General features: G+C 42.2%; 59 protein-coding genes (2 of these 59 cut by a window edge). 32 read left to right on the forward strand and 27 right to left on the reverse strand.

The window, feature by feature from the left end; translation table 11 throughout:
* Window positions 1-1,090, reverse strand: partial view of a pyruvate carboxylase gene (locus FPL27_RS18400; protein WP_143962688.1) — the start only. 2,357 nt of this gene lie to the left of the window's left edge; the window shows 1,090 of its 3,447 coding nt (coding positions 1-1,090); its start codon is at window positions 1,088-1,090; its stop codon lies off the left edge, out of view.
* Window positions 1,091-1,509: 419 nt separating this feature from the next.
* Window positions 1,510-1,929 (reverse strand): nucleoside-diphosphate kinase, encoded by a 420-nt coding sequence (locus FPL27_RS18405; RefSeq protein ID WP_143962689.1) that lies wholly within the window; start codon window positions 1,927-1,929, stop codon window positions 1,510-1,512.
* A 187-nt stretch (window positions 1,930-2,116) separates the two neighbouring features.
* Here FPL27_RS18405 and FPL27_RS18410 point away from each other — a divergent pair, with 187 nt between their 5' ends.
* The 4 genes from FPL27_RS18410 (at window position 2,117) to FPL27_RS18425 (ending at window position 5,227) form a co-directional block, all read left to right on the forward strand.
* The gene (locus FPL27_RS18410) at window positions 2,117-3,157 is read left to right on the forward strand and encodes a DHH family phosphoesterase (protein WP_143962690.1); all 1,041 of its coding nucleotides are present in this window, start codon (window positions 2,117-2,119) and stop codon (window positions 3,155-3,157) included.
* Window positions 3,144-4,076, forward strand: coding sequence for an FKBP-type peptidyl-prolyl cis-trans isomerase (locus FPL27_RS18415; RefSeq protein ID WP_143962691.1), 933 nt, complete (start codon window positions 3,144-3,146; stop codon window positions 4,074-4,076). The genes FPL27_RS18410 and FPL27_RS18415 overlap by 14 nt, the downstream gene beginning before the upstream one ends.
* 63 nt (window positions 4,077-4,139) lie before the next feature.
* Window positions 4,140-4,691 (forward strand): FKBP-type peptidyl-prolyl cis-trans isomerase, encoded by a 552-nt coding sequence (locus FPL27_RS18420; RefSeq protein WP_143962692.1) that lies wholly within the window; start codon window positions 4,140-4,142, stop codon window positions 4,689-4,691.
* Entirely contained in the window at window positions 4,688-5,227 is a 540-nt protein-coding gene (locus FPL27_RS18425) for an FKBP-type peptidyl-prolyl cis-trans isomerase (RefSeq protein WP_317129457.1), read from the forward strand. Before FPL27_RS18420 ends, FPL27_RS18425 begins: the two co-directional genes overlap by 4 nt.
* Before the next feature lie 284 nt (window positions 5,228-5,511).
* Here the strand turns inward: FPL27_RS18425 and FPL27_RS18430 are convergent, their stop codons facing one another.
* The 8 genes from FPL27_RS18430 to FPL27_RS18465 all read right to left on the reverse strand — a co-directional run bounded on the left by FPL27_RS18430 (window position 5,512) and on the right by FPL27_RS18465 (window position 12,478).
* Window positions 5,512-6,153, reverse strand: coding sequence for a carboxypeptidase-like regulatory domain-containing protein (locus FPL27_RS18430; protein ID WP_143962693.1), 642 nt, complete (start codon window positions 6,151-6,153; stop codon window positions 5,512-5,514).
* A gap of 7 nt (window positions 6,154-6,160) precedes the next feature.
* The gene (locus FPL27_RS18435; RefSeq protein WP_235893496.1) at window positions 6,161-7,411 is read right to left on the reverse strand and encodes a CsgG/HfaB family protein; all 1,251 of its coding nucleotides are present in this window, start codon (window positions 7,409-7,411) and stop codon (window positions 6,161-6,163) included.
* Window positions 7,412-7,569: 158 nt separating this feature from the next.
* Window positions 7,570-7,974: a curli production assembly/transport component CsgF gene (locus tag FPL27_RS18440; protein WP_143962695.1), complete on the reverse strand. Its 405-nt coding sequence runs from the start codon at window positions 7,972-7,974 to the stop codon at window positions 7,570-7,572.
* A 16-nt stretch (window positions 7,975-7,990) separates the two neighbouring features.
* Window positions 7,991-8,545 carry a CsgE family curli-type amyloid fiber assembly protein gene (locus tag FPL27_RS18445; protein WP_143962696.1) on the reverse strand — a complete coding sequence of 185 codons (555 nt, stop codon included), beginning with the start codon at window positions 8,543-8,545 and terminating at the stop codon, window positions 7,991-7,993.
* A gap of 116 nt (window positions 8,546-8,661) precedes the next feature.
* Window positions 8,662-9,291, reverse strand: coding sequence for a hypothetical protein (locus FPL27_RS18450; RefSeq protein ID WP_143962697.1), 630 nt, complete (start codon window positions 9,289-9,291; stop codon window positions 8,662-8,664).
* 107 nt (window positions 9,292-9,398) lie between these two features.
* Window positions 9,399-10,691 carry a hypothetical protein gene (locus FPL27_RS18455; RefSeq protein WP_143962698.1) on the reverse strand — a complete coding sequence of 431 codons (1,293 nt, stop codon included), beginning with the start codon at window positions 10,689-10,691 and terminating at the stop codon, window positions 9,399-9,401.
* Window positions 10,692-10,761: 70 nt separating this feature from the next.
* Complete coding sequence (locus FPL27_RS18460; RefSeq protein WP_143962699.1) at window positions 10,762-11,130, reverse strand: hypothetical protein; 369 nt, start codon at window positions 11,128-11,130, stop codon at window positions 10,762-10,764.
* A gap of 334 nt (window positions 11,131-11,464) precedes the next feature.
* Window positions 11,465-12,478, reverse strand: a complete 1,014-nt coding sequence (locus FPL27_RS18465) for a response regulator transcription factor (RefSeq protein ID WP_143962700.1) — start codon at window positions 12,476-12,478, stop codon at window positions 11,465-11,467.
* Between the two features lie 202 nt (window positions 12,479-12,680).
* On the opposite strand from FPL27_RS18465, the gene FPL27_RS18470 reads away from it, so the two are divergent.
* Both FPL27_RS18470 and udk read left to right on the forward strand, forming a co-directional pair.
* Entirely contained in the window at window positions 12,681-13,259 is a 579-nt protein-coding gene (locus FPL27_RS18470; RefSeq protein ID WP_143962701.1) for a non-canonical purine NTP diphosphatase, read from the forward strand.
* A gap of 40 nt (window positions 13,260-13,299) precedes the next feature.
* Window positions 13,300-13,923, forward strand: coding sequence for a uridine kinase (gene udk / locus FPL27_RS18475; RefSeq protein ID WP_143962702.1), 624 nt, complete (start codon window positions 13,300-13,302; stop codon window positions 13,921-13,923).
* Between the two features lie 261 nt (window positions 13,924-14,184).
* On the opposite strand, the gene FPL27_RS18480 is transcribed toward udk, so the two are convergent.
* The 6 genes from FPL27_RS18480 to FPL27_RS18505 all read right to left on the reverse strand — a co-directional run bounded on the left by FPL27_RS18480 (window position 14,185) and on the right by FPL27_RS18505 (window position 22,566).
* Window positions 14,185-14,760 (reverse strand): DUF4199 domain-containing protein, encoded by a 576-nt coding sequence (locus tag FPL27_RS18480; RefSeq protein WP_143962703.1) that lies wholly within the window; start codon window positions 14,758-14,760, stop codon window positions 14,185-14,187.
* Between the two features lie 174 nt (window positions 14,761-14,934).
* A complete protein-coding gene (locus FPL27_RS18485) occupies window positions 14,935-15,081 on the reverse strand; it encodes a hypothetical protein (RefSeq protein ID WP_317129458.1) in 147 nt (48 codons plus the stop codon).
* Between the two features lie 301 nt (window positions 15,082-15,382).
* Window positions 15,383-16,162 (reverse strand): hypothetical protein, encoded by a 780-nt coding sequence (locus FPL27_RS18490; RefSeq protein WP_143962704.1) that lies wholly within the window; start codon window positions 16,160-16,162, stop codon window positions 15,383-15,385.
* A gap of 889 nt (window positions 16,163-17,051) precedes the next feature.
* Window positions 17,052-17,807: an IS21-like element helper ATPase IstB gene (gene istB / locus FPL27_RS18495; protein ID WP_143959469.1), complete on the reverse strand. Its 756-nt coding sequence runs from the start codon at window positions 17,805-17,807 to the stop codon at window positions 17,052-17,054.
* Between the two features lie 62 nt (window positions 17,808-17,869).
* Window positions 17,870-19,441 carry an IS21 family transposase gene (istA, locus tag FPL27_RS18500; RefSeq protein WP_143959468.1) on the reverse strand — a complete coding sequence of 524 codons (1,572 nt, stop codon included), beginning with the start codon at window positions 19,439-19,441 and terminating at the stop codon, window positions 17,870-17,872.
* Between the two features lie 395 nt (window positions 19,442-19,836).
* A complete protein-coding gene (locus FPL27_RS18505; protein ID WP_143962705.1) occupies window positions 19,837-22,566 on the reverse strand; it encodes a cation-translocating P-type ATPase in 2,730 nt (909 codons plus the stop codon).
* A gap of 515 nt (window positions 22,567-23,081) precedes the next feature.
* Between FPL27_RS18505 and FPL27_RS18510 the strand changes: the two genes are divergently transcribed.
* Together FPL27_RS18510 and FPL27_RS18515 are read left to right on the forward strand one after the other, a co-directional pair.
* A complete protein-coding gene (locus tag FPL27_RS18510; RefSeq protein WP_143962706.1) occupies window positions 23,082-23,441 on the forward strand; it encodes a hypothetical protein in 360 nt (119 codons plus the stop codon).
* Window positions 23,442-23,556: 115 nt separating this feature from the next.
* Window positions 23,557-24,069, forward strand: a complete 513-nt coding sequence (locus FPL27_RS18515) for a hypothetical protein (RefSeq protein ID WP_143962707.1) — start codon at window positions 23,557-23,559, stop codon at window positions 24,067-24,069.
* An 83-nt stretch (window positions 24,070-24,152) separates the two neighbouring features.
* Here the strand turns inward: FPL27_RS18515 and FPL27_RS18520 are convergent, their stop codons facing one another.
* Complete coding sequence (locus FPL27_RS18520) at window positions 24,153-25,766, reverse strand: mechanosensitive ion channel family protein (RefSeq protein WP_235893497.1); 1,614 nt, start codon at window positions 25,764-25,766, stop codon at window positions 24,153-24,155.
* Window positions 25,767-25,901: 135 nt separating this feature from the next.
* On the opposite strand from FPL27_RS18520, the gene FPL27_RS18525 reads away from it, so the two are divergent.
* From FPL27_RS18525 to FPL27_RS18575, 11 genes are all read left to right on the forward strand, one after another.
* Window positions 25,902-26,258: a hypothetical protein gene (locus FPL27_RS18525; RefSeq protein WP_143962709.1), complete on the forward strand. Its 357-nt coding sequence runs from the start codon at window positions 25,902-25,904 to the stop codon at window positions 26,256-26,258.
* Window positions 26,259-26,441: 183 nt separating this feature from the next.
* Window positions 26,442-27,938 (forward strand): potassium/proton antiporter, encoded by a 1,497-nt coding sequence (locus FPL27_RS18530; RefSeq protein WP_143962710.1) that lies wholly within the window; start codon window positions 26,442-26,444, stop codon window positions 27,936-27,938.
* Window positions 27,928-28,743: a hypothetical protein gene (locus FPL27_RS18535; RefSeq protein WP_143962711.1), complete on the forward strand. Its 816-nt coding sequence runs from the start codon at window positions 27,928-27,930 to the stop codon at window positions 28,741-28,743. Before FPL27_RS18530 ends, FPL27_RS18535 begins: the two co-directional genes overlap by 11 nt.
* Before the next feature lie 491 nt (window positions 28,744-29,234).
* Entirely contained in the window at window positions 29,235-29,729 is a 495-nt protein-coding gene (locus FPL27_RS18540; RefSeq protein WP_143962712.1) for a hypothetical protein, read from the forward strand.
* A 75-nt stretch (window positions 29,730-29,804) separates the two neighbouring features.
* Window positions 29,805-30,239: a hypothetical protein gene (locus FPL27_RS18545; protein ID WP_143962713.1), complete on the forward strand. Its 435-nt coding sequence runs from the start codon at window positions 29,805-29,807 to the stop codon at window positions 30,237-30,239.
* 469 nt (window positions 30,240-30,708) lie between these two features.
* Window positions 30,709-31,068 carry a hypothetical protein gene (locus FPL27_RS18550; RefSeq protein WP_143962714.1) on the forward strand — a complete coding sequence of 120 codons (360 nt, stop codon included), beginning with the start codon at window positions 30,709-30,711 and terminating at the stop codon, window positions 31,066-31,068.
* 109 nt (window positions 31,069-31,177) lie between these two features.
* Window positions 31,178-34,153: a protein translocase subunit SecDF gene (secDF, locus tag FPL27_RS18555; RefSeq protein ID WP_143962715.1), complete on the forward strand. Its 2,976-nt coding sequence runs from the start codon at window positions 31,178-31,180 to the stop codon at window positions 34,151-34,153.
* Between the two features lie 323 nt (window positions 34,154-34,476).
* Window positions 34,477-34,965 carry a hypothetical protein gene (locus tag FPL27_RS18560; protein ID WP_143962716.1) on the forward strand — a complete coding sequence of 163 codons (489 nt, stop codon included), beginning with the start codon at window positions 34,477-34,479 and terminating at the stop codon, window positions 34,963-34,965.
* 56 nt (window positions 34,966-35,021) lie between these two features.
* Window positions 35,022-35,372 carry a hypothetical protein gene (locus tag FPL27_RS18565; RefSeq protein ID WP_143962717.1) on the forward strand — a complete coding sequence of 117 codons (351 nt, stop codon included), beginning with the start codon at window positions 35,022-35,024 and terminating at the stop codon, window positions 35,370-35,372.
* A 680-nt stretch (window positions 35,373-36,052) separates the two neighbouring features.
* Window positions 36,053-36,811 (forward strand): sensor histidine kinase, encoded by a 759-nt coding sequence (locus tag FPL27_RS18570; RefSeq protein ID WP_143962718.1) that lies wholly within the window; start codon window positions 36,053-36,055, stop codon window positions 36,809-36,811.
* A 41-nt stretch (window positions 36,812-36,852) separates the two neighbouring features.
* Entirely contained in the window at window positions 36,853-37,488 is a 636-nt protein-coding gene (locus FPL27_RS18575; protein WP_143962719.1) for a response regulator transcription factor, read from the forward strand.
* Between the two features lie 57 nt (window positions 37,489-37,545).
* Here FPL27_RS18575 and guaB read toward each other — a convergent pair whose 3' ends face one another.
* The 5 genes from guaB to FPL27_RS18600 form a co-directional block, all read right to left on the reverse strand.
* Window positions 37,546-39,024: an IMP dehydrogenase gene (gene guaB, locus FPL27_RS18580; protein ID WP_143962720.1), complete on the reverse strand. Its 1,479-nt coding sequence runs from the start codon at window positions 39,022-39,024 to the stop codon at window positions 37,546-37,548.
* 655 nt (window positions 39,025-39,679) lie between these two features.
* On the reverse strand, window positions 39,680-40,471 hold the full coding sequence (locus FPL27_RS18585; protein WP_143962721.1) for a hypothetical protein: 792 nt from the start codon (window positions 40,469-40,471) through the stop codon (window positions 39,680-39,682).
* 687 nt (window positions 40,472-41,158) lie between these two features.
* The gene (locus tag FPL27_RS18590) at window positions 41,159-42,244 is read right to left on the reverse strand and encodes an IS110 family RNA-guided transposase (protein WP_143959643.1); all 1,086 of its coding nucleotides are present in this window, start codon (window positions 42,242-42,244) and stop codon (window positions 41,159-41,161) included.
* A gap of 103 nt (window positions 42,245-42,347) precedes the next feature.
* The gene (locus FPL27_RS18595) at window positions 42,348-42,806 is read right to left on the reverse strand and encodes an ABA4-like family protein (RefSeq protein WP_143962722.1); all 459 of its coding nucleotides are present in this window, start codon (window positions 42,804-42,806) and stop codon (window positions 42,348-42,350) included.
* Between the two features lie 187 nt (window positions 42,807-42,993).
* Window positions 42,994-44,181: an RsmB/NOP family class I SAM-dependent RNA methyltransferase gene (locus FPL27_RS18600; RefSeq protein ID WP_143962723.1), complete on the reverse strand. Its 1,188-nt coding sequence runs from the start codon at window positions 44,179-44,181 to the stop codon at window positions 42,994-42,996.
* A 135-nt stretch (window positions 44,182-44,316) separates the two neighbouring features.
* On the opposite strand from FPL27_RS18600, the gene FPL27_RS18605 reads away from it, so the two are divergent.
* The 4 genes from FPL27_RS18605 (at window position 44,317) to prmC (ending at window position 46,311) form a co-directional block, all read left to right on the forward strand.
* A complete protein-coding gene (locus tag FPL27_RS18605; RefSeq protein WP_143962724.1) occupies window positions 44,317-44,601 on the forward strand; it encodes a hypothetical protein in 285 nt (94 codons plus the stop codon).
* The gene (locus FPL27_RS18610; RefSeq protein ID WP_143962725.1) at window positions 44,601-44,963 is read left to right on the forward strand and encodes a magnesium citrate secondary transporter; all 363 of its coding nucleotides are present in this window, start codon (window positions 44,601-44,603) and stop codon (window positions 44,961-44,963) included. The genes FPL27_RS18605 and FPL27_RS18610 overlap by 1 nt, the downstream gene beginning before the upstream one ends.
* 151 nt (window positions 44,964-45,114) lie before the next feature.
* Complete coding sequence (locus FPL27_RS18615; protein ID WP_317129459.1) at window positions 45,115-45,366, forward strand: helix-turn-helix domain-containing protein; 252 nt, start codon at window positions 45,115-45,117, stop codon at window positions 45,364-45,366.
* A 105-nt stretch (window positions 45,367-45,471) separates the two neighbouring features.
* Window positions 45,472-46,311, forward strand: a complete 840-nt coding sequence (gene prmC, locus FPL27_RS18620) for a peptide chain release factor N(5)-glutamine methyltransferase (protein WP_143962726.1) — start codon at window positions 45,472-45,474, stop codon at window positions 46,309-46,311.
* On the opposite strand, the gene FPL27_RS18625 is transcribed toward prmC, so the two are convergent.
* Both FPL27_RS18625 and FPL27_RS18630 read right to left on the reverse strand, forming a co-directional pair.
* Window positions 46,293-46,913 (reverse strand): thiamine pyrophosphokinase, encoded by a 621-nt coding sequence (locus tag FPL27_RS18625; protein ID WP_143962727.1) that lies wholly within the window; start codon window positions 46,911-46,913, stop codon window positions 46,293-46,295. The genes prmC and FPL27_RS18625 overlap by 19 nt on opposite strands.
* Window positions 46,914-46,988: 75 nt before the next feature.
* On the reverse strand, window positions 46,989-47,972 hold the full coding sequence (locus FPL27_RS18630) for a dipeptidase (RefSeq protein ID WP_143962728.1): 984 nt from the start codon (window positions 47,970-47,972) through the stop codon (window positions 46,989-46,991).
* Between the two features lie 95 nt (window positions 47,973-48,067).
* Here FPL27_RS18630 and FPL27_RS18635 point away from each other — a divergent pair, with 95 nt between their 5' ends.
* The 5 genes from FPL27_RS18635 to FPL27_RS18655 are packed head-to-tail and all read left to right on the forward strand — an operon-like array spanning window position 48,068 to window position 51,854.
* On the forward strand, window positions 48,068-48,580 hold the full coding sequence (locus tag FPL27_RS18635; protein WP_143962729.1) for a 3-hydroxyanthranilate 3,4-dioxygenase: 513 nt from the start codon (window positions 48,068-48,070) through the stop codon (window positions 48,578-48,580).
* The gene (gene kynU / locus FPL27_RS18640; protein ID WP_143962730.1) at window positions 48,577-49,878 is read left to right on the forward strand and encodes a kynureninase; all 1,302 of its coding nucleotides are present in this window, start codon (window positions 48,577-48,579) and stop codon (window positions 49,876-49,878) included. The genes FPL27_RS18635 and kynU overlap by 4 nt, the downstream gene beginning before the upstream one ends.
* 22 nt (window positions 49,879-49,900) lie before the next feature.
* The gene (locus FPL27_RS18645; protein WP_143962731.1) at window positions 49,901-51,256 is read left to right on the forward strand and encodes an FAD-dependent oxidoreductase; all 1,356 of its coding nucleotides are present in this window, start codon (window positions 49,901-49,903) and stop codon (window positions 51,254-51,256) included.
* Window positions 51,257-51,316: 60 nt separating this feature from the next.
* On the forward strand, window positions 51,317-51,529 hold the full coding sequence (locus tag FPL27_RS18650) for a hypothetical protein (protein ID WP_143962732.1): 213 nt from the start codon (window positions 51,317-51,319) through the stop codon (window positions 51,527-51,529).
* Complete coding sequence (locus tag FPL27_RS18655) at window positions 51,516-51,854, forward strand: type II toxin-antitoxin system PemK/MazF family toxin (protein ID WP_143962733.1); 339 nt, start codon at window positions 51,516-51,518, stop codon at window positions 51,852-51,854. Before FPL27_RS18650 ends, FPL27_RS18655 begins: the two co-directional genes overlap by 14 nt.
* A 37-nt stretch (window positions 51,855-51,891) precedes the next feature.
* On the opposite strand, the gene mtgA is transcribed toward FPL27_RS18655, so the two are convergent.
* Genes mtgA through FPL27_RS18670 form a run of 3 tightly spaced genes read right to left on the reverse strand, consistent with a single transcriptional unit; the run spans window position 51,892 to window position 53,708 of the window.
* Window positions 51,892-52,584, reverse strand: coding sequence for a monofunctional biosynthetic peptidoglycan transglycosylase (gene mtgA / locus FPL27_RS18660; protein WP_143962734.1), 693 nt, complete (start codon window positions 52,582-52,584; stop codon window positions 51,892-51,894).
* Window positions 52,584-53,390: a class I SAM-dependent methyltransferase gene (locus FPL27_RS18665; protein ID WP_143962735.1), complete on the reverse strand. Its 807-nt coding sequence runs from the start codon at window positions 53,388-53,390 to the stop codon at window positions 52,584-52,586. Before FPL27_RS18665 ends, mtgA begins: the two co-directional genes overlap by 1 nt.
* A gap of 45 nt (window positions 53,391-53,435) precedes the next feature.
* Window positions 53,436-53,708, reverse strand: a complete 273-nt coding sequence (locus FPL27_RS18670; RefSeq protein WP_143962736.1) for an acylphosphatase — start codon at window positions 53,706-53,708, stop codon at window positions 53,436-53,438.
* Window positions 53,709-53,801: 93 nt separating this feature from the next.
* Between FPL27_RS18670 and FPL27_RS18675 the strand changes: the two genes are divergently transcribed.
* The 4 genes from FPL27_RS18675 to FPL27_RS18690 all read left to right on the forward strand — a co-directional run.
* Window positions 53,802-54,902: a vWA domain-containing protein gene (locus tag FPL27_RS18675; protein ID WP_143962737.1), complete on the forward strand. Its 1,101-nt coding sequence runs from the start codon at window positions 53,802-53,804 to the stop codon at window positions 54,900-54,902.
* A gap of 2 nt (window positions 54,903-54,904) precedes the next feature.
* Window positions 54,905-56,425 carry a P-loop NTPase family protein gene (locus tag FPL27_RS18680; RefSeq protein ID WP_143962738.1) on the forward strand — a complete coding sequence of 507 codons (1,521 nt, stop codon included), beginning with the start codon at window positions 54,905-54,907 and terminating at the stop codon, window positions 56,423-56,425.
* Between the two features lie 92 nt (window positions 56,426-56,517).
* Window positions 56,518-56,982: a MaoC family dehydratase gene (locus tag FPL27_RS18685; RefSeq protein WP_143962739.1), complete on the forward strand. Its 465-nt coding sequence runs from the start codon at window positions 56,518-56,520 to the stop codon at window positions 56,980-56,982.
* 48 nt (window positions 56,983-57,030) lie between these two features.
* Window positions 57,031-57,671, forward strand: partial view of an MFS transporter gene (locus FPL27_RS18690; protein WP_143962740.1) — the 5' portion only. The gene runs 517 nt beyond the window's last position; 641 of the gene's 1,158 nt are visible here — the first part of the coding sequence; its start codon is at window positions 57,031-57,033; the stop codon falls past the right edge of the window.

Raw genomic sequence — 57,671 nt, forward strand, 5'->3', positions numbered from 1 at the left:
CGTAATCAGGTTTGAACCCATTTTGGGGGTCCTCTGTAGTGATACGGCATTGTATGGCAAAACCATTAGCCACGATTTCCTCTTGGCTGTTTATATAGATTTGTGGATGGGAAAGCTCCATTCCGCTGGCCACCAGTATCTGGGTGCGGACGATATCTATGACTGTAATTTCCTCAGTAATGGTGTGTTCAACTTGGATTCTTGGGTTTACTTCAATGAAGTAGATGCGTTCATCTTTGTCCACCAGGAATTCAACGGTACCTACGTTGTTATAATTTACCTCTTTGGCAATAGAGAGAGCGTACCCGTAAATTTTATCCTTAGCTTCTTGGGAAAGGGTGGCACTTGGCGCTACTTCCACCACCTTTTGAAATCTCCTTTGAACGGAGCAATCCCTTTCAAAAAGGTGGACCAGATTGCCATAATTGTCCCCGACGATTTGTACTTCTATGTGCTTGGGGTCATCTATATATTTTTCAAGGAATACGGTATCATCGCCAAAGGCTTTCAGTGCTTCATTTTTGGCGTCCAAGAAAGACTGTTTGAAGGCTTTTTCCTCTTTCACTACACGCATCCCGCGGCCTCCCCCGCCAGCAGCTGCCTTGATCATCACTGGAAAACCTATCCGGTTGGCTTCGGAAAGTCCGATCTCCACGGTAGTCAACTCCTCATGGCTGTCCTCGATGATGGGTACCTCTGATTTAATGGCAATCTTTTTAGCAGCCACCTTGTCTCCAAGATTTTCCATTACCTCCGGCTCCGGACCAACGAAAATGATTCCCTCCTCTTTACATCTTCTGGCAAAACGCACATTTTCCGACAGGAAGCCATAGCCTGGATGGATGGCATCAACTTCATTGCGCTTGGCAACGGTTATGATTTCCTCTATGTCAAGGTATGGTTTCAAAGGTTCCTCATCCTGCCCGACCTGATAGGCTTCGTCAGCCTTATAGCGGTGCAAGGAATAGCGGTCCTCATAAGTGTAAATGGCAACGGTGCGGATTTTTAATTCGGAAGCGGCTCTGAGCACGCGGATGGCAATCTCCCCCCGGTTGGCCACCAGGAGTTTGCTAATCTTGTGAATAGGCATAAAAGTAAAACTGTTTAAAAGTTATGCGTTTTGGGTTTATTATTTTCAATAAAAAGACTTGAGAATTACCAATATAAGAAATCTCAATCGTTTTCACTTGCATTCTGCGTTATAAAACAAAGGCAGATCAAAAATTAAACCATATTTTGGACCAGGGATCACGGGTAATTAATCAAACCGCAGAACCTGTCCCGAGAGCAAAGCGAACCGGGAGGACGCAGAGGGACGCAAAGAAAAAATGATATGTAGGAAATGGGTTTTAGCATGAAAGTACTCTTTGCGCACCTTTGCGCTCTTTGCGGTTAAGTTATTTTGAGGTAAATTAAAAAACCACAGAGGCCCAGAGGTACCAGAGTAATTTTCTCTGAGGTCTCAGCGCCACTGTGGTTTATTTACTAAGCAATTAACTTTCAGTTCAATTATACTCTCTCAGCTTGGGAGAAGAAGAAGTTTCCTTCGATCTCAGCGTTTTCGTCGGAGTCAGATCCGTGAACGGCGTTGGCGTCGATAGACTTGGCAAACATATTTCTGATAGTACCTTCAGCAGCTTCAGCTGGGTTGGTAGCTCCGATAAGTTTTCTGAAGTCTTCCACAGCGTTGTCTTTTTCCAAGATAGCCGCTACGATAGGACCAGAAGACATGAAGGATACCAAATCATTGTAAAAAGGTCTTTCTTTGTGTACTTCGTAGAATTTGCCCGCAAGGTCAGCCGACAATTTCGTTGCTTTCATGGCTACGATTTTGAATCCTGCCTCTTGGATCATTTTAAGGATAGCTCCTGTATTGCCTGCGCCAAACGCGTCAGGCTTGATCATAGTAAATGTTCTATTAGTTGCCATTTTACGTATTTTTTTCTAGGTTTAAAATAGGGCACAAATTTACGGCTTTTAACCGAAAGTCCGAACCAATCGGCAGAAATAAACCTTATAGTTTTCATTTCTAGGCGATTACACCTATTGGGAAAATTCGAAAATAATACAGACCTTTGCACCCTATGTGCTGGATACTGCAGCCAAAACATTACACATGCAAGACTTAGAGTTATTTAAACAACAAATATCTTCACCAAAAAAAGTTGTGATTACCACCCACCATAAGCCTGATGCTGATGCACTTGGCTCTTCGCTGGGGATGGCCAACTTCCTGAAAAAGAAGAAGCACGAAGTGACCGTTATTACGCCTTCGGACTACCCTTCTTTTCTTGCTTGGATGAAAGGCAATGATGAGGTGCTCAACTTTGAGGACGAAGCCCATCAACCAACTGCAATTGAAAAAATCAAAGAGGCTGACATTATCTTCGGGCTAGACTTCAGCTGCCTGAGCAGAACATATGATATGGAGCCCTACATCCGGGAATCCAATGCATTTAAAGTCAACATAGACCATCACCAGGATCCTGAGGATTTTGCGGATTTCACTTATCTTAGCACCAAAGCAGCAGCTACTTGCGAACTGATATATGAACTGATCGTAAAAATCGGCGACAGAAACCTGATAGACTGTGATATTGCCGAATGCCTTTATTCGGGCATTATGACGGACACGGGAGGCTTCAAGCACCCCAACACCACCAAAAACGTCCACTTGGTCACTGCCGAGCTAATTGACCTTGGCGCGGACAACTCCAAAATCAGTCGCCTGATCTATGACACCAATTCAGTGGACAGGCTTAAGTTTTTGGGTTTTGCCCTTTCCAGAAGATTGGTAATTTTGCCTGACCTTCAGACCGCCTATTTTACGGTAAGCAAGAAAGATCTCAGAAAATACAATTCCCAGACCGGCGACACGGAAGGCTTAGTCAATTATGCCCTTTCCTTAGACGGAATCAAGATCGCGGCCCTTTTCACAGAAAGAAAAGACGGCGTCAAAATAAGCTTCAGATCGACAGAAGACGTAGCTGTCAATAAATTTGCCGCTAAATACTTCAACGGAGGCGGGCACAAAAATGCTTCTGGAGGCAAATCCGAAGATCCGCTGCCCGAGACGGTAGAGCGATTTGAAAAACTAATCAAAGAAAACAAACAATCCCTATTCAATCAATTAGAATTAATCGATGAGAAACATTAAGAATTTAATCCTTGCCGGAGGTATCCTGGCAACCGCAGTAGCAGTAAGCAGTTGTGACAGCGGAAGAAAAGCGACTACAGCTGATGGCACTGAGTACAAGTACATCAAAGAGGGCTCCAAGGCTCCCAACAATGGTGAGTATGTACTTTATCACTTCACTGCTGAAAATGAGAATGATTCCACTTTCATTTCCAGTTATGAGCAACACGCCCCAGCATATCTTCAATACAACGATACTGCACAAGCACAGTCCGGTATCGACGAGATCTTCATGAACCTTAAGAAAGGGGATAGTATCCTTGTGGAAACTACAGCAGAAAAAATGTTTGGTGGATTCGGTGTTCCTCCGTTCTTGACTGCCGAAGAGACCATCAGGTTAAGAATCGGAGTAGTCGATGTATTGGACGAGGCAGCATTCCAAGATTTCTTCACCGCTATGGCTGAAGAGCAGCAGGAAAGACAAGCCAGAGAGTCTGTGGAGCAAACAGAAGCAGATATCCAAATCATTGAGAATTACATTGCCGAAAATAATCTTCAAGCAAACAGGACAGAATCAGGGCTTTTCTACGTCATTGAGGAAGAAGGTTCTGGAAAAGAAGTAAATGCCGGCGATATGGCTAAAGTTCATTACACAGGTTATGTGTTGGATGGAAGGGTGTTTGACACCAGTCGTGAGGACATCGCCAGAGAGCAAGGTATCTTTAATGAAGCTAGAGGAGGATATGAGCCGATCGAGGTTCAGGTAGGTGCAGGCCGCGTGATTCAGGGCTGGGACGAAGGTCTTCAGCTTTTGAGACAAGGATCTAAAGCAAAACTGCTTATCCCTTCTCCACTTGCTTACGGAAACAGACAGGCGAGTGAGGTGATCACACCAAATTCAGTATTGGTTTTCGACGTTGAAGTAACAGACGTAAAATAAAAACTTAAAGCCTTCGTCATTATATTGCGAAGGCTTTATTTTACCCTTAGTAAGCATACAGTTATGAAAAAATCATTCTTGGCGGTTTTAGGCTCCGCTGTATTATTTGCGGCTTGTATCAATGATGATGAGTCTCAGCAGAACATCCATGATAGGGATCTTTCACGTATTCAACAATATCTCCAGGAGACCCCAATCCCCGGTGTTAAAACAGAAGAAGATGGAGCTAATGGTATTGTAATGATCTGGCATAACGAAGTAGAAAGTGGCAGAAGCCCCGAACAGGGTGACAGTGTGTTTGTGAATTATACCGGAATGTTTTTGGACGGAAGGGTTTTTGACACCTCAGTGGACTCTGTGGCTCAGGAACATGGCATAACAAAACAGGCTCCATTCGAACCTTGGGGATATGTATTTGGTTTTGGACAAGTAATTGAAGGCTTTGATTTTACGGTTTACAATATGAAAGTTGGAGAAACCGTAACCACACTGATTCCTTCTATTTACGCCTATGGAACAGGGGGATCACGCGACGGTTCTATTCCTTCCAATACTCCTCTAAGATTTGATATAGAATTGATAAGCATACCAGATGCACCAGAAGAAGAAATATGATGTTGAAAAGAAGTATTATTTGGGCAGTATTGGCTATCACCGCCTTTTCATGCGACCAGTTCGATTTTGGTGAGCAGTACGATTATGATGGCAATTTGGCAAGAGACAAGGAAAAGATCGAAAACTTCCTTGCCACAAACCCCTATGAGTATATAGAAAAAATTGAGGACGAAAGCGGTGTAGTAATCTTGGTACAAGAAGAAGGCACAGCAAACCGACCTACTGCGGGAAGTATTGTCTACACCAATTACGTGGGAAAACTTACTGACGGGACTGTATTTGACACCACATATGAAGATGTCGCTATTGAGAACGATATCCATAATGAGAGTAGAATATATGAACCTATGTCTTTTTCCCTATTCAGCCAGGGGACCATTGAAGGCTTCTCACATGGCTTCAGAAACCTCCGCAGCGGTTCTACAGGTGTATTAATCATTCCTTCGCCATTAGCGTATCGTAACGATGAGGAGCGCGACAACATACCCGCTAACTCTGTCTTGGTATTCGAAGTTGAGTTTTTGGGAATGGATTAAGAGATAAAAATAATCTTTATTATAAAAGGCGCTTAACTTTAGTTGGGCGCCTTTTTACGTGCCTAGAAGTCAGGCTAGTTGACTAGTAAAAGGTAAAAAGGAAAAGTAAGGCAAGGAGTAAAGTACTTTTGACTTCTTACTTTTCGCCTCCTACTATTCCAAAGCTTTGCGCTCTTGGCGCTAAACTTTGCGCTCTTGGCGTGAAACTTAAACGTAACAAAACACAAAAACCGGATCAAAGACCCGGTTCTGTGGAACAAGCAGTGGTTAAACGTGAAAGGTTATTATGGGTTGCCTGTTCTAAATGACCATGTTGGGCTGTTGGCAACTCTTCTGCCGTCATACTTAGCCACTACATACCAGTAATATGTTGTTGCCGGTTGAAGGTCTGCGACCACAACTTCCCTTGCAGCTAAGTTCTCCCCAACGATTGTTTGTGTAGTAGAATTAGACTGGAAGATATAAACAGTGTATTCAAGCTCCCTATCTCTATTGTCCTGATCCACGCTCCATTTGAAGGAAAATGAAAGAGGCTGATTTACCGCACCATTTCCTGGAACCGGATCATAGATGACCACATTGCCCGCATCCATATCATCCTCAAGCAGGAAGAAGGTCAAAGAGGTATTCTCTTCCTCATACACAGCAATATTTATAGTACCGGATAGATAGTCTTTTTTACGGGCATTAATGACCACATCCCCAAACCGAACTTTATGCAGTTCAAATACTCCTTCCTCGTTTGTAAGCACACTGGTACTTGCCGGGGTGGTGGTAACTTGCACTCCTGAAAGTGGCTCATAGGATTCCCCATCTACTACTACACCGGAAATGGTTCCAAATCTATCAATGTCGATATTCTCTAGTTCGCAACCCAAAAAAGAAACGCTGATTGCCAATAAGCACAAATAATTTATATACTTCATTTTACTGTTAATTTCCGATGTACATTTTAATTCCAAACTTGAATCCGAGGATCAGGTCATTAAAGCTTCCTGCCGAGACGCCATCATAGGTATCACTGAGGTGCTGGTTAACATAGGCTTCACCCATCATGGCAGTCTTATTTCCAAACACGTATTCTAAACCTGCAGTATAATTTACTAAAGGAAACCAGGTCTGATTGGATAAGGCTATGTTATTGCCAAAATTATAGTAGGTCCCTGCACCTACCCTTGCATAAGGAGAAAGCTTCCCTGAAGGGTTTGCCAAGTATTTAATTCCCGTAGTTCCAAAAAACTCTCTTGAATTAACCACATCGCTGATATTGACTTGCTGATAACCAAGCTCATTGTCGATATACAAACTATTAGAAAGTCCAAAGCCAAAACTAGCGGCAAAACCTGTTTGAGGTGTACTACTGGAATAATCTCCGATATAAGATTGAGTTGTAAATTTAGGAGAAACATAGAACGAGGACCTATGGTTGAACCTATGTAATCGGCCTATGTAATCAGTTTCCACATTATCGCTTTTTTCCGTCAAATAATGGTCAATAAGCTGCTTGGTAGTATCGGAATCTTCCTTCAATTCCCACAGATTTCCCATGACTCCTTCCAAAACTAAACTGTGAACTGCTTTTTCAACAGCCTCAGTAATGGCCATTTCTGTAGGCTCATTATATGTATAGCCCGTTTCTGCCTCCAGAAGCCTTCGAAATTTGACATATCTGAAAAAGCCTGCAGAAACTTCCTGTGAAAGTATGGATTTGGTTGTATAAACAGTTTTAAGGACTTTACCGTTACTAGTGGATACAGCTCTAAGATAAATGCTTACCCGGTCTTCACGATATTGGGAAGAGGCGTCGCTGCCAAAATACCTAACCCCAGCACCACCTGTGAAGATGTTGGTTTCATAAGAGATAATTCCACCTTCTAAAAGAACCCCTGCAAATAGTAAAGGAGGAAGCAACACATTGTTGGTACCCTCATATTGCTCTCTGCTTGAACGAATGATTTTTCTTTCGTTCAGAAGGTTACTGATATTTTCCCTCTCGATTGGCACAAACCATTTGGATTCTTCCAGGGCCCTGATAAGGATATTGGTGGCTCCCTGAGTTACGGCAGTGGACCAACTGGCCCCAACATTCGTTTCTTTATATTGACCAGTCTGATCACGAAACTTGTAAACTGCGACAACAACGGGTTCTTTTGGCTCAGGGAGATTCAAAAGTTCTTTTTTCATTCTCGTTTCTGGTCCTAAGCTCGCATCCCGATCACCAAATGGTTGATGAAAATAAGGTGAACAACTCGAAATTAAAACTATAAACAAAATTAGCCCAATACCTTTAGTATAAAAGGCTTCATACGCTCTACTCATCAAAAATAAATCTTAATCAAAAATTAATTTGTAGGTACTTCAACCACAGTTGATCCACCTGTCCTAGAGTCCACTATGGTGACCACAATTCCGCTTCCCCCGTCACTCACATTTACTCTATAATCACCCAAATTATAACTGCCTTCGGAAAAATCTTCTGACCCGAATTGGAGATCTACTATCTCTCTGGCAAGTCGGCTTAAAACTTGTCTATTAAGATTTTCAGCAAATTCATCCATCGGATCTCTATTTACTTCTGCCGGATCCTTAAAAGTATCCTGGGCTTGAGCTGAACTAAGCATCCATTGATAGTTAAAAGTATCACCACCAAAAGCTGGATTTTTTGGTTGATAGACAAGTCGCTGGGCATGACTGAAACCAATCATCAATGGAAAAATAAACAACATTAAGAGAAAAACTTTTTTCATATCACTTAAAATTTAATTAAAATATCCCCGAACCTGAGCGCTCATCACCCTCCAGATCCCTTTTTATCTGTTCAAAATTAGCTAAATAATTCTGTAAAGTAAATACAGTTTCAGCTGCTAAATTTTCCACAAATTCTAATCTTGGCTGTAAAAATGTTTGGATAACCATAGTTTCATTAATAGAAACTTCAATCATCGTCATATTTAATCTAAATGGGCGTTCAATAATGAAAATGGTGTAATTCCTTGCCTCAACAGGTGGTTCCCAATCCCTATAAAAAAAATCATAAAAATCATTCCCACTTTTGGTCATGGTTTCTTCGATAATCAATCCATCTATTTCCAATTCCAACTCCCCTTTCATTCTCTTGGTTTCTTCTTTAGTGATATTTTCCAAGAGGTTTTTCAATGCTTCAGGAGCTTCTTTTAAATCAGTGGTATCCTGCCTTAACTGGTTAATTATAGAATCGCTGGATGTTTTTAAAAATGTAGTATCAACTTGCGCTTCGGAATGGAAAGCAAGAATGAAAAAAAACAAGATCAAAACCAACACTCTCATCACAAAAATCATTAGATCACTTCCATCCTAAAGTAAAGGATAATCCAATTCATAAGCAAATCTTAACACCGAAATATATTGATAAAAATGCACTCTATAACACCTGAAATAAATGCAGACTAAATTAATTAATTTCCAGTAAAAACATATACCCTCATACCTTCACCAGCCATGCCGGACTCCTGAAATATTTTTAGAGAACTATCCTCTCCGCTCACAATGGCATTTATGGAATGGCGTTCCCCTTTTTGAAAAATATCTACAGCCCGGCCACCATACATTAATAATTCAATATGATTATAATTCCCTTCCTGCCTAATGTTACCAGAGGACCTACTTCCAGAATTATTAAAAACATAAACATCAAGCACATTCCCAGTACCGGACTGGTCTATTATGAAATTTGAAAAATTCCCTCTTTGAATAAAATTAATGAAATTAATGTCCCCAAGCTGTTGAAGCAATAACTCGTGAGCACTACCTCGCTGATCAACTCGGCCAATGTTTGCCACTCCACCTTGCCGTACTAAAGTTACATTTTGGTTAAACCCACGATTTTCCTGGACAGATCTGGCTACATTTACATTTCCTATTTGTTGTATATAAGCTAAGTTCTGAAAATTAAAACTAGCTTGCTCTATAGCATTTACGTTTAAAAGAATGATTTCATCCACATTTTGTTGAAATCCTAAACTTTGACTCTTTGCATATGGGAAGACAAGGAGGAAGGTTGCGAGAAGAAGAATAAGATTTTTCATACTGATGGGTCTTTTTTTAAACAACACCCTAAATACCAGCATGGTTTAACAAAAAAAACTCCCCAGAAAGTTCTGGAGAGTTTTAATATCCTTTGTTCTATTGTGGATTATCTCTGCATTACAGTAGCAGTGTTACCTACACCTATCTGCAGAACACCAGCAGCATGACCATTACCAGACTGGAATACAGCAGCAGAGTTGTCTCTACCTACTTGAGTCACGCCAGCTTTGTTACCGTCTCCATGCTGAGCGATAAGAGCTGAGTTAGATCCACCACCGAATAACGGGAACCCGCTTTGAGAAATCATAGCCTCGTTTTCAGCACCTTTCTGAAGGATAGCGGCTGCATTACCGTTGTTTCTTTGATTTACACGTGCAGTGTTTTCATATCCAAATTGTGCTACAGCTGCAATGTTATCATTATTTCTTTGAGAAATGTTTGCATAATTTTCATCACCTACTTGAGCTAAAGCAGCAAGGTTATCATTTCCTCTCTGGGAAATAAAGCCTTTATTCTCATCACCGATTGCTGCTACAAAAGCACTGTTATCGTTTCCATTTTGAGCCACATAATGAGTATTTTCATCACCAATCTGAGCAAAAGCTACTGAATTATCTGCACCTATTTGGTTAACACCTGTTGTACCAGTCCAATAAGGATTTACACCTGAATTGTTTCCAGAACCAATTTGGCTCATAACAATATCGTTACCAGCTCCAGTTTGTCCAGTTGTAGCAATGTTAGCATCACCAACTTGAGAAACAAATACACTGCTTCCACCTGAAGACTGACCACTTGTTGCATAGTTCCCACTACCAGTTTGTAGGTGAGTAGCATCGTTTCCACTTTGAGCTTGAGTCAAATAAGAATAGTTGTCGCTCCCAGTTTGTACCTGAAGACCAGTGTTTCCACCATTCCAAGCATTCGCTTCAGCTCTGTTATCATTTCCAGTTTGAATCTGAGAATGGTCATTCACACCGCCCCAAGGATTTCTTTGGAAAATAGAAGCATCATTTCTGTTACCAGTCTGGATTTGAGAAGCTGTAGAACCTCCATTATCTTCTTGATTAATTGATGCGGCATTTCTGTTACCTGTCTGAATTTGAGATGCTACATTATTATCTGAATCAGAAGATCTATCTCCACCTACACCATTTTGATCGATGGTAGCCTCATTACGATTACCAGTTTGGATTTGAGAACCAGAATTCCCTTCTCCGTTTTGAGTAGTAGTCGCTTTGTTATCATTTCCAGTTGAAAGTATAAAAGCTCCATTAGAACCAGTTTGGTCTACTGTTGCAGCATTGCGATTACCTAATTGGGTTACATCAGCTGTATTTTGCGCCATGGCGAAGGTCGCAGCGAAGACCATTCCTAAAACTAAACTTGTTTTTTTCATTTTGTTAAGAATTAAAAGTTAAAAGTTAAAATTGAGTAAATTGATTTTTAATTGTTTATAGATAAATTGATTAATTTCCTGAGTTGATTTTGACACTGTTATTACTGCCGGACTGGGTGATGGTCACTTTGTTGCTGGAAGTATTATTTGGGTGTCGTTTGTGGTTGATCTCCACTTTGTTACTTTCCCCAGCTTGGTTGATCTCACCTACCGTCCGGCCGTTGATCACATGAAGGGTATCAGTGCCGTTTACCAATAGGGTGTCGATCTTTACCTGGTTATTTGGCCCATAGGATTTGATTGTAAGCGTATCACCCTTTGAGGCTTCTGATCTTACAGTTGTACTGCCTTCGCTTTTTTTATCTTTGGATTGCGCCTGGCTGGAAAAACTCACTGAGCAGCCTAATATGACAAGCGGTAGAATAAAGAAATAATTCATGACACTGATATTTAAAAATTTGCTTTTTGAAGATTTGAAAATGCTTTTCATAAACTTCATACACAAAGATAGCCCACTCCCAAAAGCTCTACAATACGTAATTTCCGCTAGTTTAAAAATGAGAACACATTCGTAATAATACGTATTAAAACCATTTATTAAGCTTCAAACGTCATTTTTCTGTATTTTAGAAGTAGATATTAAAGTATGCATTCTAAGAATTAGAGAAATCACTTACCCACTGACTGTTTGCCCTAAAATAAAATCAAAAAAAAAATCCCTGGAATTTCCAGAGATTTTCAAAATACTTATCCTAAAGCTAAAATTTGCTTCATTAATTAAGGTTGTATTCGAGATTAACACCCCTTTGCTTACCGGATAAAGCCAAACTGGCTTGTATAGCTTCAATAATGTTATTAGCTCCAAACTTCTCCATTATATTGGCCCTATGCTTTTCAATAGTCCTATTGGATACCTTAAGTTCTTCAGCAATCACCTTTATAGGCATACCTGAAGCCGACAACTTCAATACCTGAGTTTCTCTTTCAGTAAGTTTTACCGACTTGCCGCTTGATAACATCTCCGCATCAAACTTTACCGTACCATCATCACTAGCCACCGGTTTCAATGGTACCAGCTCTATAATATACTCTCCCGAATACGAATTGGACGGGCGTAATAAAAGCATATCATACGCACTTCCAGTATGCTTACATTCAACTCCATACACCTTTACTGAGTTAGAAATACCATTCATAAACCGCTTAATGTTTAGACTATTTGATTTACTCTTGCTCAGATCAAAAATCTCATCCAATGTCTTACCTAAGGCCAACTTGCAGAATACAGGGTTTAATTCATTGAGCATAGTATTGCTGGAAGTAAACCGATTATTTCTCATCAGCATTTTAGGGGTAAAGGAATCTTCAAAAAATTCCCGAAATCCAGTAGTATTTAATACATTCGCCTTTTCCAACTTTGAAAATTCGACGGAAACCTTTTTCAGCAAAAGGTCATTTGATAAAGGCGCAAAAAACAAATTTGAAACGCCAGCTTCCAAAGCAAGCATGACTTCCTCCGAATCAAACTCATCAAGAATAAGAAAGAAGGGTATTTGAAAAAAATAATCTGAAAACCCCTGAAACAAACTTAATCCTCCGATAGACTTATTTTTCTGATCGCATATAACAGCATCTACCTTTCTCCTTCTTATCAATTCTTCTTCCTTAGCTGAAAATTGGACTTGCACCTGAACAGCATAGTTATTATTTGACAATAATTTTAATAGGTCCTTCCCTCGTTTTTCACAGGAGGTCAATACAAGGATCTTCTTTTTTATATCAGTCATAGATATTAGGATTAAATAAAAAAATCTGGGATACTACCATAAACCAACATTCTTGGGATAAAATGCAGTTTAATGCGTTGAATTTACAGTTTAATAGTTTAAAAAACAAATTACTTGCCTTTTTATACAGTAATTATTAGAAATATCCCCAATTTTTATATAATAGCCATTTCCATTAAATTTGCCTCAAACAATCCGAATCATGAAAATCTGCTTTGCCACCAACAACCCTAAAAAAATCGAAGAAGTGAAAGCCGCATTAGGGGAAAACTACACCCTGTTGTCTCTAAAGGACATCGGCTGCGAAGTGGAGTTACCCGAAACGGGGGACACCCTTGAGTACAACGCCTTTGAAAAGGCTAGATACGTGTGGGACAATTACAGAGTTAGCTGCTTTGCCGACGACACGGGACTTGAAGTGGAATCGCTGGACATGGCTCCCGGGGTTTATTCGGGGAGATTTGCCGGGGAACCTAGAAGTGATGCTCGAAACGTGGACCTTTTGCTTGAAAAGCTCAACGGAAAAGAAAACCGCTCGGCAAGATTCCGCACGGTGATCGCTTTAATATTGGAGGGAGAGGAACATAAGTTTGAAGGAATCGCCAAAGGGGAGATCACGGAGTCTAAGTCTGGCGAAAAAGGATTCGGATATGACCCCGTCTTCAGACCTGAGGGTTTTGAGGTCACTTTCGCTCAGATGAGCATGGAGGACAAAAATCAGATCAGCCATCGCGGGCAAGCGGTGGAAAAATTGGCGGATTTTCTGCATTCTTACTTTTGAGGGCAGTTAGATTGAAAGTTTTTTCATAATTTTGGCTCCCATGAATAAACCATACATCGTGGGAATCACAGGAGGCAGCGCTTCAGGCAAAACCCTCTTTCTGGAAAGGTTGCTCAACTCTTTCGAACCCCATCAAGTCTGCTTAATTTCCCAGGACAACTATTACAAGCCCCGTCACCAGCAACCCCTGGATGACCGCGGGATCCACAACTTTGACACCCCCCACTCCATAGATTTCGAGCAATACGCCGAAGACATCCGCAAAATCCATAACGGAGAAACGGTCTACCGTCAGGAATATACCTTCAACAACCCCAACAAGATTCCCAAGATGCTGGAATTCAAACCAGCCCCCGTAGTTGTGGTGGAAGGGATATTTGTATTGTATTACCCAGAACTTGCCAGTTTGCTTGATCTAAAAGTTTTCATCGACGCTAAGGATTACATCAAACTCAAGCGCCGTATTGTCAGAGATAAAGTCGAAAGAGGTTACGATTTGGATGATGTATTATATAGGTATGAAAAACACGTCATGCCCACTTACGAAAAGTACATCGAACCCTTCAAACACGAAGCCGACATCATAGTACCTAACAATGACAGCTTCGACCGGGCCTTGGATCTGGTGAAGTCATATTTGAAGCTCAAAGCGGAAATCATTTAAAGTACGAAATACGAAGGACGAAGTACGAAGTGAAGGACACGGTTTCACGTAGCTCTTTTCAAACCTTTTCCACCAGCTGAACACCTGAATGGTCAGCTAAAGAATTGAAAACCTTTTTCTCAATTATAAATGCTGTTCCATTCGATGTAGAGGAGGAGGCATGTGGCGGAACTTTTAAGCCAGCAGGATTTAATTATAAAAAAAATGAGGAAGCATACTAAATACGCTTCCCCTAACTGCAATTAAAAATTTTAACCAATATTAATTTTCCAGAGACTTATCTTTCTTCTTTATAATGCCTCCGGCAATTAAAGAAATGAGCGCAGCAGGAATAATATAGAACCCATAACTTTTGAATATTCCTAATACAGTGTAGTTTTCATAAAAGCCAGTTCTCATTTCATCAATTTGATCAGCCGAAAGGGCACTCCCTGCGCCAAATTTATCCATTATTGCTAATGTGTTTTCCAACAAAACATCGGCAAGAGCAGTAGAAAGGCTAGGATCAATGACATTAAAAAGCAATAGGCTTCCAATAGTAGATATCAAACCACTGATTAACAAAGCTACAAATGAAAATTTAAATGCTTTGCCAAAATTTAAAAAGCCCCCAACTTCTTTTCTATACTCTATTCCAAAGTAAATAATAATCCCTAGCATAATTCCAAAACTTGCAAATCCAAACCAACTGGAGGCAAGTAAACTGAAATCAATAAAATATGCCATAAATGATATGGCGGTGCTTACCAAGCCTAATACTATACCTGGTTGAATGGCTGCATTTAATGGTGAGATGACTGGTTCATCCTTTGGATCTATGGCTCTAATCTGTTCCATCTATATAAAGTTTTATTTTTGCCTAAAAGAAAGAAATAAAGCCCAAACATCAAAACAAAATTTTCTTCGACTTTGGCTAGACTGAATTTCTTCTTTCCTCCTTCCCATCTGAAAAACTCCACCACACTTAAAAACCCGAGGTTTCCCTCGGGTTTTAATTCTACTCTTTTTTATTTATTTATCCTCCTTTGCTACCTGACTTACCGCCGCCAGAACCGATCCCATCACCACGGCGTATCCTGCTGCTGTGATGATTGCAGCTGGAAGGGCTACTGGCGCGGCCAACAGGGTCCCTCCTACTGCAGCCAGCATCTCCGGCATATTGCAGCCTCTTGAAAAATGGCGGCGTCGGAGCCTGCCATCTGTTTTGTATTTCGTTAATTTTGTTTATGGTTTAATGAAGACCGAAGGCTGAATACCGAAGACCGAAGACCGGATCGGATGCCGATCGTACTTCGTCCTTCGTATTTCGTACTTGAGGTTCACGTGGTTGTGATGGTTGTCAGCTGTTCCTATGCTTCGCATCGAAAGGCGCTGTTGTCATTGTTGTCAGATGGAGCATCTTGCCGGGCCATTTATGCCTTTCCGGATTTTTAAATGCTCAGTGCTCAGCGCCCAGTGCTCAGTGCCCAGCGCCCAGTGCTCCGTGCCCAGTGCTCACCTCACTCCCCAACACCACTCCACACGCACCTTCCTTCAGCTGAACAGGCCCATCAGCCCCCACCTGATAATACCTTATCCCCATCAAAGCCGTCACCAGCACCTCTTCACATTTCTGCTCGTAAGCCATTCGCACCTTGCCAAGATGATCCATTCCCTCCTCGATCGGCACGATCAACTCATCCCCCTCATTATCCCAACATTGGTGCTGCTTCTCCCCATCCTCTGATATCAATACCACCCCATATCGGATCGAAAAATGCGTGGCCCGCTGTGGAACATGCCTGAGCATACTCCCAAATTCAAACTCCACTACCTGCTCCTCCGTCAATATATTCACTTTAGGAAGACTCTCCACATAATCACTCACACGGTATTCTTTTGCCAACTCAAACCCTTTCAGCAAACCCACATTGCCATTCAACAGCTTTCTAGCCCCTCTCTCCAAGATCTCGTCGGACTGAATAATACGCTGAAAGACCCCCGTCAGATAAGAGGGCATATAGCCCGTTTTCATATCATACAGAAAACTCCAGGCCGCATGCCTATACAACTGACTTAATGAAGTCGCCCTTCCAAACTCCGACGCCGTCTTCCTGCTGTTGTCAAACTCCGGCCTTTTCCTAAACTGTTCCCCAGTAAGCGAGCTCTTTCTTCTCGCATAATGTTTCCCATTCATCTTATAAAAGCATACCCCATCCACGGTACCCTCAAATTCATGTCCTGCTGATTGCCTTGCCATATTTTTTTTTCTCCTTAAACCCTAACCTATAAACCATAAACCCTGAACATTTGAACCCTGAACCATAAGCCTTAAACCATCTCCCCCATCCCTGCACCAAAGCTACACTAAGCCTGCCCTAAAGCCACACCAAAGCTGCGTTAAAGCTCCATTAACTCCGTGTTAACTCCGTGTTCGTCTAACCCCTTAGTTTCCCTTTTTCTTATATAATGGAATTAATTTTGGTGATTATCGCTAAAAAATGCGTTGGAACTATCACTAACGTATTCACAACCAAAAGGTTTCGCTTTTTTTTTAAAATATTTTCTCGGTCATCCGTTTTCCGTCCTTAAACCATAAACCAAAAGCTTTTCCACTCCTTGTGAAAAACCATACTAAAGTAACCGCTAATAAGAGGAATAAGAAACCTTTTTATTGGTTGCTGTGGGTAATTTTATCGGTTTTGGATTTTTTTCAATTACTTTTTGCCTCACCTTTTTAAATGTCTCGTAATTATAACCCAACAAATCTGCCTGGTCTTTTATCTTAATCCAATTGATGACATTAGAATAGACTTCTAAGAATATTAGCAAAAACAATATTTTTGACAAACATTAACCATCGCCATGATTTAATCTAACAGGAATAGCGATCCCTAAGGTCAAACCTATATGTAACTACCCAGAAGTTGCCAACGCTTCCTCCTCCTCGCCGCTTTGCAATTTCTAAACCCCTAAATCAGGCCGCAGGCCGAATAATCAAAGTAGCGCAGAGAAGTATGGGGTATGAGAAATTACAATTAATAATCCGTGGAAATCTGTAAGCGGTAACCAACAATGCACCAAAAATGGTAAATGGGAGTGCACCAAAAATGGCAACAGGCGTGCACCATTTTGTAAATATACGCTGCCTATTCTTCCTGTTCAAAGAAAGTTTTCCTGTTTTTCATTCTATAACTTTTCCCCGATAAATTTATAATATCGCAACGGAACAGCAGGCGGTCCAACAATGCCGTTGCCAGGACTTCGTCATCAAGCATTTTGGCCCATTCTGCAGGCATTTTGTTGGTGGTGATGATGAAGCAGGTCCGCTCATAGATTTGGTTTATAAAGTTGAAAAGGGAGACGGCAACGCTTTTTTCCACCGGAAAGAGCATGATATCATCTATTATGATGAGATCCGCCTTCTGGAGCCTTTTGTATTCGGCCATTGACGACCTGGTCATGTCCTTCAGCTTCAGGATGTTTGTAAGGTCTTCCATTGTCTTGAAGTAGGCCTTGTAGCCCCTGTCCACCGCATCGGCACCAAGCCCCGAGGCCAGGAATGTCTTTCCCGTACCGGAAGGGCCCATGAGCATGAGGTTGAACCCCTGGTCGAGCCAGTTGAGCTCCCGCAGCTGGTTTATCCTTGTCAGGTTCAGGCCGTTTTCGGCTCCCGGATCGTACTGGCCTAGGTCGTTTTTGAGCGGCAGTCGTGCGGCCTTTCTCCGCCTTGCCACCTCGTTTTTGAGCCTAAGGTTCGATTCCTCCCGGAGCAGTTCAAGGAAGAAGTCCGTGAACCCGGAGCGCTGTTTTTCCGCTTTGGCGATGACCTCGGGCAGGCTGTTGGCCATTCCGGTGATCTTAAACTGCCTGCAAAAGGCGTTGATCTGTTCTTTTTTCTCCATTTTCTGTCTGGTTTTGGGGCCGTGGAAGGCATCCAAAAGATTGCTCCCACGGCCTGTTTTGGTTAACTGTTGCTTTTTTTCTTGCTCTTCACGATATCCTCATACTCCCCGATATTGCTCTTTTCGGGCTGTACCAGGGCGCTGTCGGGCATTTTTCCGCTCAGCGGGTTGAGTACCCTGATGTTGGTTTCCTCCTTCCTTGAGGTGTCCTGTAGCTCCAGGATGGATATAAAATCCGACGCACTGCAGATTGATTGCTCAAGGCAGTACCTCAGGGTGAGCCCGGTCTTTTCCGGATCGGCGCCTATAAGGGCTTTTTCGATCATGCTGAGCTGGTCCCTGACATACCGGGGCTTCTCGGCGCGGATCATTCCTATCCACCGCCGGGCCTCCTCGCTGTCCCTGAACATTCCGGCAACCAGGGCGGCTTTCTCCTCAAGGGAGCCGCTTTTGTCCCTCCTGTGGTCGGTTTTGAGGACTTTTTGGCCTGTTCCCACAGGTATGTCGTGGCGGCAGATTTCCGTGGTGCCCCCGGGTTCATAGATAAAAAGGCCATCCCCCTGTGCCTGTACAGCCACTTCGCTTCCTTTTCCTTTATAGGTGCCCAGGGGAAGAGAGTAGAAGTTGCCCCTGTAAGAGACGGTGTTGTCCTTCCGGACGGCAAAGAGGGCCGGTACGGCGGGTTTTGGGGCACAGGGCCGGTACGGGGTGAGAAAGGGCAGCTCGATGTAAAGCTCTGACTGCGGCTCTTTTTTGGTCACCGCATGGGGAAGTGCGTTTGCGGTACGGCCAAGCCATCCCATGGCCTCGTCGTTGAGGGTTTCGATATTGTGGAAGGTGCGGTTGTAAAGAAAGCTTCTCTTTACGTACCTGACCACGTTTTCGACCTTCCCTTTGGTTTCGGGATCGGCTTTCCTGCAGAAGTAAAGGCTGAAGGACTGCTCCCGGGTATAGGCCCTGAAGGCGTCCGTAAGGATGAGGTCCCCTCCGTTTTCGCTTACCATGAACACCTTGTCCTGGTCATAGACCATTTCCAGGGGGATGCCTCCGATGTATGCAAAGGCATTTTCATGGGCCTCTATGGCCAGCAGGGAAGTGAAGTGCCTGTCGGTGAACCATACGTACTTGAACCGCGAGCGGGAAAGGACAAGTGTGAAGAAAAACACCTTTACCCTCTTTCCCGTGCCGCTTCGCATGTTGTATTCGCCAAAGTCGACCTGGCCCTGTTTGCCGTACGGAAGCTCTTCCGTCATTTCGTACTCTCGGGGGAGTTTGACAAAGGGAAGGTTGTGTTTGTCCCTGACCCAGGAAACGAAGTTGAAGACGGTCTTTGGGGAGACCTTTGGCAGGTCCGGAAAATGTTCCTTCAGCCAGTCATGCATCTGGGCTGCAGGTGTGTCCCTGAAGTTTTCCAGGCGTTGCCTGACAAACTCCTCATAGGGAGCAAGGACCTTGGGGCGCTGTGACTGCTGTATCAGCATCAGCTCATAGTCCTGCTCGCTCATGGATAGGTACCTGCTTACGGTTCGCCTGTTGAGGACAAGGTGCTCGCTGATCTGCCGGAGGGAAAATCCCTCCCTTTGGAGGCGGTGGATTTCGAAATAAGTCATAAATTTGTCTAAGTACACATTCATAAAATGCTAGTTTTGGTAGACCAGCAAAATACTCTAAAATCCTCTTGGGGCATGCCCCAAGAGGATTTTTAGTGGTGCACTATTGTTGCCAAATTTGGTGCATTCTTATTTACCGAAAGTGGTGCAGTTTTATTTACCGATTACAAAATCTGTGCTTTCTGTGGTAAAAATACACTATATCACCACGGACCAGCCTGCACGGGCATAATAAACTGTAACAAGTGTTAACTATTTTTAGTATATTTAATTCTCATAAGTACAAAATGGTTAGTAAAGGGCTTCCACCTGCTGTGGAGGCTTTTTTTTAATTACCCATCCATAGCTCAAAAAATTGATTTCTGACGGCACCTATGCGCATCTGAAACTAATGACATAACAATCCTTAAAAATTATACTTACCTGTGACCAACACAAACCTGATTTCCCTTCCTAACCCACTTATCGACACTGGTTACGATCAAAATGGTGGAGGCCACTAATGAAGACATTCCCCAAGCTTTAATAGTTAAAGGAGAGGTATAAAACCAGTAATTCATGAAAGGCGAATAAACCAAAGCTATTTGGGCCAGTAGAACAACTGCAATCCCAAAATAAATAGCCGGGTTGGAAAAAGGGGGAATTTTATGGACAGGAAGCTTGAGTGAGCGGCAATCAATAAGATAAATCACCTGAAATAATACCATTGTAGTAGCAGCCATGGTTTGGGCCTCCGAAATAGCAAGGGCCCTGTCAGCTCCCTTTGACATCTCCAACTGGAACTCCCAGAGGAACAACCAAATTGTCCCCCCTGCCATCACCATGGCAACCAATACAATCCGCAACATGAAATAGGAATTAATTAAAGGGGTGCTTGGCCTACGGGGAGGCCGGCTCATCACATCCGCATCTTTAGCTTCCAAGGCAAGTGGTAGGGTCAACGCAACAGCAGTAATCAGGTTGATCCAAAGAACCTGAACAGGCACCATAGGTTTAAGGAGTACCCCCTCCTCTGAGGGGAAGAAGATCACTGCTACAAAAATCACCAAGCCTAACCCTATGCTGGTAGGCAACAGAAAAATAATACTTTTGAGGATGTTGTCAAATACCCTACGCCCCTCCTCAATGGCCGCCTGAATACTTGCAAAATTGTCATTGGCAAGAATCATATCCGCCGATTCCTTGGCCACAGTGGTCCCGCTGATCCCCATTGCCACGCCTATATCTGCCCGCTTGAGGGCAGGGGCATCATTGACTCCATCTCCGGTCATGGCAACAATTTCTCCATTTGCCTGCAGGGCCTTTACGATGTTCAGCTTATCCGCTGGAGAAACCCTTGCAAATATATGTGTATCCCTTATCAATTCCTGTAACTCCTCCTCCTTCAGTTTGTGAAGCTCATCACCCGTGATCACCTTTTCATTTTGTGCCAACCCAAGCTGCCTCGCCACTTCAACCGCAGTTACTGGGTGGTCCCCGGTAATCATTTTTACAATTATGCCTGCACTTTGACAGATGCTTATGGCCTCCTTCACTTCCTGCCTTGGTGGGTCACTCATAGCGATCAACCCCAGAAAGGTCGATTGATTTAAACATCCATGTGTGATTTTGGGAGGTTCTGCCTTGGATAAATTTTTTGAGGCAAAAGCTAGCACTCTCAATCCTCTTCGGGCAAATTGCAATACGCCTTTGCGAATTTCCTCTTTAAGGACGTCTCCTCCAGAATTGGCCAAGAGAGGTATGATAGATTCCGGAGCTCCTTTTAGAAAAATAACCCATTCCTCTTCAGTGGATTGATGAAGAGTGGCCATTATTTTGGTGTCTGAATCAAAAGGCAACTCATCCAGCCTTTTCCATTGGGAGGTCAACACTTCAGGATCCACACCAAAACTAACCGCAGCTTTCAAAAGTGCAACCTCAGTGGGATCTCCTATGGCTATAACTTCATCTGTGCCCTTATCCTCTTGCAGTGAGGCATCGTTGCATAGTGTTGCCGAAAAGATCATTTTTTTTAATAAACCTGCCGAATGACTTCCTTCCTTTATAAAATTCAGGGTTTCTACCTCCTGGGCGGGGAATTCCATATTATTTGTCCACAGATAATCAACCTGCATTTCATTTTTGGTGAGGGTACCTGTTTTATCGGAGCAAATCACGGTAGTACTGCCAAGGGTTTCTACTGAAGCCAAATGCCGAATGATGGCCTTCCTTTTTGCCATCCGCGTCACCCCAATGGTGGCTGCTATGGTTATCACTGCCGGCAGGCCTTCAGGAATAGCGGCAACTGCCAATGTAATGGCCGAAAATGCCGCATCAACAAAAGTATATTCCCTAAAAATTGCCATGCCAAAAACAGCAAGCCCCACTATAATAGTGACCGTAGTAATCCGTGTCGCTAATCTTTCCAGCAATAGAGTGAGCGGAGATTTGGGTGGTATGGTAGTCTCCAGAAGTTCAGCAATTTTACCTATTTCCGTATCCATGCCGGTAGCTACCACCACTCCTTCGGCAGTTCCGGATGTAATCAATGTCCCACTGAACACCATACAGCTCTGTGCCGAAATTCCTACATCAGGAGGCAATGCATGGGTATTTTTTTCAGTTGGAAATGATTCCCCGGTTAAAATAGCTTCATCACATCGCACATTTTTTGTGAAATTAAGCCGAAGATCAGCAGGCACTCTATCTCCTGCCTGAAGGAGAACATAATCGCCAATTACCAGCTCGCTAATTGGAATGCTGATCTGCTCTTTCTCCCGCAACACGGTGACATTTTCGGGCACAAGACTTAACAACCCTGCAATAGTATTGCCTGCTTGATATTCTTGAATGAAGCCAATAATAGCATTGATCAAAATAACCAAAATGATAACAATGCCATCGGTGAATTTCCCCATGGTGAGGGCTATTACAGTGGACCCGATAAGAATATAGATAAGAGGATTTAAAAACTGCCTTCCCAGTATCCTAAAAACGCTTTCTCTCCCTTTCCCCACCAAGGTATTCGGTCCATTCGACGTTAATCGAATGGTAGCTTCTTCCGAAGAAATTCCCTCTTCTGAACTATTAAGGATAGCAAAAATTTCTGAAAGAGGGAGTGAGTACCAAGGGTAATATTTTTTATTTTCTTTTTCTACAGCCCTGCTCATATAGTGTTAATTTGTGTTAGGCACCAAATATTCGTCACTAGTCTGAATTACCCTTCCAGTATACCAAGCGGGTTTGTACAAAGTCAAAACCAAGGTTGAATTTGTTTTGCCAAGAATCAATTAAACTCGGTTCCCACCCGTTTTGATTTATAAAGAATGAAAAATTATGAAGCATCTTTTTAAGACTCCTGTTCTATAGGCCTTCGAAGACTATTGGTGCAGCAAATGCCAGGAATACAGCTATTCCTAAGCCTATTTAGTCGATTTGCATTTTATAAATGTATCTGGTAAAATTAGAAAGTGTTAAGTAGAGGTTTGTGATGAGGGGAAAAGCCATACTTTCCGAAAGAGCATGGGTGCCAGTAAATTCCCAGACGGCAGAAAATAAAGCTGGATGGGGCTCTTCGAAATGGAGATAGGGAACAAGAGGTGGAGTACAACACACAGTGCTATGTTAAAAAATATCAACAATTAAATTCCTTCCGATTCAAAAACTCCTGTAAATTTGAAGTTAGATGACTGAAAACAAGCAAAAAATTGTACTGAGCCTATTAGCTTTGATACTCTACATTAATGTAGGTGTTCCGCTATTGCTTTCTGGATTTCATCAAAAATCTACTTCGCATAAAAATAATACTATTACCCCAGAAGCCTACGAATCTAATAGGCAATTCGATTATCTTGTTTCAGCGGATCTTTTGGATGCAGTATCTTTCAAAGGGGATCTAAAAAATAATTTCTTTTTAAAATTGCAAGAGGGTAAAATTATAATTTTGCATAGCCTTTTGCTGAAAATGCTTTTCACCTACCTCAATACTATATGGGTGGAATTCACTATTTCAGATTTGATTTATCCCTTTGCTTATTTTTGGTAAGTAAAAAAACACCCTTCGAGACCGCCTATCAGGCATTATTTAATTATTTACGCTGACTTTCTATCCGGTCAAATCCTAGGGGCCAATGATAAGTCACATACAAAATATTCTAACTATGTTCAATATAGACATGACAGCGGTACTAATTTCGCTAGTCTTAATTATTGCTTTCTGCATTCCGTTTTATTTATATAGCAGAAAATCTAAAGCCCAAAAACAAGAATTGATAACCCTTCTAAAGAATAAAGCAAATCAATTGGGAATATCAGTACAGAATGCTGACACTTGGAGAAACAGATATGCCATAGGAGTAAATGATCAAGGCAATAAACTCCTTTATCTGGAAAATACGGAGGAAAATGAAAAACTTAAAGTTGTTGATCTTTCCGATTTGCAAAATGTAGATGTCCAAAAAAACTACCTGATAGCTACGGGAAAGGGAAATGATAAAATAATGGATATGGTTCAATTAAGCTGCTATTTTAAAGGCAATTCTAACCCACCTGTGCACTTGGAGTTTTACAACGGTTCAAAATTCCCCAGTCTTCAAAATGAGTTTGAGCTGGTAAGGAAATGGGAGGATGAACTCAGTAGGATAATAGAAATCAAAACTAGCCCAAAAGTGTGAAAGGAGTGATAATTGCATAAGATTAAAAAGAGTCGAGCTCCTGGCCCGACTCTTTTTTTTATTTCAGGCCTTATGATGAAAAGCTAATTGTCCCCGCTGGAATCTTTTCCAAAGAAGTTTTTGAATCCGTCTTTATTGGTCTTCAGCTCATCATTATAATTTGGTGTCAAACTTTCCTGGCCGGGAAATTTCTCCACCTGCAGTGCCTGAGAGGGAATTGCAAACCTGATCCCTATGGACTTTGAAAGGCCCAGAACTTTCAAAAGAATTTCTTGCCGGCCCTGTAGTTCTTCCGACCATGTAGGAACCTTGAAGAAGATATAAAACATGATATTTACAGAATAGGCCGAAATGTCATTTAAATAGATATTAAAGGAATCTTTTCTGGTTTTGGGGTGCTCAGTTACTATTTGTCTTAATCCGGCCACAAACAGTTCAATCAAAGCTGGTGGAGTGTCCAAAGGCAATGTAAATGTGGTGTAGAACCTTCTATACTGCCTTAAACCATGGTTATCAATAGTGGAGTCAGCAAATTTGCCATTGGGGACATAGTACACTGAATTCCTGAAGGAACGAACCCTTGTAGAACGAAAACCCACTTCCTCAACAGATCCATCAATATCTCCGGAAGTAATCCAATCACCTACCTGAAAGGGTTTATCCACAAAAATCATGAGGGAGCCGAAAAAGTTTTTGATGGTGTCCTGAGCTGCCAACGCAAATGCAAGACCACCTATGGAAAGTCCTGTAAGCAATGGCCAAATATCTATATTCAACCCTTCTTTAAGGATGAACAGCACCCCCACCAAAAGCACAAAAACCTTCATGGATTTACGCATCAATGGCACTAGTTGATCATCTAGGGTATTTTCTGTTTTGGCCGTAATTTTTTCTAAATAGGCGCTCAACACCCCCACTAGCCTGTAGAACATAACAGTCACCACTAAAGGCTTGAGAAATTTCAATACCAATAGACTGTAATGGACAACTTCGATTGGAAGTTGCAAAACCCGAATAAAAATCCCAAACAAGGACAACAGAACAAAAATACTGAGCGGTCTAGCTACGGGTACGACATATTTCTTGGCAGCATTTTCATAACCAAGCCTTTCCAAGGAAGAGATAATTATATACTCAAAGAAAAGGGTAAAGACCTTGTGAACAGCAAAACCCAATAAAATAACTAAAAAGATACTTATTAATTGCCAGGTTTGAAGTCCGAAATAAGTGTCTGTCCCAAACTTTGGGAGTACTTGTAACAGCTTATCTGCTCCGAATGGATATAACTCGGCGTGAATCTGATTGATAGAGGCAACAGAATGGCTTGAGAACCTCCAGACCCCCTGTTCTTTTTCAAGGTAAAGTTGGGGCAAGCTTTCCTCAACTATGTATATAGAGCGAACTGTGTTTTCGGTAGAATCTACATAATTCGGATCATCAGGAATCCTTTCCAGATGAATAATTACTCCGGCGCCATCAAAAACCTGTTTTAATTTTATAGCTTGCTCTTCCAATTCTTCTTGTGAGAAATCCGCAGGAGCAAGGGACTTGGAAGCTGCCTTAGGCTGGAAGTCTTCACCCGTCAAATGATTGAAGAAGTTCTCTAGGGCCGATTTTGGACTTCCCAAATCTTGGGCCTTTGCGTTTTGGATGAAAAGGAAACCGATCAAAATGAGGAATACCTTCAGCTTATTCATAATCATTCAATTAAATGTTCGCCCGCAAACTTAATCATTTCGGGTAACCATCTTAAGATAAGCAGTGGTTTTTTTAAGATGGTTTTCTTTGTGCTTAAGGTTGAAATTTCCCCAATAATCACTTAGCTTTATTTTATGAACTGGAAAAGACATATGACAGACATCCTTCAGCTTTTGATGGTTGGTATGTTTGTGTCCCTTTCTTTTTTCCTCATTGGGAGCAAAAGCTTGCAGGGAGGCCCTAATGAAGCAGAATATATGGTGAAAGGGCCCCTACAAAATGAAATCACCCCCTTAAATAGCCCTGTCAGAGTTTCAATTTCCAAACTTAACCAAGCTTCATTAAAAAAAGCAATACTGGGCGACAAACTGGCTTCGCCTAATCCGTCTTTAGTTGGCCTTGGGACTGGGGTCAACAACAAATTTGCCGAGCACTTTCAGCTCCTACTTTTCCTGACCAAAATAATTTTTCCTTTCCATTATTATTGGTAGTCTTTCAAAGAACCTACTGATTAGCCACTTTTTTTTTGGCTATTGCACCTCTTAATACAGAGGAGTTGAAAACTGCTATACGTAGATATTCAGGTATAAACCCTTAGGTTATTGAGGGAGAATTCCTGTTGTCTTGGAAAAGCTGTTTTCATCCCTTCTATTTGGACTCATAAAATAGCAGCTGTGAACGTAACAATAGAAAATATACTTTTAATTGGGTCAATCCTTTTAATCATAAGTATCGTAGTGGGAAAAACCTCCTATAAATTCGGGGTGCCTACTCTGGTTCTATTCCTTTTTGTGGGGATTTTGGCAGGCTCAGAGGGATTGGCCGGTATCCATTTTAGCAATTTAAAAGTAGCCCAATTTGTTGGCATAGTAGCATTGAACTTCATTCTTTTTTCTGGCGGTCTAGATACAAGCTGGCAGTCTATAAAGCCCGTTCTATGGCAAGGTGTGACACTATCCACTATTGGTGTTTTGATTACTGCGATAAGCCTTGGGCTTTTTGTCTGGCAGGTAACTGATTTTTCACTTTATGAAGGATTGCTGCTTGGGGCGATCGTTTCTTCCACGGATGCTGCTGCTGTGTTTTCCATCCTCAGATCCAAAAGTCTTGCACTCAAAAGCCGGATAAGACCAACTCTTGAACTGGAAAGCGGCAGTAATGATCCAATGGCTTACGTGTTGACCATAGCTTTTTTGGGCCTTGTGGTGAATCCCGACCAGTCAATTTGGACAATCTTTCCCTTATTCTTGAGGCAAATGATGATCGGGGCATGTATGGGTTTCCTTTTCGGCGTTTCGAGTAAGTATGTTATCAATAAACTCGATATTGGCTTTGATGGCTTATATCCTGTTTTGGTTATAGGTTTGATGCTTTTAAATTTTTCCAGTACGGACTTGTTTGGAGGCAATGGTTTTTTATCCGTATACCTTGCAGCGGTATATTTAGGCAACCAAGAATTTATCCATAAAAAGACGGTGCTCAAGATGTTTGATGGACTGGCTTGGCTAATGCAAATTGTACTGTTTTTAACCTTAGGGCTCTTAGTGGTCCCCTCCCAAATCATACCTCTTATGGGAATAGGTATGATTATATCACTTTTCCTGATTCTTATTGCCCGCCCTGTGGGTGTCTTTTTAAGTCTTTTACCCTTTAAGATGAAGCACAGAAGGAGGTGGTATATATCTTGGGTAGGACTCCGTGGGGCAGTACCCATTGTGTTTGCCACTTACCCGTTAATTGCCGGTATTGAAAAAGCCAGTATTATTTTCAACATAGTCTTTTTTATTTCCGTGACCTCAGTACTACTACAGGGTACCACTCTTTCTTACATAGCCAAACTATTTCACGTGGCCCTCCCTGAAAAAGTAAAGCAAAGGTTGCCCATGGATTTGCTTTTATCGGATAACCCAAAAGCAGAGATGGAAAAAATACAAATCACAGAAAATAGTTCTGTGCTTGGAAAACAGATTGTAGAACTCAATTTCCCCCGGACTTCCTTAATTGCCATGATTGAGCACAATGGTAAATATTCTATTCCAGCTGGAACAACCAAGATTAAAGCAGGAGATGTGCTTTATGTACTATCTGAAAATAATGACTCACTTAAAAAAGTATACGATTCCTTAAATCTAAAAAACTCAGAAAAGAAAACATCCTCCAATGAAGATTAGGCTAATTGTGCATATTGACTTTTCCTTAAACACTGAGTTATTATTAAATCATGCTTTTATCTGGGCTAATGCTATGGGGGCAAGACTTCTCCTGGTTCATCAAGTACAGCTATTACTTCCGTCCCTAACTGATATTCAGACACGATCAGAAATTTTAAGGAATGAAAAGAAGATGGCAGAAGAGAAAATCAATTATTTACTAAACAGATTACCTCAAAGTCAATATTTCCCAATAGGAATTAAAGTTTTTAAACATTCCCTTTTGTTAAAAACGCAAAAATTAATTGCGGAAGGTGATATTCTTTTCATGCTTTACCCTAATAAAATCGGATTAAATTTTTTACACGATAATGGTTTTGAGTTTAATGCAGCGAAGGTGTTACCCATACCAATAATAATTTTACCTCAAGAATATAATTTGTCCCTGCCGTTAAAATTTTTCATTGGAGTGAAAAATATTAACACTCTAAATATTAGGGCTTTAAACTTAATTTTAAATAAACTAAATTATTTAAATATTAAATTAATATTTTTCACAATCATCGATTCTGATGTTAAGAATGACAAGACTGACCTAAAACCATTAACCAAATCATACGCTGAAAATTTCGAAGTTTACGATCATAGTTTTGTTGATAAAAACGCTAACGTGCTAATGAGAAGTTTAATCACACCCAAGGGAGGGGAGATTCTCCTAGTTCAAAAGGAAAATAAATCCTGTATAGGTCATTTATTTAATAAATCAACCATAAACACTTTGTTGAGAGAGCGAAAAACACCTATGATTATCCTCCCAGAAATATGATAAATGTAAATCTAAAGATATTTCTCTTAGTTTATATATTCCTCATGTTATTTACAATCATTATTTGGGGATACTATAGAAAAAAAATGCTTTTCCATGAAAAGCCTGTTTTTCCTTTAGTCGATTCTTTAGGCCTCTCTAATACCACTTTTTCAATTTTTTCAGCCACACTATTGATAATATTATTTACAGATAATTATTATTATTTATATCCCTTACCCCATTTAGGGAGTAATCTTAGCACGCATTTTTGTATTTTGATTTTAAAAATTGCATACGGATTTATAATTGCTTCACAGATATTTTTCAATAAATCCCTTTCAACATTTACTGCATCAGACTACTTCAATACGTTAGGGGAAAGGATGTATATCAATGGTATGTTTTTGCAATTCTTATGCTTTTCATTAATATTCCCAAACATTTTTCTATTTATAATTGCCATAACATCACTTACATTTCAATGTATTAAATTTAATTATAATTAAATTATGGAAACACCTTTACTAATATTACTAATCATAACTTTAATTGCTATTTCAACAATTTACCTTATTGAATCAAAGAGAAATTTAGAAATAGAAGAACACAAAATAGATTTTTTTAATAGAATGAGTAAGGAGATGAATATGACTATAACTTACAAATCCTATTGGAGAAAAGTATATATGCTCGGAATAGATGAAAAAAATAAAAAAATTTTATACATTCAATTTTTTTCGGCTACACCATCAATTGTATTTAAAGATCTTAATGAAATTAAAGAAGCTAGTATTCTTCAGGATTCAACAATTACAACCCCTAAAAATAATTCTACAGACCATATTCATCTTATATTGAAACCCAAAAGCATAACTCAATTGAATATTAAAATAGAAATTTATGATAGTAAAAAATTCTCGCCCTCAGAAGAAGATTATTTGTTAGCTAAAGAGTGGAAAAAGCGGATCGGAGATTTAATTATTCCCTCCCAGTTATCAAGATAACCTTCACTAAGTTGCAAAATTTTAACGCATGGAGAGAGGTTACTAATTTTAAACCCATGATCAAGTTAATAAGGTATGACATTTATTAAGAAGTTTTTGAGATTTTCAGATTTGGAAAATTCCACCGAAATAAGAGAAGCGATGAAATTTGAAGCAGACTACAGAAAGATAAAAAGGAAATCTGAGGAAATCAGGTTAGCAAATGAGTCATGGGCAAAGGATAACCAAATATTAAATGACTTGAGGAAAAAGGGTAAGCAAGCAGAAAAAACCCAAGATTTTGAAACAGCAATATCCTTTTATAAATCCTGTCTCAAGCTTGGCCAAAAAAGTAAGCACTTAGCTTTAATAAATTTCATTCATGATATAAACAGACTTATTGTTCTATATACAAAGACAAATCAGAACAGTCAACTTAAAAAACTTTTAAAATCTCTCCTATCAGAATATTCAAATTCCAACCACTCAATCGAGTGGAAAATTCGTTTGAATAAGATTTCTGATAAATAAAAAACAGGTTCACGCCCCATAATAAATTGCTATAATCCGTACCTTCATGGCAAAAGCCCAAAAACCATCTTCTGAGTGCGCAGCACTATCTCCAAGATTCTTAAAAGCAACTAATCTCCGAAACCAGCACCTCGTCCTGTAAATACTTGGTATCTGGTACTTTATACCAACATCTGCCCTACTATACAATGCAATAGGTACTAAGCAGCCTATCGATGGGCGCTCAAATAACTTAAAAAGTTGATAGCGGAAAACAACGTTCATCCCATAAGCTTTAAACCATAAGCCACAAACTATTATCCCTTCTTTGCGCGCCTCGCGGTTGTTACCACTTCGTACTTCGTATTTCGTACTTACAACTTCCTTTCTAACCTACTGACAAATAAATCCTTACTCCCCGGAACCATTCTTCCCCAAATTCTTTTTAAAAAAGTGGAGAAGTATTGAATTATCTTTATATTTGCCGTTAATGAATCGAAACAGAAAAAATAGAAGCCTATTGAAGGAAAGGGTTACCATTTTGTTGGTAGTGTTTTTCTGCATTCTGATCTCCGGGTCGGAAAGGTTTGTGCAGTTCGATTCATCCGTCAAAAAAGTGGAGCAGGCCGCCTCTGAGGAGCAGCCTAACGAAAACCAGACTTTCCTTGACGTGGCCGTGGATGCTGTGGTACCTTTTGCCACTACTGTAGCCGAGACTGCCCTTTATTTCATCTACGAGATCGTAGGATTTGAAAAGGAGACCTTTGCTGTTAAAGAGGAGGTTTCTCGTTATCCCAGTCACTTTTTGGAGATCCTTCTTACCAGGATCATTTCTCCCAACGCCCCCTAATATCCATTTTTCTATATTCAACAATAGCCTGAAATATCAGGCAGATGGCATTCCTATGCCCTCAACCCCAGTTTAAAAACAATCAATTTACTTTATATCAATTATTACTATGCGTAACAAAGGTGTCATAGTGTTTTTGACAGTAATCATTACAGCGCTTTGCCTGTACTACCTGTCATTTACATTTATCTCAAACAGCGTCCAAAGAGACGCCGAAGCACATGCCACAGACAATGTGGGCAATGTGGATTTCAGCAAAAAGCAGTCCTATCTTGACTCTGTATGGAGACTGCCGGTTTACAACTTTCTAGGTGCTGAATTTACCTACAAAGAGGTGAAGGAGACCGAGCTTGGACTAGGCCTTGACCTTCAGGGGGGTATGCACGTGACCTTGGAAGTATCTCCAGTGGAAATCGTAAGAGGACTTTCCGGCAACAGCAAGGATGCTACTTTCAACCAGGCTGTAGAAACCGCTCAGGAAAGAGCCAAAACCAGCAATGACAAGTTTGTAGACATTTTCTATTCCGCTTGGCAGGAAAAAGCCGGGGACAGAAAATTGAACACCGTATTTGCGACAGCGGCCAACAGAGGCCGTATCTCTCTTGAAACTTCTGATGCCGATGTGTTGAGACTAATTGACAATGAGGTAGAAAATGCCATTGAGCGTTCTTTCAATATCATCAGAACACGTGTGGATCGTTTTGGTACTGCACAGCCTAACATCCAGAGAATCCAGGGATCAGGTAGAATCCAGATCGAACTTCCTGGTGTGGACAACCCTGAGAGGGTAAGAAACCTTCTTCAAGGTGTAGCCAAGCTACAGTTCTGGGAAGTTGCCGAGATCAACGAGTTCGGTGATGCTATCGAAAGAGCCAATGCTATCTTGGTAGCTGAAGCGCAAGCACAAAAAGGTGCAGGCCAAGAGTCAGCAGACCAAGAGGAGGATGCTGATGCGGGTGAAGACGACGAAGAAGGCGACCTAGCCCGACAGCTTGCTGAAGGTGCTGATGGTGACGACTTCTCTTCTGATGTATCTCCTTTGCTTTCTCTTCTACAAGCAAACTATGGTCTTGTTTACGACCTAAAAGATACTGTAACAATCAACAGAATTCTTGCCCGTGAGGACATCAAATCTGTATTGCCAAGAGACGTACGATTCCTTTGGTCTGTAAAGCCACAGAAGGCTGACGGTCAGGAACTGCTTGAACTACATGCGATCAAAACTCCAAGAGGTACCGAGCAGGCTCCTTTGGAAGGTGATGTGATCACCGATGCGCGCCAGTCTTATGACCAGAGCTCCAGACCTGCAGTAAGCATGCAGATGAATGCCGATGGTGCCAGAAAGTGGAGAAAATTGACTTCAGAGAGCATCGGCAGAAGAATCGCCGTGGTATTGGATGACTATGTATACACTGCCCCTACTGTACAGGGTGAGATCCCTTCGGGACAATCTGAAATCACCGGTAACTTCACTATCGAAGAAGCCAAGGATTTGGCCAATATCTTGAAATCAGGTACGCTACCTGCTCCTACCAGAATCGTGGAAGAAGCCATGATCGGAGCCACCTTGGGTGTTGAAGCCCAAAATCAGGGGATCTACTCCATGGTGGCTGGCTTGGTGCTAGTGGTATTGTTCATGGTAGCTTACTATGCTAAGGGGGGTCTAATTGCCACAGCAGCCCTTGTATTTAATATTTTCTTCATCTTGGGCATCTTGGCTCAATTGGGAGCTGCGCTTACTTTGCCGGGTATTGCGGGTATCGTATTAACCATCGGTATGTCGATTGATGCCAACGTCTTGATCTTTGAGCGTATCAAAGAGGAACTTAGAAACGGTGCGGGTCTCCTTCAGGCGATCAGCAGCGGTTACAACAAAGCCTTCAGTGCGATTTTGGATTCAAACGTGACCACATTCTTGACGGGTGCCATTCTTTACGCATTAGGTCAGGGGCCGGTTAAAGGTTTTGCCATCGTCTTGATGATCGGTATTGCGTCTTCATTCTTCTCTGCCGTATTCATCACCAGAGTGATTGTATACTGGATGAGCAAGAAAGGCGACAAGAGCTCGATCTCCTTCTCTACACCTTATTCTAGAAATGCCCTATCAAACCTTAACATTGACTTCATGAGCAAGCGTAAGGTGGCCTATATAATCTCTACAGCTATCATCGTGGTAGGTTTGGCTGTTGCTGCTGTCAATGGTTTGAAATTCGGTGTTGACTTTACCGGTGGACGTACCTATACGGTTGAGTTCAGCGAGCCAGTTACCACTACAGAATTGAAAACAGGTTTGGATTCCCGTATGGACGGTGCAGTTGAGGCCAAAACTTTTGGCGGAAACAACATCATCAAGGTGACCACTTCTTACCTGATCAATGAGGATTCTGACGAAGCCAACAGAGAGGTAGAGCAAAGTATTCTTGCCGGTATTGCTGAAGTGACCGGATTTAACCAAGTGGATAATGCCAGAAGATTGGAAGCCAATTCATTTGCTTTGATCGGTTCTTCTAAAGTAGGTGCCACAGTGGCCGATGACATCAAGAATTCTTCTATGGAAGCGATGTTCTTTGCCTTGGTTGCCATCTTCCTTTACATCTTGTTGAGGTTCCGTAAGTGGCAGTTCTCCTTGGCATCAATTATTGCCTTGGTGCATGATACTGCCTTTGTGATTGCGGCATTTGCCATTGCTACTGCCTTCGGTGCTACTTTCGAGATCGACCAGGTATTTATTGCGGCCTTGCTGACGGTGGTAGGTTATTCGATTAACGATACCGTGATTGTATTTGACCGTATCCGAGAAAACATTTCCAACAGAGGTACTTCGAAGTTGGTGACCATGTTCAACGACGCGATCAACCAAACCATGTCCAGAACCTTGATCACCTCTGCCACCACCCTAATTGTGGTATTGGTATTGTTGATCTTCGGCGGTGAGGTACTGGCAGGCTTCTCCTTTGCCTTGCTTATCGGTGTGCTAGTGGGTACTTATTCTTCTATCTATATCGCGTCCCCAATTGTAGTGGATTTGATGAAGAGAGAAATTGCCCAGGAAAAAGCGGCTGAAGAAGCTAAGAAAGTTGCATAAACTCCCTTTGGGATAAAATATTAAAGGCCGCCAAAGTATTTCGGCGGCCTTTTTTTTTGTAAAAATACCCCGATCGGGGTATTTTTTTTATGGGTGGTAATAGGTTATTTTGAATGATCAACCACATAAAGTTTTTTAAGATGAGTTTTTCCATTTATTTACTGTTAGTATGCCTTAGTGCCTTAGTCGCCTTGGGGTACCTGATTCATAAACAATCGAGTTTTCAAAAATCGGAAGTTTTGCTATTGATATGTTTAATCCTGGTATTCATATTTGAAACTTTTAATCAATTTTTGGTAACCAAAGCGATAAATAAAAATATCTTGTATACCCTGAGCTGGTTTTATGTAGTGCCGGCTATCTTGACCTACTATTTTTCCCAGCAGCTACCTGTTTTCAGAAATAGGGTGTTGGTCATAGGCATCATGATTCTCATGCTGCTCATCCCCAGCCTGCGTATAGACTGGCAAACGGATGTGAAAGACCACATGCACTACATCAACTACCTTCCGCTCTGGACGCTGGTATTGATCCTTGCAGGCAAGTCTTTATATAAAAACCTCACCTCACAGGAATTTGCCGATCAAAACCTGTTGTCCATTTCCAATTTTTGGGTGTGCATAGGGGTACTCATATTTTACTTGGAGAGTACATTTATGTTGGGGATCCTGTATATGTATCCACAGGCAGAAATCTCCCTGATACAGACGGCATTGAATTTCAGCCATTCATTGGGCGGATTGATGCTTTTGATTATCGGCATATCCTTATTTGCCCCTACCCTTTTTGCCAAAACCTATAAATTTTCCTGATCATCATGGAGAATTAAAATATCCTTAATAAATTAGAACACCTTATACCTAAGAACATGAAACTTGAAGAACTAAAAAAATTAACCGCCAATTACAGAAAAGAAGTCGGTATCGGCAAACCTGCGACAAACAGGGAGGGCAAAGAAATCACTGAGCAGTCCCGATCGATATGGTTTGACAGACACACCATTGAAAAGCTACTTGCCCAGACCGATGAAAAGATGGGAGGCCTAAAGATATTCTTTGCCGAATACGGAAGTGACTACCTAGAGGAAAGCGGCCATGACTACACAGGTCAACTTACAGTGGTATTGGCAGCCTCCAATGATAATGAAGATCCTACTAAGGATGAGCAAATAGAAAATGCGGGCCAGCTTTGCCCACCACACTGTGGAGGCGACATTTAATCGAATGGACAATGGATTTATATAATACCTTCATAGTCATTTCATTTCTCATTATTATCCCTGGTTTTTTTATAAAAAAAAACAACTACAAGCCTATCCATAGGCTATTCTTCTTCATTATTGGGTTAGTGTTGATATTGGAAATGACTGGGTATTATTTAAAAGTCAGGACAATCAACAATTCCTTCTTATACAATATTGGATTTGTATACATTGAAAGCCTTTTGATTTTACTATATTTCACCCTGATATCACAGGAAGCAAAATTTAGAAAAATAGTAAGGCTTTCAATGTTTGGATTAATTTTATTGGGTATCACTAATACCCTTTTTTTCCAAAATATCACATCCGTATTTCATACCTATTCCTATTCGATAATCAGTCTTATGATAATAGGATGTTGTATTAAGTTTTTTATAGATGTAATCTTACAAGGTCGATATGAAAATCAGAACACTTTTGGGATACCCCATATATGGATCGTAAGCGGAATTTTAATTTTTTATAGTTCTACAGCCATTTATTTTAGTTCTATCCATGTCTTGTATGACATGAATAAAGAGTTATTTTTAAATTTACGGGCTGTGGTAAGGTTCTTAAGCGCCACCTCTTATCTAATCTTCGCCTTTTCCTTCTACACACCGTATATTTTCAAAGAAAAGACTATTGCAACCAGATAGATGAATTCCCCTACAGCTTTCGAGGTTTACATAATTATTCTTGCGGGAATCTCAATTACGTTAATTCTGGCCATGTGCATCATCTTCATGGTAATATTCCACCGTCAAAAGCAGCTTAAAAACAAACAGCAAGTGGCATTATTGCAAGCAGAATACGAGCATACCATATTAAAAGTAGAAAAAGAAATCCAAGAAGAAACCCTCCAATACATAGGCCAAGAACTCCATGACAACATTGGGCAGATGCTATCCCTAGCCAAGCTGAACTTAAACCAGGGCGGGACGGAACAAATTTTTGAAACCAAAAAATTGCTTACCCAAACCATCAAAGAAGTCCGCAACCTTTCCAAAGCCCTTAATCTAAGCTGGATTGAAGGTATAGGCGTTAAGGAATTCATAGAAAAGGAACTGGAAAAAATTGAGAAAACGGGTTTTTGTCAAACACGCATGGAATATGATTCCCCTTTGGATAGCCTACCGCAGGATCATAAGCTCGTATTGGCAAGACTCACCCAAGAATGTCTCAACAATGCCATCAAACATGCCCAGCCCAAATTGCTTCATGTGAAAATTGAGAGCAACGGCAGTGAAACTTTGCTGGAAATCAGCGATGACGGGGTAGGATTTGACACCTCCCAAAAAAGCTCAGGCATGGGCCTACACCACCTAAATAGCCGAATGCAGAGCATAGGGGGAAATGCACAGGTACACTCCAGTCCCGGAAAAGGAACATCGATCAAACTTATTTTGCCAAATTGATCCTTTACGCTTAAATTGGGTGAATATTAAAGTAAGGAATCATGATCAGGATAATACTGGCAGACGACCATAAGATGTTTGCCAAGGGGATAGCGGGTTTGTTAGAAAAGGATGAAGAGATCCAAGTGGATGGAATTTTCAAAAATGGTTTGGAAGTACTGGACTACCTGAAGGAATATAGACCACAGCCCCACATTGTGCTTACCGACCTCAATATGCCTGGTATGGACGGCATGAACCTGATACGGAATATAAGAAGCTCCTGCAAGCGCTGTAAGATCATTGTCTTATCCATGTATGATGAGGAGGACATATTCAAGGCTTGTGTGAAAGAGGGCATTGATGCCTATGTGCTCAAGGATGCCGATCCGGATGAGTTGATATACACCATTTACGAAGTGGTGGAAAACCGCCACATTTTACACTTCCCTAATGTGCTCAAGCAAGCTAGTGAGGAAATCTACCTGGATGTCTACAAGGAAAAGTTTAAGCTTTCACGCCGGGAAACTGAGATCCTGAAATTTATAGTCGTGGAAGGGCTGGCAAACAAGGACATCGCCGACAAGCTCTGCCTGAGCGTACACACCATAGAAGCCCACCGAAAAAAAATCCACCAAAAACTCGACGTTAGTAATGCGACGGAGTTGATTAAGAAGGGATTGGAAATGAATTTGTGAAAAAAAATCCCTGTGTAGGGGTGAAAAATTTTTCACCCCTACACAGGGATTTCGTATTTAAAACTTCGCGCTATAATTAGGTGCTTCGCGGGTGATGTTCACATCGTGAGGGTGGGACTCACGGACACCGGCGGCGGTTATCTTGACAAACTTGCCGTTTTTCTGCAAATCATCAATCGACTGCGTACCGCAATAGCCCATTCCGGCCTGCAGTCCACCTACCAATTGGTAAAGTACTTCCTGCACTAGCCCTTTGAACGCCACACGGCCTACAATCCCTTCAGGAACCAATTTCTTGACATTATCCTCAGCATCCTGGAAATATCGGTCTTTTGAACCAGACTCCATAGCTTCGAGAGAGCCCATTCCACGGTAGGATTTGAATTTCCTTCCTTCGTAAATGATCATTTCTCCAGGAGCCTCTTCGGTACCGGCCAGCAAAGATCCGATCATAATGGCATCTGCACCGGCAGCGATTGCTTTGACCACGTCACCTGAGTAGCGAATGCCGCCATCAGCAATGACAGCCACACCTTTGCCTTTTAACGCTTCAGCACATTCAAATACCGCAGAAAGCTGAGGTACACCCACACCGGCGATCACCCTAGTCGTACATATACTACCTGGTCCCACACCAACTTTAACCGCATCGGCACCAGCCTCTGCCAAAGCTACAGCAGCTTCCGGAGTGGCAATGTTGCCGACTATTACGTCAAGCTCTGGGAATTTGGCTTTAATTCTTTTACAAGTTTCGATTACACCTTTAGAGTGTCCGTGGGCAGTATCGATACTGACTACATCAACGCCGGCATTTTTCAAAGCCTCCACACGGGACTCGATGTCGGCAGTCACGCCAACTGCTGCACCGACTCTAAGTCTGCCATATTCGTCCTTACAGGCGTTTGGCTTATCTTTTCTTTTGAGGATATCCTTATAGGTGATCAATCCCAAAAGCTTGTTGTCCTCATCAATGATAGGAAGTTTTTCGATTTTGTATTCTTGAAGGATTTCCTCTGCCTGTTCCAAAGTGATACCACCTTTGGCAGTTATCAGATTTTCTACAGTCATAATATCCTTAATGAGCCTGTTTGGATCTTTGATAAAACGTAGATCACGATTGGTGATGATACCCTTAAGTTCACGGTTTTCATTGATCACCGGGATACCACCGATCTTGTATTCGCTCATGATAGCCTGGGCATCTCTTACTTTTGCATCAATATCAAGGGTAATAGGATCGAGGATCATCCCACTTTGGGATCTTTTCACTTTGCGGACCTGTGCGGCCTGCTGCTCGATGCTCATGTTCTTGTGGATGAAACCTAATCCGCCTTCCAAAGCGATGGCAATGGCAAGTTCGGCCTCTGTCACGGTGTCCATGGCAGCGGAGACCAAAGGAATGTTGAGCCTGATGTTTTTGGTAAGTTGAGTTGAGGTGTTGGTGTCGCGCGGCAATACTTCTGAGTAACCCGGCACAAGAAGCACGTCATCGTAGGTGAGCGCTTCAAAGAGGAATTTATCTGAGTTTCGATTCATAGCAAATATTGGTTAGGTAACCCTATTTGCCCGTCAAATATACAAACTTTTTCTCATCCGAATCAAATCGATAAAAAATAAATCAGAAGATTTTTAACTGAAAGGCAGGGAATTGGGATTAATGTTTGGTGAGGATTTGAAATGGGGACAAAGTACAAGGTACTATGTACTAAGTATTCTAGGCGATCCAGGTCAAAAGGGACACAGAGTTACTCAGAGTTTTAATGGAGTTTCGCAGAGCCTTGCAACTTCTTATAAAATTCTTGCGATGCCATTTTTTTTTCATTTCTTACCTTTGTGCCCTTTTTCCCACTTTGTGCCCATTTTTCCCTTCGTGCGACTTCTTTTTAACTTAGTGGTACTTTGTGACCATTTTTGAATTACGAAATACGAAGTACGAGGTACAAAGAATTCCCTTCGTGCGACTTCTTTTGAACTTGGTGTCCTTCGTGACCCATTTTTTTCTTACTCTAACTTAGCGCCTTTGCGCCTTTGTGGCCATTTTTCCTTTGTGGCCATTTTTGAAGTACGAAAAATCCCTTTGTGCCCCCTTTTTCTTAACAAAAACTTAATACCTCTGCGTCTCATGTGGCCAATTTTTACTTCGTGCGACTTCTTTAAAACTTCTGCGACTTTGCGGCCATTTTTAATTTTTTCAACTTATAAATATCAAAGGCATGCCGGCTAAGGCCTGAAGTAAAGTGGCTAGGGACAACAAACCATAGACTGCAGCAAAGAAAAGTACAGGTTTGATTTTGTCACGGCTTACAAACCAGGCAAACAGGGGTATTGCCTGAAGGGCGTGAAGGCCGAGAAAGTGAGCGATCCTGAGATCTCCATATTGTCTGGCCCAATTGAGGAAGAACCAACCTTGCTGCCCATCCTCAGCCCCTACCGTATGGCCCATGTTGGATACCATGATAAACCCTTCCAAACTGGCCAAAATAAAAATCAAAAACCCCAATTGAATACCTAATTTATAGCCTTTTGGAAGATCCTTTACCGTCCTAAAAAACAATAATGCAAGTGCCACAAATACGGTATTCACCACTATAGCCATCCCCATGGTGGAAAACAACATGGCGTCCAACGGCGTGGCAATATTGTAATGGGAGGTTTTTCCTAGTGCTGCCTGGCCTGCGATGATGAGAATTTCCAGTGTCATGACGGAAATGATTCCCCAAGCGATAAATTTGGCTTTTCTTTTAGAAGGAAGATAATGGAGATACCATGCCATGGTGAAGAAAAATATGGCAATGGAAATGAAAAACTTCATGGGTTTCACCCAGACATTCACTCCTAGGAGCATGCGGTGGTCAAACATCGAAATGGCCAGAACTGCCAAAAAGCCCAATGCATTAGCCATCCCAAAGGACACCAAAAGCGGATTCCTCACGTACAGCTCTCGAAAGAAGTTTGCGGTTGTTTTGTATTTCAGGGTGTACATGTGGTGTTTTTTTTGGGGTACTAAGTACTAGGTACTATGTACTAAGAAATTCTAGACCAGATGTTAATCTTAGCCATTCAGAACCATGGCGGCCATTTTTACTTCGTGCGACTTCTTTTGAACTTGGCGCGACCCTGTCTGCCGCCAGGCAGGTTTGTGACCATTTTTTTTAATCTCTTTTTCTTCGTGCCCATTTTTTCCTTCGCGCCCTTTGTGCCCCTTTTCCCTTCGTGCTACTTAGTGACCCATTGTGTAACTTTATTTTACTTTGTGCCCTCCTATGTTGAAAATCAAGGAATAAGCTATTTTTTTGCATACTTTTCCTGTATTTATCTTTTTCCTCTTAAATGCGGTTCTCAGTTCTGGACGGGTTCCTGTCAAGGCCGGCGCCCCAGCGCCGTTCATTTCAGCCTTTACAGGAATTCGGGAAGAACTATCTTTGTATTTAGGGGGAAAAGATAAATCCCGTATTCCTCATATACATATAATTTGACCTTTTGTAACCTCTTCAATTAATCTCCTATCAGCAGTCCGTTTCGGCCGCAATGTATTTTTCATTTTAAAGAGGAAGGGGACGTAACCTTTGTGTAACGGTCCTCCCTTACGGGTGCCGCAGGCACACACTACCGTTTATTCCCCGTCCAATTTTCCAAGATTACTCGGTCATTATTGGTTTTTTAAAATTCCTTAACCCGTTACACCGGTCACATACTCTGTCTTATGGCGGAGCATGTGGCGGATTCTGTTGAGCAGGCTTTTGGCGATCCTGATGATTGCCTTGTTTTTATTCATCCTTTTGCTCAGTTCGTTAAACTTTGCCATCAGGGCAGGATCCTTTCTTACGGCTACCCAAGAGGCCTCAATGAGCAAGATCTTAATTTTCTTCCTGCCTCTTCTGGTTATCTTGCCGGTGGCAGTTTTTTCACCGGAACTCCTGGTGTTCGGCACAATACCGATATAATGGCAAAGCTCATCCAGTGTTTTGAACCGCTCTATATCGCCCAGCTGGGTCAGCAGGTTCATAGCCGTAACCAGCCCCACACCGGGTATGGTTATTAATCTATCGCAATTATCCCGATACCTGTCACTTTCGGCAAGTTCGCGTATCTGACGGGTTATATTCAGAATATTTTTTTTCAGCGCCATGCCGCTCTCCACCAAGGCGGCTATAGTCTGCCTAATACTCGGATGTAGTTCTTCAAGCCCCAGAACCCATTCCATATAAACCTTTGACCATGACCTAGTCTGCACTGCCGAAAAGCGGGCAGGGATCTCTACCCCAAACTGCATGAGGATAGATTTTACCCTGCTTTTGTTCCGGGTCATATCCTTGACAAGAGTATCCCGGACCCGACACAGCGTACGGTCAGCCTCTAGAATGGTATCTGGGACATGGATGCCCTCAAGCTCACCGCCACGGAGCATTCTGGCCAGCTTCCTGGCATCGACCGAATCGTTTTTCTGAAGCCTTTCTTTTTGGCTCGTCGGCACATCGGCCGCATTGAGGACCATACATTCAATACCAAGTTCGTTGAGCCTCCTACAGGTGCCGAATCCGCTGAAACCCGCTTCATAAACAGCTTTGTATGTCCCTCCCGGAAAGCTCGCATTCATGTAATCGGCCAACTGGTCGGGATTTCTGTCCCTGCTCATGGTCTTGTGTTCATAAAGCTCCCCGAAGATGGAGACCAGCCAGTTTCTTAAGTGGTCATCGATTCCGATATAGAAGCATTGTCCTTCAAAGGATTTCTGGTTAACTTTAGTGCGTGGCATAAGCTATGTTCTTTTAAAGTGATAAGTAGGATTATACCTTTAATTTAAGAATTTTAGCTTATGCTTTACTTTTCAAACATAATACCTTTGTGACCATTTTTACTCACGGCGCAAAATCAGTGGATTTGGCGAAAGGGTACTGTACTACCTCGCCTGCTTTCATTGCTCTAATTACTAGATAAACCAGTAAACCAACTGGTCCTAACATAAAGGTCAGGAAAAGGCAAGGTAAAAGAAGCCAGCGGTTAATCTTTCGGTAAAGAGAATCCTTGGCCACCCACATCCCGACAAAAAGATCAAAGGCCAGATAATGCACCCAGCCCCCAAGCAGGGCATGATCATCTTGAAAGAGCATCCGGACTTCGCGAAGGCTATTGAACCCGCCTTCCGCACCACCGGTGAAACCTACACTTATATAATAAAGATATACTATCGCCAAAAACACGATCACCCCTGAAAACAACGTCGGGTACACCCAATGGGTATGGTAAAAAGCAAAAAGCAACACCCAACTCAGCAGCGCCACGGTGTTGACAATGGTAAAAATAACTTCAAGCTCCATATGTATCTGAATTTTAGATAAATATAGCTATTTATTGTACCAAGTACAAGGTGCAAAGTACCAAGTACTTGGCAGCAATAACCGCTTTTTATAAAACTTTAGCGGTTGTTTCTTTTTTGAGCCATGATATTACCGCTGCGAAATAACTGGCCCTATCTCGCAGCGAAGAAGTACTTGGTACCTGGTACTATTTTTTCTTAAGCTTAGCTATATAAAACCCGTCAAATCCACTTTCATGGGCGAGGACTTTTTCGTCGCTGATCAATTCAAAGCCTTGACCTTTCTCGCTGTTGAGGAATTTTTCGACTTGTTGTTGATTTTCGGTTGGTAGAATGCTACAAGTGGCATAAACCATCATCCCGCCAGGCTTTAGCATGCCGGAGTAGTCTTGTATGATTTCTTGCTGCACTTCTTGTACTTTAGCCACGGATTCAGGGGAAAGCTTCCACTTGGTATCCGGATTTCTCTTCAGTACTCCAAGACCTGAGCATGGCACATCGAGAAGCAAGCGATCAGCTGACTCTGCAAGCCTCTTTATCGTCTTGTTACTTTCAATCACTCGTGGTTCTATGATGCTCACACCAGCTCGTCTGGCTCTGAGTTTAGTGTTTTTCAATTTCCACTCTTCGATATCCATAGAAAGAATCCTACCCTTATTTTCCATCAGAGCAGCCAAATGAAGGGATTTTCCTCCGGCACCGGCACATGCATCGATTACACGCATACCTGGCTCGACTTCAAGAGCAGATGCCACTAGTTGAGATGAGGCGTCCTGAACCTCAAAAAGACCCTCTTTGAAAGCTGGGTGTCTAAAAATATTCTGTCTTTTGGCCAAAACCAAGGCATCACGGTACCCTTTTGGTGCGTAAGTTTCCACACCGTCCTCGCCAAGTCGGTTCATCAGATCCTCTTTGGTAGTCTTAAGTGAATTGGCACGTAGGACAACTTGGGCTTGTTGGTTGAGGGTATCGAGTTCCTCATCCCATTTCTCGCCAAGAAGTTCCTCACCCATATCATCCATCCAATCAGGAATAGACTGCAGGATAGCGCGCTCTTTGATACTATCATAGTTACGCTTTATGCGTTGGGGATCCATTCCTTCAAATTCCCTCCAAGCCGGCAACGTGTTGCCCTGCATAAGCCAGTAAGTGGCAAAAAGGTGAAAAATATCATCAGAAGGACTCACCTCATTGATCAACCTCCACCAACGGACCATCTCATAAACCGTTTCGGCGATAAAGCCTCGATCCCTAGCTCCCCATTTGGGGTTGGACTTCAGGGTCTTTTCTATTACTTTATCTGCATATTTATTGTTAAAGAAGATCTCATCTAGGGCATTTACCACACCGTAAACCGTGTTGGAGTGAAGTTTCATAAGTATTTTCGAATTTTAGACCACAAAGATAATCATTTCATGTGGGCTTATAGTTCAATTTGAAAGGATAAGAAACCCTTCGGGTATATTTCTTGCTTCAAGGTATGGTTTAAAAGAAAAGGTTATTTTTGTGATATGGGAGAGAAAAGATGTCCACACTGCGGTAAATGGTCCGATTGGAACCAAAAGCTGGAAGATCCTTGCGATCATTGCGGGAAGCCACTCGGGGGGGAAGACTTGGAACACAGAAATCGGGACCGTCAAAAGGCACAAGAAAGGGCTGAAAGTTGGATCTTTTACATCCGTGAGGACGACAGCGACTTTGTGAAGTTCTGGAAAACAGTCGGCAATACCTTTTATATCATCTATATGTCCATTCTATCCTTCTTTGCCTGGCTGATTGCCGCCTTACCTGGATAATGAGTGTATTCAAAAATCCGTTTTTCATTGTTTCCTGCATCCTTTTTTGGATCAATCAGTATTTGGAAAAAGTTGAGGGAATTTTTATCCCTTACATCCACGAGTACCTTGATGATCTGCTGGCCATGCCGGTGGTGCTTGGTCTGACATTGCAGATTTTCCGCTGGTTCCATTCCCAAGGCAATGCCTTTGTTTTTACCATACCGCAGATTGCCATTGCCGTCATCTATTTTAGCTTGATTTTCGAGGTTATCCTGCCCATGAGGTCAGATGTCTATACCCGCGATTGGTGGGACATTTTATTTTACGCGGTTGGCGCGGCGGGATTTTATTTTTTGATAAATAGAAAAAAAAAACATTAAAACTTTGTTCCCTAATGTGGAACTTTTTATGTTACACCATATGACATCTATAAAGTCGGTATAAGACGAAAAAAGCTATAAGGAAGCTTTAGACAGACTGTCAGAAATTTTTCATGCACAGGTTGGTGACGAAGCAGATGTTCTTGCTGTATTGATCGAGGATTATGAAAACAAGCATTTCCCCATTGAAGCTCCTGACCCAATTGATGCTATAAAAATCAGGATGGAGGATCTTGAGCTACAACAAAAGGATCTAATCCCTATCCTAGGCCAAAAAAGCAGAGTTTCAGAAGTGCTTAACCGTAAAAGAAAGCTTAATTTGGATATGGTTAGAAAACTTTCCCAAGCTTTGAATATACCCCTGGAAACGCTTGCTCAAGACTATAGCCTAGACCCCACATAAGCTTTCCTAGGATATTCCACCAAAACAAAAAAACGACACCTTAAATTTCCAGCTTTCAAAAACTCTCGGGATTGAGTAATTTTAACCCAACATAAATTACATCCTGTGCCATCCTCCAGAGAACTCTTCCTTGAATCGGTAACCGAACTTTCCTCCATCTACCCTAAACAAGAGGCCGAAAGCCTTGTTTTCTGGCTTTTTGAACACTTTTTCAATTTCAGGAGAATGGAAGTCCTGCAGGATAAGTCCATAAAAGATGATCCTGCTTCCTATTTGGAGGCCTTGCAAAAAGTAAAACAGGAAGTCCCCATCCAGTACATTCTCGGAAAGGCTCCATTTTACGGGCGGGAATTCAAGGTTAGCCCCGATGTGTTGATCCCTCGGAACGAAACTGAGGAACTGGTTCACCTCATCTTAAAGGAAAACCGCATCCCTGCACCAAAGATTCTGGATATCGGCACCGGATCCGGCTGCATACCCATCACCCTGGCTTTGGAAATTAAAGAAGCCAAAGTTTATGGACTTGATGTTAGCCATGAAGCGTTGAAAATAGCTATGGAAAATGCGCTGCTGCTGGAAGCAACGGTGGATTTCCACCAAGCGGATATTTTATCAGCTGACATCCCCTATCCAGATCTTGACATCTTGGTGAGTAACCCGCCCTATGTACGGGAACTCGAAAAGGCCCAAATGCATAAAAACGTACTGGACCACGAACCCCATTTGGCCTTGTTTGTCAGCAATCAAGATCCCTTGATTTTTTACAGAACTATCGCTGAGAAAGGCTTAAAAGCCCTCAAGTCAGAGGGGAAGCTTTATTTTGAAATAAATGAGGCCTTTGGCCAGGAGACCAAGGGAATGATGGAAGGACTGGGTTATCAAAAGGTAAACATTTACAAAGACCTAAACGGTAAAGACAGAATTGTCTATGGGTTTACGCCCTGAAGCTCCCCAACCCAAAACAACTCTTTTGCCTTAAACTCAACCATGCCTTCTTCTATCTCAACAAAAGTGGCGTGCTTGATCTGAATCAACTCACTACCTTCAGCACTCACTATTTCTACAAATGAATCCTCTGAAGCATGTATTTGAAGGGAACCGTCTGAAAAGTATTTCTTAAGCTTGCCATTCTTAACAGGGAAGTAGCGCATTGGCCCATCCCAAACTACCAGATTCAGATAATCCATTTTAGGAGTTAGATCAAATACTTTTTGATGGTCAAACCCAATAATATTCACAGCTGAATGTTTAGAGGCAAGCAGGTATTGAAGTCCTTCATCCAGATACTCTTTATTGCTAACTGTCATGAATCTTACCGGATACTGCTCTTCAAGCAAATTCAGGTTTTCACGCTGAAAAGTCTCGGAAGCAAGAATGACATCAACTTTGATGCCCCAGGAAATAACCTTATCTATAGTTTTATCAGTTACCAGCACGGTGGGCACCCACTCCAATAGCGGGGCAACCGTCTCGAAGGTTAAACCCTCAAGGTTTAATATGATTAAGGCGGGCTCTTGGTTTTCTTTTACAAAATGATGGGAGGACATGTTTTTATAAAGTTGGAAGACGGGAGACAGGAGACGGAAAGACTGGGAGACCGAAAACCGGAGATGGAAAGGGCCTCAGGTCCAGGTTGATTTAAAGAACCTTTGTGCATTTTTATAGGCCAATTTTTCGAGTTGGTCTTTGTTCAGGTCATCTGAAAGGGTATCAAGCAGAGACGGATATTTCGACGCATTCTCGACCAGGGGAAAATAAAACGGATGCCTGGTTTTGTCAGGAAAGTCTTTGGTGTAAAAGAAATCGGCACCAAAACAGATGCAATCCTCGGCCCCTATACCGAAACCATGCTTGATATGGTCAAAGATTTTTTCCGGAACGGCATTGTCCAAAAAGGCTCTCAGGAAATTCACTCCTATTAATCCTTTTCGATGAATGATTTCTTTGGCAAATTCGTCACTAAGATTTCTCCTGTGATCCCAGATAGTACGGAAATTTGAATGGCTGGCAATCACGGGAACATCCAACTCTTTTGTGGTAATATGTTCCAGTATGCCTTGGGCGAGCCAATCAGAAGTATGGGACAAGTCGATGGCAATTTTTTTCCCAGAAATATAATCCAGCAATCTGCGGCCATCATCCTTTAAGCCTACTTCGGTATAGTTTCCGCCACCAAACCTGTTTTCAGTATGATGGGTCAAAGAAATATAAGCCAATCTACCTGTATTGGCGATAATATTATCTAGCTGGGTGTATATGGCCGTCCAATCGGCATGTTCATCACCCAGTCCGGCAGCATTTTCAATAGCGCAGACCACACCGATTTTATCTTCATTTTCAAGGGATCCCATAAATTCCCGGTCGGCCAAACACACCTCATCCCTATGCATATTTAGCATGGCTTTGAACTTACCAACCTGCTTAGTCGCCAATTCCATGCTGCCGGGAGCCACATCCGTGTAAATGGCCAGGACCTGCATTTTCACATTACCTTCATTAAGAAAAGGAAGTCCGCAGGCAATGTCGCGGCTCTGGGGATCGGCATCTGGTACTTTGGCTAGATAGGAAAGGAGGTCGCAATGGGTATCTATAATCGGGTAGCTCATCGTCTGGATTTTAGTCTGATAACAAATTAAGGCAAAAACTGAGAGAATTTTTATACATTTAGTGTTTGATTTTAAAGCAAAAAAGAATCCAAACCATGGCATTATCCCAGCCCATCAACTTTCAGAAATGGATTGACGAACACCGGCACCTGCTCAAGCCACCTGTGGGCAACCAGCAGGTTTTCCATGACAACAAGGATTTTATCGTCATGGTGGTCGGAGGCCCAAATTCCAGAAAAGACTACCATTACAACGAAGGCGAGGAGGTTTTCTACCAGTTGGAAGGAGACATCACGCTGAAAGTCATCGATGAAGGCGAGCTTAAAGACATTGTCATCCGAGAAGGGGAAATGTTCCTCCTGCCCGGCAAAGTCCCTCATAGTCCGAGAAGGCCGGCCAATACTGTAGGGTTGGTTTTTGAGCGTTATCGACGAGATGGCGAGCTCGACGGGTTTATCTGGCACTGCGAAAACTGCGGCCACAAACTTTACGAGGAATACGCCGAAATCAGCGATATCGTCAACCAGCTTCCTCCTATCATGGAGAGGTTCTGGTCCAATCCGGAACACACCACCTGCTCCAACTGTGGAGAGCAACTTAAAAAATGACCCAATTGAACCCCAATAACATGCAATACCAAAACTCTGAAGCATTTGCCCAGGAAATGGATCAAAATGACCCCCTGAGTTCTTTTCGGGACAAATTCCTTTTTCCCCAAGTCAACGGCCAACAGGCAATCTATTTTTGCGGCAATTCCCTAGGCCTTCAGCCCAAAACTGCGATCAATTACATCCAAACTGAAATGGACAGATGGGCTCATATGGCCGTGGATGGACATTTTCATGGGGAATCCCCTTGGTATAATGCCCGGAAAAAATCCAAACCTATGCTGGCCAAAATCCTTGGAGCCAAAGAGGATGAGGTAGTGGCTATGAACAACCTGAGCAGCAATCTGCACTTTTTGATGGTGAGCTTTTATCAGCCTACCCACAAGAAGTACAAGGTTCTGACAGAGGCCGGGTCCTTCCCCTCAGACATTTACATGCTGGAGACCCAGGTGAAATTTCACGGTTACAAGCCTGAGGATGCCATAATAGAAATCAGCCCGAGAGAAGGTGAACACACTTTGCGGACGGAAGATATTCTTAAAGCAATAGAGGAAAACCGAAATGAACTGGCTTTGGTGATGATGGCAGGGCTACAATACTATACAGGGCAGGTTTTTGACATGAAAAAAATTACAGAAGCAGGCCATGCAGCAGGTGCCCAGGTGGGATTTGACTTGGCTCATGCGGCTGGAAACATCCCATTGAAGTTGCATGATTGGGATGTGGACTTTGCCACTTGGTGCAGCTACAAATACATGAATTCCGGCCCAGGAAACATCTCAGGCATCTTTGTCAACGAACGCCACGCTAATAACCCTGATCTTCCAAGGTTTGCAGGCTGGTGGGGTCATGACGAAGACGAGCGGTTCAAGATGGAAAAAGGCTTCAAGCCTATGTACGGAGCCGATGGTTGGCAGCTTTCTAACACCAATGTATTAGCTTTGGCGGCCCACCAGGCATCCTTGGATATTTTTGAGGAGGCAGGAATGGACAGGCTTAGAGAGAAAAGTGAACTATTGACCGGATATCTGCAGTTCTTAGTCGAAAGTATCAGCGGAAACAGTGGCGTTTTGGAAATAATAACACCGAAAAGTCCAAAAGAAAGAGGCTGTCAGTTATCTTTGCTGGTTCATAAAGGTGGCAAAGCAGTATTTGACGAACTTTATGCTCACGGTATAGTTGGTGATTGGAGACATCCCAACGTTATTCGAGTAGCTCCGGCACCTTTATACAACAGCTTTGCGGATGTTTACAAATTTGCTCAAAGACTGGAACTAGCATTGAAGAAATTCGCTTAAAGCGATAGAAAGAGGAGATTGAATGGATAATAACAATATAAGCATCTTAGGTGCGGGATTGATTGGCTCATTACTGGGTATTTTCTTAAAGAAAAGGGGACTGGATGTATCTATCTTTGAAAAAAGAGAAGATAGGAGAAACCATATCTACCAAGAAGAGGGCAGGTCCATCAATATGGCCTTAAGTGACAGGGGTTGGAAGGCCTTGGAAAAGGTCGGCCTCAAGGATAAGGTGAAAGAATTGGCTATCCCCATGTATGGCCGCCGCATCCATGATGAACATGGCAATACCACTTTTCAGCAATATGGAAAAGAAGGTGAAGCTATTTACTCCATCTCCAGAGGTAAGTTTAATCAAATCCTAGTTGACGAAGCCGAAAAAGTTGGGGTTGAACTCAATTTTGATCACAAATGCGAGGATGTCAACATTTTCAAAAAGCAGATAAAATTTTCTCTTCCCAAGTGGGAAGCCAAAAAACATCAAGCCAATGTTATAATTGGGGCTGATGGAGCCTATTCTGCCTTGAGAAATTCCATGCAGAAGCAGGAAAGGTTTGATTTTACCCAACATTATATTTCCCACGGCTACAAGGAATTGAATATTCCTCCAACCGCAGAGGGAGAGTTTGCCATGGATCCAAATGCCCTGCATATCTGGCCAAGGGGAAAATTTATGCTTATCGCCCTCCCTAATCCCGATAAATCGTTCACTTGCACGCTTTTCCTTCCATTTGAAGGTACGAAAGTTTGCTTTGACAAGATCAACGACAAAAGGGATATAGAAAGCGTCTTTAAGACCTATTTCAACGATGCTTATAACATGATGCCAACTCTGGGCGAGGATTTTTTCAATAATCCTACCTCAGCATTGATTACCATCAATTGTTATCCTTGGGTCAAAAATCAGTGCTTGCTAATCGGTGATGCCAGCCATGCCATGGTGCCTTTCTATGGACAGGGCATGAACTGTGGCTTTGAGGATTGCTATGTACTGGATGGCTTGATCGAAAAATATGGCACCACTTCGTGGGAACTCATATTTGAGAAATTTCAAAAGATGAGAAAGCCGGATACAGATGCCATAGGACAGTTGGCATTGGAAAATTTCATCGAAATGAGGGACGCGGTTTCAGACCCTAAATTCTTGATCAGAAAGAAAATTGAAGCGAGGTTACATGAGCTTTACCCAACTGAATGGATTCCGCTTTATACCATGGTGACATTCTCGGATATTCCTTACTCTGAGGCTTATGCGCAAGGAAAAATCCAGGATCGCATCATGAACAAGGTGATGGCCGACCCTTTGATTACCCAAAATTGGGACAAACTGGACTATGAGGACATCATCGATCAAGTGGAGACGGCGAGGATGGTTTAAAATTCCCCATAAAAAAAATGTAAGTTTCTTATTTTAAAAATTATTAGGTAATTTAATACCATGGGCACCAAGGAATTAATCCAAGAAATCAGTAAACTTCCGAAAGAAGAAAGGCTTTTCATCATAGAAAAGACACTATCTGCAATTCGGAAAGAGGAAATTTCTTCTAAATTGAAAAAGGCTGCTAACCTTTTATATCTGGATTATTCCAATGACCCTGACTTAACTGCATTTACAGCCTTAGATTCTGAGGGATTTTATGAACCGAGGTGATATTTATTTAATCAACCTTGACCCCACAATAGGAGCTGAAATTAAGAAAACCAGGCCTTGCATAATTATCAGTAATGATGATCTAGGAAAATTACCATTAAAAATCATAGTCCCAATTACTGATTGGAAGGAGAGATATTCTTCAGCTCCCTGGATGGTTAAAATCATCCCCAATCAACTTAACTCTTTGAGTAAAATATCCACAGCTGATTGCTTTCAAATTAGATCTGTTTCCCAATCTAGACTAATAAGAAAAATAGGTGCAATAAATGAAGATGTATTAGAGGATTTAAAGGCTAGTATATCAATCGTTTTGCAACTATGACATTTCATTCTCTGGTCTTTTTACAATTATTTTAATTTTACTCATACCTCAATTCCCCCAGATTATTCATTTGCCTCAGTATCCACTGCTGACGCTGGCGGTTGTAATTGGTAGGTTTCGAAGGGTTCCACTGTCGAGGATTTGGTAATATAGCTGCAATAAGGGCGGCTTCTTGTGTACTAAGTTGGCTGGCAGGTTTGCGGAAATACTCCTTTGAGGCAGCTTCTGCCCCATAGATCCCTGGACCCATTTCAATGACGTTCACATACACCTCCAAAATTCTTTCCTTACCCCAGATAAATTCAATCAAAACAGTAAAATACGCCTCCAATCCTTTCCTAAGGTAGCTCCTTTCCGGCCATAGAAATACATTTTTGGCCGTTTGCTGAGAAATACTGCTGCCTCCCCTGATCCGGGTTCCCGTTTTATTGCTTTCAAATGCTTTCTCGATCGCCTCCCTATCAAAGCCCGAATGGGTTAAAAACTTTTGATCTTCTGCCGCCACCACAGCCAAGGGGAGAGCAGAATTGATCTCCGCAAGAGGTTTCCAATTATAACTAAACTTAACCTGCCTCTCATCGTCCCCATAATCCTCAAACATGCGGATCATCATCAGGGGGGTGACGGGTACAGGCACAAACTTGAAAAGCACCACTCCACCGATGCTTAGTGCCAAAAACCATAATAATAACCTGGCTGCAAGCCGAAAGACCCACCTTATTATTCTCATTAGCGACAGGCTGTGGCTTGAATAAATCTATAAAAGAATACAGAGTCTGCTTGGTCCCTAAGTTCATCCATGGCCTTCTGCATGGCTAGTACCTCTTTTTCTGTAAGTAAGTTTTCCTCAATTAAATTTGGCGCACCACTGCTCATGAGGTTTTTCCAGTAGGTAAAAACCTTTCTTTTTTGCTCTGCCTCCCTTTTATCCAAATGAAACCCGCCACTTCTGAGTTGAATATCCTGATATCCTGCGTCTGAAAGCAGGTTACCCAACTTGGCCCCAACTTCTGGATCGCCCCCAATCCTGATTTGGTAATCGTTGTAGATTTTCCAATAATCTTGGACTTCCTTTCTTTCCGGGTAAGTATAAAAAGTGCTATTGAAAACCTCGGTGACGACTACCAACGCTCCTTCAATCAAACAAGGTTTCATGGTTTTCAATATGGCAAGTGGATCTTCCACATGCTCCAAAACCCAACAGATAAAGGCTCCATCATATTCTTTTTTCAAATCTAATCGGGTAGCATCCTGATGAACAAACTCCACCTTGTCGGTATCAAAACCGTGTTTTTCAAGATTTTTATAGGCCTTTTCAATTTGCTTGCTTTCGTATTCCACACCTGTGATGGCCAAATGGGGAAACCTTTTGAGCAGTATTTCGGTCTGCGCCCCTACCCCACTGCCTATCTCCAGAAGCTGATTGACCTGGAAAAAATCAATGTAGTCAAAAATCTGGTTTTCGATGACTTGGGCCTGCTCTACAAGCCTTTCCTGTTCGACTTCCTGATAGCCGTGAATATATTTTGATGCCATGGGGTGTAAATAATCCTATCTAATTTTACTTTCAAATAAACGACATTATCGGATGATTTCAAATGACTTGTAGCCCTGTTCTTCACCATCCTGGATGATCAGATTTTCTACCTCTGCCCGTTCCGGGCCTTGCTTGAGCCAAGCTTCCATTGCCATCACAGCATGTCTATGGCCCTCGATCTCAGCAAGTACAGATCCATCCGATTCGTTTTTGACCCAACCGGCTACATCGAGTTCCTTTGCTTTTTCCAGGGTACTTTTTCTAAAGAAAACACCCTGGACTTTGCCGATTACTTTGATACGCTTATTCGTCTTCATCTTTTTCTTTTTGTTAACCTTCACTTGGGCACTAAACCTCCCGCCCTGATTTATTGTTATCAACTCAAACCTTGTAGAAACAGGAGTGGAAGTATGAAAGGATTTAAGTTTACCAAGTTTGTGCCACAGCAGGACCCGGCCAAGAGCACCTTTGAAAACCTGCTTAACATCTTTCTCCAGCTGGTCACCATGACCGGAGGAGACGTAGCCGAGGCGTTGAACTGGCTCAGCAATTTGGATAAAAGATATAACATGACCAACCCAGGATACGGGATCGGGGATTTTATAGAGGACATGAAGGAAAAAGGTTACCTCACTGAGGAAAACCAAAAAGGAGAAATCAAAATCACCGGCAAATCTGAGCAACAGATCCGACGGAATGCATTGGAGGAAATCTTCGGTAAGCTGAAGCGGGGGAAAAGCGGGCAACACAAAACCACCCATTCGGGGCAGGGAGAAGAAAGAGGTACCGATAGGCGGGCATTTCAGTTTGGAGACAATCTGGACCAAATCGCCCTGACCGACTCGCTGAGAAACGCACAGGCCAACCATGGTCTTTCAGGCGATTACCTGCTTACTGAGGATGACTTGGAGGTGGTGGAAAACGAGTTTAAATCCCAGACCTCCACGGTGCTGATGATTGACATTTCCCACTCCATGATCCTGTATGGAGAAGACCGCATCACCCCGGCCAAGAAAGTGGCTATGGCCTTGGCAGAGCTTATAAAAACCAGGTACCCGAAAGACACCCTGGACATCATCGTTTTTGGCAATGATGCCTGGCAAATCCAGATTAAAGACCTTCCCTATTTACAGGTCGGACCCTACCATACCAACACAGTAGCGGGACTAGAACTTGCCATGGATTTATTGCGCAGGCGAAAAAATCCAAACAAACAGATATTCATGATCACCGATGGCAAACCTACCTGTCTAAAAGTCGGAATCAAATATTACAAAAACAGCTTTGGGATTGACAGTAAAATTCTCAACGAAACGTTGAAGCTGGCAGCCCAATGCCGCAAAAACCAAATCCCGGTGACCACCTTCATGATCGCCTCCGACCCTTATTTGAAAGAATTTGTCAGGGAATTTACCAAAGCCAACAATGGGAATGCCTATTACAGCGACCTAAAAGGACTCGGCAACCTGATTTTTGAAGACTTTAAACGAAACAAAACAAAACGTTTTTAAACATGGATTATCAAAACCTTACCGGTAAGGACTTATTAAAAATAAAAACGCTGGGGGAATTGAAAGCTTCCGGCTACCAATCCAAAAGCATCAAGGAAGAACTTAGAACTAACCTCATCGAAAACATCAAAAACGGCAAAAACGTATTTGAAGGCATTTGGGGGTATGAGGACACCGTGATTCCAGACATTGAAAGAGCTATCCTCTCTAGGCACAACATCAACTTTTTGGGACTGAGAGGCCAGGCGAAAACCAGGATAGCCAGGATGATGACCTATTTGTTGGATGAGTATGTGCCGGTGGTACATGGCTCGGAATTGAATGATGACCCGATGGCTCCCTTATCTAGCTTCGCAAAAGATTTGATTGCGGAAAAAGGTGACAAAACCCCAATCGAATGGTGGCATAGAAAGGAGCGCTATACCGAAAAACTGGCCACTCCTGATGTCTCTGTTGCCGACCTTATTGGAGACGTAGACCCTATCAAGGCAGCCACCATGAAACTTTCCTACAGTGACGAAAAGGTGATCCACTATGGCTTGGTCCCCCGCTCCCACCGCAGCATTTTTGTGATTAACGAACTACCTGACCTGCAGGCTAGGATTCAGGTGGCCCTATTCAATATTTTGCAGGAAGGGGATATTCAGATTCGGGGGTTTAAGCTTCGGCTCCCTTTGGACATCCAATTTGTCTTCACCGCAAACCCCGAGGATTACACCAATCGGGGAAGCATTGTTACTCCACTCAAGGACAGGATTGAAAGCCAGATCATCACCCACTATCCCAAGTCCATCGAAATCGGCAAACACATCACCTCCCAGGAAGCTAAACTTTCTGGAAAGCCTCTGGAAAGAATTCACGTACCTGAGCTCATGAAGGACCTTATTGAGCAGGTGGCAATTGAGGCCAGAAAAAGTGAATATGTGGATGAAAAAAGTGGGGTATCGGCCCGTCTGACCATTTCTGCATATGAAAACCTCATTTCGGCAGCAGAACGCAGACTTTACATCAATGGGGAAGAAAATACGGTGGTAAGGGTGGCTGACCTCATCGGCATTGTCCCTGCCATTACCGGAAAAGTGGAGCTTGTCTATGAAGGTGAGCAGGAGGGAGCTGGCTTGGTGGCTTACAACCTGATCGGCAAGGCCATTCGAAGTTTGTTTACCCAATATTTCCCTAGTCCTGATCAGAAGCGAAAGGAAAAGGAAAGTAACCCTTATGTCTTGCCTCTTGCTTGGTTCGGTGAAGGAAAGGAAGTAGATATTTTGGCCTCACAATCCGACAAAGACTACAAAAAAACCTTACATGAGGTGCCGGGATTAGAGGAAATAGTTATCCAAAGCATCAAAAAGCTTTCAGGAAAAGAAAAGGAGTTTTTCATGGAGTTTGCCCTCCACGGACTTGCAGAGTATAGCCAATTGAGCAAAAAACTTTTGGAAACAGGCATGCAGTTTAAGGATCTTTTCAGCAGCATGTTTGACATGGGAGGTACGCAAGAGGATGATGAGGAGGATGGTTTTTAAGCTTTATTGAGGTCGCAAATTGCGACCTCAAACATTCCCTTTTCAATTCCCACACCTTTTTAATATCTTCAGGGCTTCAAAAATATTCTGACATGAGCCAATTGATCATAAATAGTTTCGACGAGTTCGAACAGCATGTGGGTAAGGAACTGGGTGTATCCGGTTACCATACCATCACACAAGAGCAGGTAAACCTTTTTGCCGACGCCACCATGGACCACCAATGGATACATACTGATCCGGAAAGAGCCAAGGCCGAAGGTGCCTTTGGAGGTCCAATCGCCCATGGGTACCTCACCCTATCTATTGTACCTTACCTTTGGGAGCAGGTAGTCAAGGTCAACAACCTGAAAATGATGGTGAATTATGGCATCGAAAACCTTCGCTTTGCACAGCCTGTATTGGTAGGGGATGAAGTAAGACTCAACGCCACCCTTGCCAACATCACCAACCTCAGGGGCACCATCAAAACAGAAATGAAGGTCAAGCTAGAGATCAAAGGACAGAAAAAACCAGCTTTCACGGCAACCTTGGTTTTTCTTTACCATTTTCAATAAGATAATGGGGAGGCAGTATTTCATACCTGTAGCAACAAATTGCTTTCAATGAAGCACATCCTCCCCACCATCGTCATTTCCCAATTCCTTTGTACTTCTCTTTGGTTTGCCGGCAATGCGGTATTACCCGACTTGATTGCGGTACATGAATTGCCGATTGACTTCCTCGCCAACCTTACTAGCGCGGTCCAGTTTGGCTTCATCACTGGAACGATGATTTTTGCCATACTTACAATTGCTGATAGATTTCCTCCCTCAAGGGTTTTCTTCATTAGTGCTTTGATTGCTGCAGGTTTCAATTTTGCTATAAGCTTGGAAAATCTACAGGATTGGCAATTGCTGCTATTCAGGTTTATGACCGGTTTTTTTCTGGCAGGAATTTATCCAGTGGGGATGAAAATTGCCGCGGACCATTTTCAGAAAGGATTGGGCAAATCACTGGGTTTTCTTGTCGGGGCACTGGTTTTGGGTACTGCCTTTCCACATTTCCTCAAAAGCATGACAGCTGGTCTACCCTGGCATTATGTAGTTTATGCGACGACATTTCTCGCTGTTTTGGGAGGTATGTTGATTCTGATTTTCGTCCCAAATGGACCCCATAGGATGGTCAGTCAAAAATTTGACCCCTCTGTTTTCTTCAAAGTATTCCATAACGACAAGGTCCGCTCGGCAGCATTTGGCTATTTCGG

The sequence above is a fragment of the Litoribacter populi genome, assembly GCF_007483685.1.
GTDB classification, from domain to species: Bacteria; Bacteroidota; Bacteroidia; order Cytophagales; family Cyclobacteriaceae; genus Litoribacter; species Litoribacter populi.

Coding starts and splice junctions, on each gene's coding strand:
- FPL27_RS18405 (WP_143962689.1), bottom strand. CDS start 1,929: ATGGCAACTAATAGAACATTTACTATGATCAAGCCTGACGCGTTTGGC.
- FPL27_RS18410 (WP_143962690.1), top strand. CDS start 2,117: ATGCAAGACTTAGAGTTATTTAAACAACAAATATCTTCACCAAAAAAA.
- FPL27_RS18415 (WP_143962691.1), top strand. CDS start 3,144: ATGAGAAACATTAAGAATTTAATCCTTGCCGGAGGTATCCTGGCAACC.
- FPL27_RS18420 (WP_143962692.1), top strand. CDS start 4,140: ATGAAAAAATCATTCTTGGCGGTTTTAGGCTCCGCTGTATTATTTGCG.
- FPL27_RS18425 (WP_317129457.1), top strand. CDS start 4,688: ATGATGTTGAAAAGAAGTATTATTTGGGCAGTATTGGCTATCACCGCC.
- FPL27_RS18430 (WP_143962693.1), bottom strand. CDS start 6,153: ATGAAGTATATAAATTATTTGTGCTTATTGGCAATCAGCGTTTCTTTT.
- FPL27_RS18435 (WP_235893496.1), bottom strand. CDS start 7,411: ATGAAAAAAGAACTTTTGAATCTCCCTGAGCCAAAAGAACCCGTTGTT.
- FPL27_RS18440 (WP_143962695.1), bottom strand. CDS start 7,974: ATGAAAAAAGTTTTTCTCTTAATGTTGTTTATTTTTCCATTGATGATT.
- FPL27_RS18445 (WP_143962696.1), bottom strand. CDS start 8,545: ATGATTTTTGTGATGAGAGTGTTGGTTTTGATCTTGTTTTTTTTCATT.
- FPL27_RS18450 (WP_143962697.1), bottom strand. CDS start 9,291: ATGAAAAATCTTATTCTTCTTCTCGCAACCTTCCTCCTTGTCTTCCCA.
- FPL27_RS18455 (WP_143962698.1), bottom strand. CDS start 10,691: ATGAAAAAAACAAGTTTAGTTTTAGGAATGGTCTTCGCTGCGACCTTC.
- FPL27_RS18460 (WP_143962699.1), bottom strand. CDS start 11,130: ATGAATTATTTCTTTATTCTACCGCTTGTCATATTAGGCTGCTCAGTG.
- FPL27_RS18465 (WP_143962700.1), bottom strand. CDS start 12,478: ATGACTGATATAAAAAAGAAGATCCTTGTATTGACCTCCTGTGAAAAA.
- FPL27_RS18470 (WP_143962701.1), top strand. CDS start 12,681: ATGAAAATCTGCTTTGCCACCAACAACCCTAAAAAAATCGAAGAAGTG.
- udk (WP_143962702.1), top strand. CDS start 13,300: ATGAATAAACCATACATCGTGGGAATCACAGGAGGCAGCGCTTCAGGC.
- FPL27_RS18480 (WP_143962703.1), bottom strand. CDS start 14,760: ATGGAACAGATTAGAGCCATAGATCCAAAGGATGAACCAGTCATCTCA.
- FPL27_RS18485 (WP_317129458.1), bottom strand. CDS start 15,081: ATGCCGGAGATGCTGGCTGCAGTAGGAGGGACCCTGTTGGCCGCGCCA.
- FPL27_RS18490 (WP_143962704.1), bottom strand. CDS start 16,162: ATGGCAAGGCAATCAGCAGGACATGAATTTGAGGGTACCGTGGATGGG.
- istB (WP_143959469.1), bottom strand. CDS start 17,807: ATGGAGAAAAAAGAACAGATCAACGCCTTTTGCAGGCAGTTTAAGATC.
- istA (WP_143959468.1), bottom strand. CDS start 19,441: ATGAATGTGTACTTAGACAAATTTATGACTTATTTCGAAATCCACCGC.
- FPL27_RS18505 (WP_143962705.1), bottom strand. CDS start 22,566: ATGAGCAGGGCTGTAGAAAAAGAAAATAAAAAATATTACCCTTGGTAC.
- FPL27_RS18510 (WP_143962706.1), top strand. CDS start 23,082: ATGACTGAAAACAAGCAAAAAATTGTACTGAGCCTATTAGCTTTGATA.
- FPL27_RS18515 (WP_143962707.1), top strand. CDS start 23,557: ATGTTCAATATAGACATGACAGCGGTACTAATTTCGCTAGTCTTAATT.
- FPL27_RS18520 (WP_235893497.1), bottom strand. CDS start 25,766: ATGAATAAGCTGAAGGTATTCCTCATTTTGATCGGTTTCCTTTTCATC.
- FPL27_RS18525 (WP_143962709.1), top strand. CDS start 25,902: ATGAACTGGAAAAGACATATGACAGACATCCTTCAGCTTTTGATGGTT.
- FPL27_RS18535 (WP_143962711.1), top strand. CDS start 27,928: ATGAAGATTAGGCTAATTGTGCATATTGACTTTTCCTTAAACACTGAG.
- FPL27_RS18540 (WP_143962712.1), top strand. CDS start 29,235: ATGGAAACACCTTTACTAATATTACTAATCATAACTTTAATTGCTATT.
- FPL27_RS18545 (WP_143962713.1), top strand. CDS start 29,805: ATGACATTTATTAAGAAGTTTTTGAGATTTTCAGATTTGGAAAATTCC.
- FPL27_RS18550 (WP_143962714.1), top strand. CDS start 30,709: ATGAATCGAAACAGAAAAAATAGAAGCCTATTGAAGGAAAGGGTTACC.
- secDF (WP_143962715.1), top strand. CDS start 31,178: ATGCGTAACAAAGGTGTCATAGTGTTTTTGACAGTAATCATTACAGCG.
- FPL27_RS18565 (WP_143962717.1), top strand. CDS start 35,022: ATGAAACTTGAAGAACTAAAAAAATTAACCGCCAATTACAGAAAAGAA.
- FPL27_RS18570 (WP_143962718.1), top strand. CDS start 36,053: ATGAATTCCCCTACAGCTTTCGAGGTTTACATAATTATTCTTGCGGGA.
- FPL27_RS18575 (WP_143962719.1), top strand. CDS start 36,853: ATGATCAGGATAATACTGGCAGACGACCATAAGATGTTTGCCAAGGGG.
- guaB (WP_143962720.1), bottom strand. CDS start 39,024: ATGAATCGAAACTCAGATAAATTCCTCTTTGAAGCGCTCACCTACGAT.
- FPL27_RS18585 (WP_143962721.1), bottom strand. CDS start 40,471: ATGTACACCCTGAAATACAAAACAACCGCAAACTTCTTTCGAGAGCTG.
- FPL27_RS18590 (WP_143959643.1), bottom strand. CDS start 42,244: ATGCCACGCACTAAAGTTAACCAGAAATCCTTTGAAGGACAATGCTTC.
- FPL27_RS18595 (WP_143962722.1), bottom strand. CDS start 42,806: ATGGAGCTTGAAGTTATTTTTACCATTGTCAACACCGTGGCGCTGCTG.
- FPL27_RS18600 (WP_143962723.1), bottom strand. CDS start 44,181: ATGAAACTTCACTCCAACACGGTTTACGGTGTGGTAAATGCCCTAGAT.
- FPL27_RS18605 (WP_143962724.1), top strand. CDS start 44,317: ATGGGAGAGAAAAGATGTCCACACTGCGGTAAATGGTCCGATTGGAAC.
- FPL27_RS18610 (WP_143962725.1), top strand. CDS start 44,601: ATGAGTGTATTCAAAAATCCGTTTTTCATTGTTTCCTGCATCCTTTTT.
- FPL27_RS18625 (WP_143962727.1), bottom strand. CDS start 46,913: ATGTCCTCCCATCATTTTGTAAAAGAAAACCAAGAGCCCGCCTTAATC.
- FPL27_RS18630 (WP_143962728.1), bottom strand. CDS start 47,972: ATGAGCTACCCGATTATAGATACCCATTGCGACCTCCTTTCCTATCTA.
- FPL27_RS18635 (WP_143962729.1), top strand. CDS start 48,068: ATGGCATTATCCCAGCCCATCAACTTTCAGAAATGGATTGACGAACAC.
- kynU (WP_143962730.1), top strand. CDS start 48,577: ATGACCCAATTGAACCCCAATAACATGCAATACCAAAACTCTGAAGCA.
- FPL27_RS18645 (WP_143962731.1), top strand. CDS start 49,901: ATGGATAATAACAATATAAGCATCTTAGGTGCGGGATTGATTGGCTCA.
- FPL27_RS18650 (WP_143962732.1), top strand. CDS start 51,317: ATGGGCACCAAGGAATTAATCCAAGAAATCAGTAAACTTCCGAAAGAA.
- FPL27_RS18655 (WP_143962733.1), top strand. CDS start 51,516: ATGAACCGAGGTGATATTTATTTAATCAACCTTGACCCCACAATAGGA.
- mtgA (WP_143962734.1), bottom strand. CDS start 52,584: ATGAGAATAATAAGGTGGGTCTTTCGGCTTGCAGCCAGGTTATTATTA.
- FPL27_RS18665 (WP_143962735.1), bottom strand. CDS start 53,390: ATGGCATCAAAATATATTCACGGCTATCAGGAAGTCGAACAGGAAAGG.
- FPL27_RS18670 (WP_143962736.1), bottom strand. CDS start 53,708: ATGAAGACGAATAAGCGTATCAAAGTAATCGGCAAAGTCCAGGGTGTT.
- FPL27_RS18675 (WP_143962737.1), top strand. CDS start 53,802: ATGAAAGGATTTAAGTTTACCAAGTTTGTGCCACAGCAGGACCCGGCC.
- FPL27_RS18680 (WP_143962738.1), top strand. CDS start 54,905: ATGGATTATCAAAACCTTACCGGTAAGGACTTATTAAAAATAAAAACG.
- FPL27_RS18685 (WP_143962739.1), top strand. CDS start 56,518: ATGAGCCAATTGATCATAAATAGTTTCGACGAGTTCGAACAGCATGTG.